Consider the following 57,671-nt stretch of genomic DNA (forward strand, 5'->3'; position numbering starts at 1 on the left):
GTTGCCCGCGTCGCAGTCCGGGGTCGAGTAGTTGACGTCGATCTGGCCACCGGACTCGTCGTCGACGGTGGAGATCCGTTCCTTGATGAAAGGAGCGGTGTCGTCGCCGGCGATGTCCAGCCGGTTGGGGCGCTGGTCATAGCCGAAGGTGACCTTCGGCAGGGTGATGTCCGGGGCGCCCTCGGGGGTGTCCGCCTTGCCGGTGTGCTGGATGGAGGCCAGTTCCAGCTGGTAGTCGATGTCCGCCATGCCCCACTGATGGGTCAGGGCCCAGGAGTCCACGGGGGCATAGCTGCCGTCCGACTTGAGCACCGAGGTGGAGACCCCGGCCAGCCGCTTGCGGGTCCAGAAGGTCGGCGACGCGTTGTAGCAGTCGGCGCCCGACTTGCAGTTCAGGTCCCAGGGTGTGTCGTACCAGTAGAAGGACTTGTCGTCGATCGTAGAGGCGTCGCAGGTGACGCCCGGCTCGGGAAGACACCGCTCGGTGTTGGTGAAGTCGACCTTCGCCAAGGGCTTGGCGAACATCGCCGTCGACTTCAGCCCGTACTCGATGTGGTCGAGGGATCCCCCGCGGTCGTAGACGGTCGCGTTCGACGCGGTCCGCGCGCGGCCGTAGTAGTTGGTCTCCTTGTTGTAGTAGTACGCGATGGCGTTGCTGTGCGCATCGACCGCGTAGTCCAGGTTCCACTCGTAGGCCTGCTGGCACCACGAGTCGGCGAAGGTGGCACCGTGGCACGGCTCGCCCTCGTCGTCGCCGAACACTGGCGTGTTCCAAGTGGAGTTGGTCTGCGGAGATCCGGTCGCCCAGCCGGGCAGCTTGTTGTATCCGAAGTAGTAGCGCGTACCGTCGGTGGTCGTGACTCTCCAGTACTCCTGGTCGTTGTCACCGTTGTCCCGGGTACTGCCGGTCAGGTGCTCGACCTTGGTGCCGTCGTCGCCCTTGATCTTCCACGTGCCGTCGTCGGCCTTGATCAGCTCGCCGGCATGCCCGTTGAACGAGATCGCGACGTTGTCGTCGGACCAGCAGAGATCGCCGGACTTGCCGTTGCCGAGGCTGACCCCGTCGTCCTCGCAGGACTTGTAGGAGCGCTCCACCGATCCCGGCCACATGCTGAACCCGTCGCCCACCCAGGACGACTGGTTGTTGGTGCTGGACGTCCGCCCGTCGACGGAGCCGGAAGCGTAGGAAAGCCCTACGGAGGGCTGGAAGTCGCCCGGCACGGACGGCACCGGCATGTCGTAGGACCAGGAGAAGTCGCCGGTGCTGAGATCCGTCTGCCAGGTCGCGGACGGTGACAGCTTGCTCGCCGCGTAGTCGCCGTGGTCACCGGACGTACCAGTGGTCGCCGCGAGCACGGTGCCCGCGCCGCTCACCGTCGCGGCCTGGACGGTGAGTGTTTTGGCCTGCTCGTCGTTGCGGGCCGCGACCGGGCTCTGCCGGCTGCACGCCGCCTTCCGCGGGGTGGTCAGGGCACAGAGAGGAAGCTGGACCAGACGCAGGCGCGCGGTGCTTCCGCCGCCGAAGGCCTGCGCGAAGTCCGAGTAGTCCAGACGCAGGCCTACGGATGTGCCGCTGGTCGCGGCGGCCGGCTTCAGGGAGAAGAGCACACCGTCCACGCCGACCTGGCGCGCCGCCGTGTGGCTCAGCATCCGTACGGTGACCGGACCCGACAGCGGTGCCGGGGCGGTCTTCCGTGTTGTCGTGGCGGTCTTCCGGCTCGCCGTGGCGCTGATCTTCTTCTTCGCCCAGGTCGGCGCCGTGAGGGAGACCGGCAGCACTCCGGCCCGCCGCATCCCGGTGCGCCGGCTGCCGGTCGCGCCGGGGAGGTCGACCGTGGCAGAACCCTCCTTGGGCCAGGTGTGCTCGGGGGAGGTCTTCGGCAGCCGGGGATGTCCGGTCGCGGCGCGCGGCCGCACCTTCGCCTTGTGGCCGGCCAGAGCCCTCTCCGAGGCCGGGACATGGGGCATGTCATCGGCTTGTGCCACCGAGGTGGCAGCGCCCTGGACCAGAGTGGTCAGCAGAACCGCCGAGACCCCCGCGGCGAGCCATCCGCGTGTGCGGCCCCGGTCGGGCCGGAACTTCCAACGTCTCATTCTTCGTTCTCCTCGTCGCCCGGCCGTAGACGGGCATGGCCAAGGGCCCCGCGTCAGCGGGGCACGGTGAATGTCCTCGTGCGTGCCGGAATGGAGCGATCGGCAGACCGCGCGGCCGGCAGCCGGCCGTGAAGGCCGGGCGGTTCCCGGGATCGGGAACCGCCCGGCCGGCGGGTCACGGACCCGGGCTGGTCGCCAGGTCGTTGCCGCTCGCCAGCGCCGCGATCTGCGTGTCGGTGGCTACGCCCTCCATGAGCCACACGTCGTCGATCTCGCCCGACCAGTTCTCGCCCCAGGTCGTGGCACCGGTCTTGGCCCGCCCGAGATCCAGGCCCTTGGTGGCGTCGAACGGTGTGACGTTCGATCTCCACGACACCGTTTCGGTACAGCTCTGGTCATTGGGCGTGCCGTCGTCGTCATCGTCGGCACACAGCGTCTGGCGCAGCTCACCGTCGACATACAGCCGGATCTGCCCGGCGAACGCGTCGTAGACGACGGCGATGTGGTTCCAGGACGTGTCGTTCTGGAAGTTGGTGTGCTGTGCCACCGAAGCGGACGCCGTGGTGGAGTCGCTGCCGGGCATGACCAGTTGCCAGGTTCCGGCGTTCGCCGGATCGGAACTGTCCGGGACGTAGCGCACCGCGAACCCGTTGGTGTTGGCCCCGGCCATACTCATCACGGTCACCGGTTTCTGCGGCCGGCCCGGACTGGTCACCCAGGCGGAGGCCGTGAATCCGGCGTTGGTGTGCACGGGTGAGACGGACGTCGAGGCGTAGGAGTCCGACGTGCCGTCCAACTGCAGCGCGCCGGTTCCGACCATGCTGCTGCCCGTGGCGTCGATGCTCGCTGCGGATCCCAGCGTCAGCGGGTGCTGGTCGGCGGCCAGGTCGTCGGGCGAGACCGCCGGGCTGCCCGACGCGCTGTCCAGCTTCCAGCGTCCCTGGACGACCGGCCGTGCGGTGTACAGATCCTGCGCCTCGGGCGCGGACAGCGCCCGGTCGTAGAGCTGTACGTCATCGATCAGACCGGGGAAGAAGGCACTTGCCACCCCGTCGTAGCGGGCGGCGCCGATCTGGAACGGGCCTCCCGCGTACCACGTGGAGTTGTAGGTGGTGGATGCCACCCACTGGCCGTTGACGTACAGCCGCAGCACGTTGGCCGTGCCGTCGTAGGACCCGAGCAGTTGGGTCCAGGCTCCGACGGGCGCCTTGGTCGTGTCACCCTGCGCCGCGCGGACGGGTACGCCGTTCGCGTCGTCGGAGTCGTACTGGTTGAAGGACCAGCCGTAGGTTGTCGAGTAGTACAGCTCGAACCCGGACTTGGAGACACCCGCCTGCGCGGCGACGATCGCCGCGTGTGTGGGTTTCTGCGTCAGTTTCGCCCAGGCCACGACGGAGAAGCTGTGCTGGTTGTTGATGTGTGGCGATCCCGTGGTGGCGTAGTCGTCCACACCGTCCAGGCTCAATGCCTTGCCGGTGGCTCCGGCGACGCCGGGGGTGGCTCCGTTCTTGAAAACGGCCGGGTTCACATCTCCCCTGCCGTGCACCTGCCGGGTGGGCTGGCCCCCGGTCGTGGCCGGTTCGTCGAGCGGGAACACCGCGCGGGCCGGGCGGCCGGGGCCGATGGGCTGCTTCTGGTAGAGGTCCGTGACCTCGCCCTGAGCCAGCGGTTTGTCGAAGATCCGCACCTCGTCGATGGTTCCGGGGAAGAAGGACGCCGCCGCGCCCCCGCCGTAGGAACCGGCGCCGATCTGCAGGCCGCGACGAGCGTCCCAGGAGGTGCTGTAGGCCGTCGTGCCGACCAGCGTGCCGTTGACGTAGAGGCTCAGCAGGTTGTTCGTGGAGCTGTACGTTCCGGCCAGGTGGACCCATTGGCCGGCCGTGACGCCGCCGCCGGTCGAAGCCATCGCCCGTACGGGCGTGGCGGTCGAGGAGTCGGCCGAGTACTGGTTGAAGACCCAGCGGTCGTACGACTTGGAGTAGTAGAGCTCGAAGCCGGGCGCGTTGTTCCCGGGTTGAGCGGCGATCACTGCCGCCGTGCCGGGAAGTCTGTCGAGCTTCACCCACGCGGCCACCGAGAAGCCGTTCCCGGTGTCGACAGTCGGGATGTCCGACTGGAGGTAGTCGTCCACGCCGTCGAAGTGGGCCGCGGTGCCGATCGCGCCGGAGACCCCGAGGGCCGGGTCGCCCACGGCGTCCAGGGTGCGCTCCCCGGCGGTGCCGACGTCCTGAGTCGCACCGGAGGCGGCGTCGAGCGACCACTGTGCCCGCGCCGGCTGCCCGGACTTCACCCGGAAGCTGTAGGTGCGGATCTCACTGCCGTTGCCGGCCTTGTCGAAAGCCTCGGCGGTGACCCAGTTCAGTCCGGGCCTGGTGGGCCTGAACCGCATGGTCTGCACACCGCCGCCGGAGGTAAGCAGGGTGTTGTCGGCGGAAGGGTCCTCGTTGATGCCGAACCAGTACTTGGTGACGTCCGTGTCCGGCACGTCGAACGTGAACGTGCCGTAGCGGCCCACTCCGTCGTACCAGGGGTCGTTCGGGTCCGATGTGTCGGACTTGGGGTAGTCACCCGACGTGATCGCCGGTCCCGCCGGCCAGTCGGTGTCCCAGTAGAAGTAGCAACCGGTGGCCGAACCGGTGGTCGACCAAGGGGAGTAGCTCCAGTACTTGCCGTCGAAGTAGTCCGCGGTGCGCGCGTACCAGTCCACGGTCTGGTTCTTCGGGATGGACGACGGCAGCGAGATGGTGAAGTCCGAACCCGACGACTTGTACCCGGTCTTCGCTGAGGTCCAGTGCGCGGTGAGGCCCTTGCCGTCGCCGGCGTCCCAGGCCGCCTGGAACTGCACGCTGACCTTGTCGCCGTCGGGATCCGTCACATTGTTCGCGGTGACCTGCGGAAGCGTTCGCACGTATTTCTTCTGGTCCGGGCTCTTGCAGGCACCGCCCGGGTCCATCTCCAGCTGGTTCATGGCGATCTGCTTCGGCGGCCGGTTGTAGGTGACGCGCAGATAGGCGTCGTCCGAGAACCGCTTCCACCCGTATTTGTCGTCCTCGCTTCCGGCGCGCAGTCCGAAGGTGGTGTACGAGGAGTCGTGCGAGGCGGCGTACTTCACGCCGTCGATCGCGTTGAACTCCACATCGCCCGCGGCACACGTGGAGTTGTAGCCCTTCGCCACGTCACGGGTGTCGATGTGGTCCAGCCAGTTGTCCGAGGAGCTGTTCCAGGTCGTGCCGGAGGTGAAGCCCTTGGTACGCCACAGCTCGACCGAGCGTCCGTCACACGTGGCCGACCAGGTTTCGTGGGCGACGAAGGTGGCGTCGATGATCTGCTTGCCGGCGAACTTCGACGTCGGGAACTTGTAGAACAGGCGCTTGGTGTCGTTCGGGGCGCAGTAGTCCCAGCCGCAGTAGCCGACACCGGCGTCGGAGTCGCCGTTGAAACGGTACTGCGGGGCACTGGCCCAGTACTTGGAGACCATCGTCCAGTCGCCCGCCTTCGGCGCGTACGACTGCGGGTCGATATACACCGGGAAGTGGGTGGCGTCGCCTTGGAGCAGCGTCTTGTCCGGGGTCAGCGTGAGCTGCGAACCGTCCGTCGACACATCGACTCCGATGGCGGCCTGCTGTGCGCCGTCCGCGGGCCCTTCCGACGGCACGTCGTCCGGCACGTCCGTACCGCTCGAGGCAACGACGCCGTCGGCCTGGGTCCTGGGCGAGGCGCCTTTGAGCGAGGCGGTCTTGGCGGTGCTCGGCGCCGCGGTCGCGGCAGAGGCCGCCGTGCCCGCGCCGGACGAGTCCCACATCACGGGTGTCCCGGCGGCGAACGCCACACCTCCGGTGGCGTCGTCGACTGCCTCGAGGCCTCCCGTGGATGACTCCTTGAGAGTGAGGCCGGGTGAGGAAACCCCCAGTTTCAGCACAGCCAGAGCCGGGTTGCTCGCCGCCTGGGCGGTGTTCACCACGAGCAACTGGTGGAACCCGTCGCCGTCGGCCCGCAGTTGGAGATCGACATCCGGCAGCACCGACGGGTATGTGACGGTGTCCGCGCTGATGTCAGGCTCCGGGAGCGGCTTCGGCCAGCTGAACGCCAGCTTCTTGCCCGCCTGTTCCAGCTGCACGAGGGGTCCCTCGCCCCCGCCGGAGAAGGTGATGCCGGTGGCCGTCGCCTTCGGGGTGACCGTGCCGTCCGCATTTCTGACGAGGGTATTGTCGATCGGCGTCCATGCGCCGTCGACCCGGGCGCGCACCGGCCGCATGTGCTCGACGGCCTCCAGCTTGCCTGCCGGCGTCGCGTACAGTTCGGACGACTCGTTGCGCCGAGAAGTGATCTCCACGTTCTGTCCGGAGGCGGCCGCCTTCCGAAGAGCTTCCTCTCCGGTGGTGGCCGTGGGCGGCGAGCCGGAGGATTCCGAGGCCGAGGTCACGGTGGCGGCAGAAGCCTGCGACCACGGTTGTACGACGGGAAGCGACCCCAACGCCAAGGCCGCCCCGACAGTCACCCCCACTAAGCATGCGGCACGACGATGAACGGCAGTCATCAGCCCCCCTTCCTCAATGGGGGCCTCCCCAGCCCCCGTTGACGCCTCTCACCTCATGGGAGAGACCTGAGAAAACGAGCTGAAACTTAAGCCCTTCCTTACCTGCCTGACCAGTAGTGATCGACAGGCCCAACGGGACATGAAGCCGCAACCAACTCAAGTCGGATGTGGCAAGTGCCGCTATTTTGCGTCCCGTTGGCGATCTTCAGATGAACGCTTGAGGATTTCCGGGCCGCGTCGGCACGGCTTCGGCATCGGCGCCGTCCACTGTCAGCACGCGTTCCGTGCGACTCCCGCGTCCGGCGCATGAATTGGGCGGCCGCCCGGGTCGGGGCGGCCGCCCTTTGATCTCACCTTGGAGGGTGACTCTCCCGGTTCACGGCGTGTACACCGTCGGCCGCGGCGCCGTCGCCATGCCGTTGCCGAGGAAGAAGCTCGGGTGCGGGGGCTGGTTGTAGGCCGTGTTCTGCCAGGCCAGGGCCGTGCGGTACTGGGTGTCGTGGAGGAGGGTGGTGATCCTCGTGGTCGTCTCGTACGGGGTGGAGTAGATCCTGAGGGCCGTGTTGTCCGTCGTCGGCCAGACGACCTCCTCGCGCCAGTCGCCGAGGATGTCGCCGGACAGGGACGGCGTCGCCTTGGTGCTGTTGTTGGAATGGACGCCCGAGCCGGTCAGCAGGCGGGTGTCGGCGGACGTGCCGTACTTGTCGATGTGGGTGTCGTCGAGGAGTTCGCGGACGGTGTCCCCGTCCCACCAGGACAGGAAGTTGACGCTGCCCGGCTTGCGGGTGGCCACCACCGTGCCCTGCGGATTGCGGACGCCGTCCGCGTGCGAGGACCAGGACTCGGCCCCCGCGCTGCCCGCCCAGACGTCCCCGGCCACACCCCGGCCGTTGTCGCCGTTGGCGGCCGTCGACCACAGGATCGTGCCGGTCTTCGCGTCCGCCATCCACGAGGCCGGCTTGGTGGAGTCCTCGTCGACCTTGAACTCCTCCAGGCCCGCGCGGGACGGGTCGAGATCGCCGACGTGCATCGCGTCGCCGTGGCCGTTCTTGGTGGTCCACAGCCCGGAGCCGTTGTCGTCCACGGCCATCGAGCCGTACACGATCTCGTCCTTGCCGTCGCCGTCGACGTCGGCCACGGACAGCTGGTGGTTGCCCTGGCCGTCGTACCCCTTGCCGCTGTTGGTCGAGGAGTCGGTGTCGAAGGTCCAGCGCCGGGTGAAGACGCCGCCCCGCCAGTCCCAGGCCGCGATGACGGTACGGGTGTAGTAGCCGCGCGCCATGACTAGGGAGGGCCGGGAGCCGTCCAAGTAGGCCGTTCCCGCGAGGAATCGGTCGACGCGGTTGCCGTACGAGTCACCCCAGGAGGAGACCGTGCCGCGCGCCGGGACGTAGTCGACGGTTCCCATGGCCGCGCCCGTCTGGCCGTTGAACATGGTCAGGTACTCGGGCCCGGACAGGACGTATCCGCTGGAGTTCCGGTAGTCGGCGGAGGAACTGCCGATCACCGTGCCCCGGCCGTCCGTTGTGCCGTCCGCCGTCTTCATGGCGACCTCGGCCTTGCCGTCGCCGTCGTAGTCGTACACCTGGAACTGTGTGTAGTGGGCGCCCGAGCGGATGTTCCTGCCCAGGTCGACGCGCCACAGACGGGTGCCGTCGAGCTTGACGCCGTCGACGATCGTGTCACCGGTGTAGCCGGACTGGGAGTTGTCCTTGGCGTTGGTCGGCTGCCACTTGAGGACGAAGTCGAGCTGCCCGTCACCGTCGAGGTCGCCGACGGACGCGTCGTTGGCCTCGTAGGTGTACGCGACACCGTCGGGGGTGGTGCCACCGGCGGGCGGGGTGATGGGCACGTCCTTGTAGCCCGTACGGAACTGGACGGCGTGCACCGAGTCGCCCTGTTCCACGCCGTTCACGATCGCGCGGACCGTGTAGTCGGCCTGCGCGGGCGCGCCCGAGTGGAAGTAGTTCGTGGAGCCGCTGACCGGGGTGGAGTTGACCAGCGTTCCGGCGCGGTAGACGTTGAACGACACGTCGTTCGGGTCGGTGCCCAGCCAGCGCCAGCTGACCAGGTTGCCGCTGTCGGTGTGGACGCTGACGACGCCCCGGTCGAGGGCTTCGACCTGCCTCGCCGTGGCGGCCTGGGCCGGACCGGCGCCGAGGGCGGTGAGTCCGGCGGCGATGAGGGCGGCGGCCGCCAGGGCGGAGCCGATCGCGCGTCTGCGGTGCTGCCTCTGCGGGTGCTGCACGGTGGATACCTCCTGGGAGGACAGACTGCTTCTGCCCTCTCAGTCGCCGCTGCCCGCACGGGAGTTGCCGCTCCGCAGCAAGCGCTCTCTACGCGTATCTGCGGGCTAGTTCGGTGACGGTGGCAGCGATGCGGGCGCGCAGTTCGGGCGGGTCCAGGACCTCGATCGCCACCCCTAGCCGCAGGAAGTCGTCGTGGGCCTGGTCCTCGGATTCGATGGGGACAGTAGCGCGCGTCCAACCGTCTTCTTCCCTGAGGCCGTTGGCCGTCACCGCCTGCGCCGCGGGCCCGCTCAGACGCGTACCGGGCGCGATCCGCACGACCGCCTCCGCCCGGTGCAGCCGCTCGTGGAAGTCCCGCTGGTACGCGGTCCAGTACGCCGCCAGATCGAACCGATCGGGCCGGGTGAACTCCTCTCCGGAGGCGGTGAGTTCGAGGATCTGGTCCACCCGGAACGTGCGCGGGCCGGGGCCGGCGACGACGTACCAGCGTCCCGCCTTCAGGACGAGCCCGTACGGCTCCAGCCGGCGCTCCACGTCGGTGGGTTCGCGCCAGCGGCGGTAGCGGATGTGCAGGACGCGGCCGTTCCAGACGGCGTCGGCGACGGCGGCGAGGTACGGGGTCTCGTCGGCGTCCGCGTACCAGCCCGGCGCGTCCAGGTGGAAGCGGCCGCTGACCCGGTCGGCGTGCTCGCGCAGTTCGGCCGGGAGGGCGGCGCGCACCTTGAGCTGAGCCGCGGCGAGCACCGAGCCGAGCCCGAGTTCGGCGGCGGGTCCGGGTACCCCGGCGAGGAAGAGGGCCTCGGCCTCCTCGGTGGTGAGGCCGGTGAGACGGGTGCGGTAGCCGTCGAGCAGCCGGTAGCCGCCCGCGTGACCCGCGTCGCCGTACAGCGGGACGCCCGCCGCGCCGAGCGCCTCGACATCCCGGTACACCGTCCGCACCGACACCTCCAGTTCCCCGGCGAGCTGGGCGGCGGTCAGTCTGCCGCGGGTCTGGAGCAGCAGCAGGATCGAGATGAGACGGCTGGACTTCACTGACACATGGTGTCAGTGAAGTGGGCCTAGCGTCCTGTCATGGCTTCAGCGACCTCCACCACCTCCACGAAGACCGGTATGTCCGCGGACCCCGGCGCCGCTTCCACGGACGCCGGCACCTCCGCGGCCTCGACCGGCTCCGCGACCTTCGCGGCAGCGCCCGCCTCCACTCCGCCCGGGGCCTCCGCGTCCTTCAGGGAGAAGTTCCTGACCGTGCCGCCGCCCATCGAGGTGGCGGGGCGGCGGATCAAGCGGTACCACGTCACCGCGGACCCGGCCGGTATCGAGCCCGAGGTCGAGCGGGCGGCGTACGCGATGCTGCCGCGGCTGCTCCCCGAGCCGGACGGCACCCCGCCCGCCACCTTCGTCGTCCTGCACCGGGGCGGTGACGACGGCGCCTACCTCAACGCGTACAGCTGGGTGTGGGACAACGTCCTGCACTTCCGGGGCGCCGCCGCGGGTCAGCCGGTACTGGGCTGCCCCGACCGGGATCCGGCGCACTTCGTCACCGTGGACCTCCCGTGGATCGGCTGCGTCTGGGAGCTGCCACCGATCCTGCACGAGCGGGACGCCTGGGTGCGGTATCTGCTCGCCTCCGAAGTACCGGACCTGGAGGCCTACTTGACCGACTCGCTGCCCGAAGGAACCACGGGGGACCGCACATGAGCAACGCCCGCGACAACGCCGACGCCCGCGACTTCGACTTCCTCCGCGGAGACTGGGACGTCGTCAACCGCCGCCGCGCCGACTTCCTCGATCCGGAGAGCGACTGGGAGGAGTTCCCGGCCGTCAGCCGCTGCTGGAACCTGTTCGGCGGGGCGGCGAACATCGACGAGATCGACGTACCGAGCCAGGGGTGGACCGGGCTGACACTGCGGCTCTTCGACGTGGAGAGCGAGCAGTGGTCGCTGAACTGGTCCTCCAGCCGCAGCGGGAGGCTGTTCCCGCCGGTGCTCGGGCGGTTCGGGCCGGACGGGCGGGGCGAGTTCCACGGCGACGACACCCATGACGGGAAGGACGTGCGGGTGCGGTTCGTGTGGTCGGGGATCTCGGAGACGACGGCCCGGTGGGAGCAGGCGTTCTCGCTGGACGGGGAGAACACCTGGCTGACCAACTGGACCATGGAGTTCACGCGGAGGACGGCCGACTGACGGCCGTCCGGTATGGCGCCGGGCCGGGGGTCAGGCCTTGCGGTACGCCCTCAAGGTGAACTCGGGTTCCTGGCGCGGGACATCCGGGTCCGGCAGCGTCTCGATGCGGTCCGCGAGTTGGAGGCCACCGGACGCGTAGAGCTCACCGGTCCGGATGGAGTGGGCGACGCGGCGGGGGGTCCGGCCCTGACCGTGGCCCCGGAAACGGGCCGTGCCGCTCGGGGCCAGGCCGTGCCCGGCAGCATACGCCGTGACGCGTTCGGCCCCGTCCGCGGCCCGTTCGGTGCGATAGGGGGCGGCCAACGCGTCCATGTCGCTGCCGACATGATGGGCGACGGCCTTGTCGACGGTGGTGACGAGCACACCGCCGGGGCGCAGAACGCGCGCCGCCTCGGCGACGACAGGGCCGGCGTCGTCCAGCAGGTGCAGCAGCCAGATGACCGAGACGGCGTCGAACGAGCCACCGGGAAAAGGGAGTTGGCGGCAGTCGGCCAGGACGACGGCCCCCGGCAGGCGCACAGCGGCCCTGCGCGTCATGCCGTACGCCGCGTCCATGCCCGTCACCCTGAGACCCGGCCGCCCGGCGGCGAGCCGGCGGGTCACGATGCCGGTGCCGCAGGCCAGGTCGAGCAGGCTGCGGGCGTCGTCGGGGACCAGCGCGAGCACGGCGTCGGCGGCCGCGGCGGCCCGTGGCTCGCCGCCGCGCGTCGCGTCGTACCCGTCGGCTTCCTTGTCGTAGTCCAGCACAGGGGTCAGTTCGCCCCGTGGCCCGGCGCGAGGTCCTCCACCCTGCGGGCGAGGTCGAAGTCGAGCGCGGTGACGGCGCCGCCGACGCTGTGCGTGTTCACGGTGAGGGCGATCGTGTTGTAGCCGAGGGTGAGGTCGGAGTGGTGGTCGAGCTCCTCCTGCACCTGGGCGATGTGCACGACCATCGCGGTCGCCGCGAAGTGCGAGCCGAGCCGGTAGGTACGGGCGAGCCGGTCACCCTCCAGTGACCAGCCGGGCAGCTCCGCCAGCCGTTCCTCGATCTCCTTCTGCGCCAGCGGTTCGACGGCCATGGAATGGATCCCTTCGTACGGCGGGTGAGACGCGCGGGGCGATGTGTTCGCAGTGATGAGACGCGCGGGTGGGTGTGTTCGGAGCGAGGTGTACGGGGCCGGGTGTGCGGAGTCAGGTGTTCGGGGTGCGCCCGTCTCTCAGCGTGCCACAGGCGTCCCGGGTCGGCAGGGCACGCGGGTGCGTCTCACCGGCGGCGCGGCCGACCCGGGCAGGGATCGTACGGTCCGCGGCCCGGTGTCGTGCGGGAGACCGGGAATCGGCGGCCCGCAGCGGTCCCCGCGCTCACCGCCGTACGCACTCCGTCGCGAAGTCGTCCGCCAGGAGCGTGATCGTCGAGCGGCCCTCGATCCGTTCCAGCCATTCCTGGGGGAGCCCGTGGTCGCCGTGCCGGGCGCCGAGGAGGTTGCCGCAGATCGCGCCCGTGGAATCACTGTCGCCGGAGTGGTTCACGGACAGGAGCAGGGCGTCGGTGACCCGGGGCGCGGCGAGAGCGCAGTAGACGGCGATGGCCAGGGCCTCCTCGGCGATCCAGCCGGCGCCGAGGGATTCGACCTTCTCGGCGGTCGGAGCGTCTTCGGAGGCGAGGTCGAGGGCGCGGTTCAGGGCGGCCGCGGTCTCCTCGTGCCCGGGATGGCTGGCGAGCAGCCGCAGCGCGCGCAGGACGGCGCCCTCCAGGGAGTCCCCGGAGACGAGGTGGGCGACGATCGCGGCGAGGGCTCCGGAGGCGTAGTACCCCGTGGGGTGGCCATGGGTCGTCTGGGCGCAGCGGGCGGCCATGCCGAACACGGTCTCGGCCGGGGCGCGGGTGAGTCCGAAGGGCGCCGAGCGCATGACCGCGCCGCATCCTTTGGAGTCCGGATTCACCGGTCCGGGCAGCCCCAGCTCGCTCATCGGGTCGGGAAAATGGTCCTGCTGGAGTCCGGAGAGGCACGCGTTGCCGGGCGCCCGGCGGGCGTACAGCCAGGTCTGCGCGGCGAGTCCGCCATGGACGTCCGGGCCGGGTCCGGGCTCGGTCTGCGTGTCCAGCCACCGCCCGTACGCCCACCGCACCAGCCGTGACCAGCCGCCCCCGATGCCCTTGAGCCGTTCGCGTGCGTGCGCCTGCTGGAGGCCCTCCACCGTGAACAGGGTCATCTGGGTGTCGTCGCTGATCCGGCCCACCACCCCGTCGGTGTCGGGGACCGGCCCGCTCACCCCGCGCGGTCCGTGCGCGGCGCGGATCCGGTCCAGGGAGTCGAACTCGACGGGGTAGCCGAGTGCGTCGCCGAGCGCGCCGCCCAGCAGGCAGCCGCGGACGCGTGCCCGGTAGAGGGCCTCCGCTTCCCAGGACAGGTTCCACAGGTCGTTCACGTACCACTCCTCGACTACGGTCCTCGTATGAGCATTGTCCCGTCCCGTCCCGCTGCCGCCTCAAGTGCCCCCGCCGACGGGGGTGTCGGACCGCTGCTGCGCGGCTGGCGGGAGGAGCGGCGGGTGAGTCAGCTGGAGCTGGCACTGCGGGCGGGCTCCTCGGCCCGTCACATCAGTTTCGTCGAGACGGGCCGCTCCCGTCCCAGTGAGGAGATGGTGCTGCGGCTCGCCGAACACCTCGACGTGCCGGTGCGGGAGCGCAACGCGCTGCTGCTCGCGGCCGGTTACGCCCCGCACTATCCGGAGACCCCGCTCGACGACCCCTCGATGGACGCGCTGCGCGAGGGCGTGGAACGGCTGATCGAGGCCTACGAGCCCTATCCGGCGCTGGTGGTCGACGCGACGTACGACGTCCTGGCCGCGAACCGTGGCATCGCCATGCTGCTGGAGGGCGTCCCGGACCGGCTCCTCGTGCCGCCGCTGAACGCGATACGGCTGGCCCTCCACCCGGACGGCCTGGCGCCGCGCATCCGCAATCTGCGCGCGTGGCGTGACCATCTGCTCGCCCAGATGGACCGGCAGATCGCGCTGCGCCGTTCGGGGCCGCTGCGCGCGCTCTACGAGGAGGTGGCGGCGTATCCGGTCCCGGACCTGGACGCGGCCGAGGACGACGAGGCCCTCGGCCCGGCACCCCGTTTCGCGCTCCCCCTGCGGATCGAGCACGAGGGCCGGGTGCTGTCGTTCATCTCGTCCATCTCCACGTTCAACACCCCGATGGACGTGACGGTCGCCGAGCTGGCCATCGAGACGTTCCTTCCGGCGGACCCGGCGACGGCCAAGTACCTTCATTGGCCGCGTTCGTGATGGTCGGTCACCGGCTGCGGCCCGGTGCTCGGATCGCGGGGCGCGATGCGCATCAGGAGCGCCGCACCTCAAATCGCCCTGGATCTCGATGTGTTGAGGCCAACCTCTGATGCTTCTCCACGAACATGGCACACTGCACGCATACTTCGGCGCGTGGGGAGGCGTGGCGTGAGTGAGCGGCGACCAGCACCCACGGTGGGGCAAGTGGTTCTGGGGCGACGGCTGCAGGAGCTGCGCGAGGCCGCGGGCCTGAAACGGGAAGAGGCGGCACGTGTGCTGCGGGTCGCCCCGGCGACCGTGCGGCGGATGGAAATGGCCGAGGTCGCCCTCAAGATCCCTTACGTACAGGTGCTGTTGACGACGTACCGGGTGGCCGACGACGAGGCGGACGCCTTCGTGGCGCTCGCCGAGGAGGCGAACGAGCCGGGCTGGTGGCAGCGGTACCACGACGTTCTGCCGGACTGGTTCAGCATGCACGTCAGCCTGGAGGGCGCGGCCCGGCTGATCCGCTCGTACGAACCGCACTTCGTGCCGGGGCTGTTGCAGACCGAGGAGTACGCGCGGGCCGTGCTGGAGGCCGGGACGGTCGGACAGACGGGCGCCGATGCCATCGACCGGCATGTGGCACTGCGCATGAAGCGGCAGGCGCTGCTCACTCGCGAGAACCCTCCCCACCTCTGGGTGATCATGGACGAGACGGCGTTGCTGCGTCCGGTGAGCAGCCGGGGTGAGGTGATGCGCGACCAGATGGACCGGCTCCTCGAATGGATCGAGCTCGATCACATCACCTTCCAGGTCGCGGAGTTCGCGGCCGGCCCGCACCCGGGGACGTACACATCCTTCGCGCTGTTCCGGTTCGCCGAGCCGGAGCTGCCGGACATCGTCTACAGCGAGTACGTGACCGGCGCGCTCTACCTCGACGCGCGCGAGGAGGTGGCTCTGCACCTGGAGGTGCTGGACCACATGTCGGCCCACGCCGCCTCCGCCCAGCGCACCACGGAGATCCTCCGGGAGTTCCGCCGGAACTACTGAGCAGGCCGGCCGGGCCGGACATCCGCGCGAAGACGATCGCAGCACCGGACACCCCGAAGACGACCGAGGAGCAGACGCATGACCGGACCCGACGCGGCGCCCACCAGGATCGACACCAGCCGGCCCCATCCGGCCCGTGTCTACGACTGGTGGCTGGGCGGCAAGGACAACTATCCGGTGGACGAGGAGCTGGCCCGCAAGATCCTCGCCACGGACTCGACCGCCGTGCGCGGGGCACGGGCCAATCGCCGCTTCATGCACCGCGCGACACGGGCCGCCGCGCAGGCGGGTATCCGTCAGTTCCTGGACATCGGTACGGGCATCCCCACCCAGCCCAACCTTCACCAGGTGGCCCAGCAGGTCGCTCCGGACGCCAGGATCGTGTACGCGGACAACGATCCGATCGTGCTGCGCCACGCGGAGGCGCTGTTGCACGGCTCCCCCGAGGGCAGCACCGACTACGTACACGCCGATGTCCGCGACCCGGAAACCATCCTGCGGCTGGCGGGCGAGTGCCTGGACCTCAAGCAGCCCGTCGCGCTGTCGCTGGTCGCGCTCACCCACTACCTGGACGCCGACACCGACGGTGACGACGTCCACGGCCTGCTCGAGCAGTACGTGGACGCTCTCGCCCCCGGCAGTCGGCTCACCCTGTCGCAGGTCACCGCCGATATCAGCCCTGAGGGCGTCGCGAAGGCCTCCGAGCTGTTCCGGCGCAGCGGCACCCCCTTCTTCCCGCGCGCCCGGGACGAGTTCTCCCGGTTCTTCGACGGTCTGGAACTCCTCGACCCCGGAGTCGTCCCGGTCTTCGACTGGCACCCGGAGAGGGAGGACGTGATCGCCGCCAAGGAAGGCGTCGCGCCCTTGTACGCCGGGGTCGGGCTCAAGCACTGAGCGGTCCACGTGGGCCCCGGGGTCACCGGGGTCACCGGCCCGGCCCACCCGACCGGGGCGGCGGAGCCCGTCGTCCACCCGGCGCGACAGCCGGACAGGCCGACAGCCGGGCAGCTTCGGCACCGCTCGTGATCAATACGCCTAAGCGGCGCCGTCCTTCGTGCTCCCGTCCCGGTCCTCGTCCACGATCTCCGCGTCCACCACGCCCTCGTCCTCGCCCGGGGCGTGCTCGGTGGGCGGCTGGTCCTCCGGGGACGACTGCTGCTGGGCCCGGGAGTACATGGCCTGGCCCATCTGCTGGCTGACGGTGGCCAGTTTGTCGATGGCGCCGCGCAGGGCGGGGGTGTCGGCGGAGGAGTCCTCCAGGAGCTGTTTCAGTTCGGCGGCCGCCGAGGCGACCTCGGCCTGCGTGTCGGTGGGGATGCGCTCGTCGTTCTCCCGGACGAACTTCTCGGTCTGGTAGACGAGTTGCTCGCCGTGGTTGCGGGTCTCGGCGACCTCCCGGCGACGCCGGTCCTCCTCGGCGTACTGCTCGGCCTCACGCACCATGCGGTCGATGTCGGGCTTGGGCAGCGCCGAGCCGCCGGTCACGGTCATCTTCTGCTCGCGCCCGGTGGCCAGGTCCTTCGCCGAGACGTGCATGATCCCGTTGGCGTCGATGTCGAAGGCGACCTCGATCTGCGGGACCCCGCGCGGCGCGGGCGGCAGACCTGTGAGGTCGAAGACACCGAGCTTCTTGTTGTACGCGGCGATCTCGCGCTCGCCCTGGTAGACCTGGATGCCGACCGAGGGCTGGTTGTCGGCGGCCGTCGTGAAGATCTCCGAACGCCGCGTCGGAATCGTGGTGTTGCGCTCGATGAGCGTGGTCATGATGCCGCCCTTGGTCTCGATGCCGAGGGACAGCGGGGTGACGTCGAGGAGCAGCACGTCCTTCACGTCGCCCCGGATCACACCGGCCTGGAGGCCGGCGCCGACGGCCACGACCTCGTCCGGGTTGACGCCCTTGTGCGGGTCCTTGCCGGTGAGTTCCTTCACCAGGTCGGTGACGGCGGGCATCCGGGTGGACCCGCCGACCAGGATGACGTGGTCGACGGCGGACAGCTTCACACCGGCGTCCTTGACCGCCAGATGGAAGGGGGTCTTGCAGCGATCGAGCAAATCGGCCGTCAGTTCCTGGAACTGAGCGCGCGTCAACTTCTCGTCGAGGTGCAGCGGGCCTTCGGCGGTGGCGGTGATGTAGGGCAGGTTGACGTTGGTCTCGGTGGCCGAGGACAGCTCGATCTTGGCCTTCTCGGCACCCTCGCGGAGCCGCTGCAGTGCCATCTTGTCGTGGCCGAGATCGATGCCGTGCGCGGCCTTGAAGCGCTGCGCGAGGTGCTCGACGATCCGCTGGTCCCAGTCGTCGCCGCCGAGCCGGGTGTCACCGTTGGTCGCCTTGACCTCGATGACTCCGTCGCCGATCTCCAGGAGCGAGACGTCGAAGGTGCCGCCGCCGAGGTCGAAGACGAGGACGGTCTGCTCCTCGCCGCGGTCGAGCCCGTACGCCAGGGCGGCGGCCGTCGGTTCGTTGATGATCCGTAAGACCTTCAGGCCCGCGACCTCGCCCGCTTCCTTGGTGGCCTGGCGCTGTGCGTCGTCGAAGTAGGCGGGCACGGTGATCACGGCGTCCGTGACGTCCTCGCCGAGATAGGCCTCGGCGTCCCGTTTCAGTTTCTGCAGCACTCGCGCGGAGAGCTCCTGCGCGCGGTAGCGGGTGCCGTCGACGGTGCCCGTCTCGGGAAACCGCCAGGTCACATCGCCCATGTACCGTTTCACGGACCGCGCGGTGCGCTCCACGTTCGTCACGGCCTGCCGTTTGGCGACCTCGCCGACCAGCACCTCGCCGTTCTTGGCGAAGGCCACCACCGAGGGCGTGGTGCGCGCCCCCTCGGCATTGGCGACGACCGTCGCCTCACCCCCTTCCAGTACGGCCACCACCGAGTTCGTCGTACCGAGATCGATTCCGACCGCACGTCCCATGTCCGTCCCCTTCCGCCAGGGCTCTGCCCGCCCTCAAGCACAAGACGCGCGTTACCGCTTGTCAATGGCGCGGACGGCCGGGCAGGGGCGGACACACCGATGCCGCGCCCCCTCGGGGAGGACGCGGCATCGGTGTACGAGCGTCAGGCGAGCTTGGCCGACAGGGTGATCGTCGTACCGGTCAGGGCCTGGCTGACCGGGCAGTTCTTCTTGGCGTCCTCGGCCGCCGCGACGAAGCCGTCGTTGTCGAGGCCCGGCACCGTTCCCTCCACCGTGAGGTGGATGCCGGTGATGCCCTCGCCGGGCTGGAAGGTGACGTCGGCATTGGTGAGGAGCTTGGTGGGCGGGGTGCCGGCACCCGCGAGGGCGTGCGACAGCGCCATGGAGAAGCAGCTGGAGTGGGCCGCCGCGATCAGTTCCTCGGGGCTGGTCTTGCCGTTCGCGTCCTGGGCCCGCGACGCCCACGTCACCGGCTGCTGGCCGATGCCGGAGGAGTCGAAGGTGACGACGCCGTTGCCCTCGAGCAGGTTGCCTTCCCACACGGTGTGTGCGGTGCGCGTGGTTGCCACGATGATTCCTTTCGGGTGTGGTCCCGTTGCCGGGGTCCGTGCCCCCATCCGATCACACCTGGGGCCGGTGCACCTCGCGGATCGGGCGGCGACCTGCCGGGGCGTGTCCGGGTTTTCCCCCGACGAGGGCCGCGGAGCCACCTGCTGACGCACCGTCGAGGAGGGCTCGGGTCACCCGGAAGACCGGTCCGCGCGCGGCGAACGGGAGCCGTGCGCTCTGCGGGATCGGACAGGCGTGCTCGCGCCGCACCCGCAGAACGTCGCAGTATCCGTCCGTGATCACCAGGACGGGCGCGCCCGGCGGGAAGTCGTCGGCGCGGTGCAGCAGATCGATGCCCGGCTGCAGCACGGTGCCACCGCGCCCGCGCACCCGCACCCGTCCGGCGATCACCGGCAGACAGCCCGCGTCGTGCGGTGCGGCGTCGCAGAACACGACACGGGCGGCCGGTACGTCACGGGCCTCGGCGTACGAGACGATGGCGCCCAGCGCCTTGCCGAGCAGGTGCGGTCCGTGATTCCCCCCCGACCGGCATCGCTGATCGACTTGTTGAGCCCGGCCTTCCTCCCATTTTCGGCGCGCACGTCTTCGTCGCCCGGTGGTCCAGCCGTCCGGTGGTCCGGTGGTCCGGTGCCCAGTTGCCGGGTCGCCCGGTCGGTCCCGGGGAGGGCCCCGCTCAGGCGGCGCGCTCGTCCGGGCGGGCCGGCAGCGGTACTTGGGGGCCGTCGCACTCACGCAACCAGCGACGCAGCACGTCGTGCACCCGCTCCGCGCCGACCAGTTCGGTGCCGGCGCCGATGAATTCAGTGTTCCTACCTGCGAGTTCGGTGTCCGCACCGGCGAGTTCGGTGTTCGTGCCGACCGGCGTGGACCGGGCGACCGGCACGGACAGGGCGACCGGGGAGAGCAGGAAGGGCCGCCCCTGGGCGCCGCCGAGCCCGCCGTGCGAACCGATCTGCTCCTCGAAGGCGAGGACTTCGCCCTCGACGGGGTCGTACGAGGAGTTGACCATGATGTCGGCGGTGTGCGGGAAGGAGTGCGTGCGCCGCACGGCGTCGGCGGCTCCGGGGCCGAAATCGGCCAGTGGGCCCGGGTGTTCGTCGTCGAGGCGGTCCATCGGCACCTCGGTGCCGTGCGCCCCGAGCACGAGGCCGCCGTGCTCCTCACTGCGGACCAGGAGGAAGCCGACGCCGGGGTGGTTGGCGAGCGTGGACAGCAGCGCGGGGTGGCGGCGGTCGATCTCCTCCCGGCTCATCCGGTGCGGAACGTCGGGGAAGGAGACGAGACCGAGGTTGCCGGAGGCCAGGACGAGGGGCTCCGAGCGACGCCCCGACATTCCGCGCCGCTCCTCGCGCTCCTCGACCGGCCTGCGCAGCGCGGCGCGTACGGCGGTCCGCGCCTCGGCGCCGCTGTGGGTCCTCTGGGCCTTGCGGGGCACGGGCAGCCCGCAGCCGGCCCGGACCAGATTGCCGAGACTGAGGCCGTAGCGGGTCAGGAAGGTCTCCCCGGGGCTCTGGCCGTGGTCGGAGAGCACGACGATCCGGTACGGGCGCGGGGCGTGCTCGGCGACCTTCTCGATCAGCGCGAGCGACCGGTCGAGCCGCTCCAGGATCTTCTCGGCGTCCCGGCTCCGCGGCCCGGAGTGGTGTGCCACTTCGTCGTACGCCACCAGGTCCGCGTAGACCGCGTTGCGCCCGGCGAGCATGTCGCCGATCACCGCGGCGACCACGACGTCCCGCTCGACGACGGTCGCGAAGGCGCGGACGAAGGGGTACAGCCCGCCGCGCTTGACCCGGGGCCGTCGCTGCTCGATCCGGGCCCAGGTGGACTGACCCGTCTCTCTGAAGACCTCGGCGACGAACGACATCGCCGTACGGACGGCGTTGGCCGGGTCGGAGAAGTACGCGAAGTAGCCCGCCCGCGAGCGGTTGTCCCGTCCCCTGCGCGCGGCCACGGACAGCACGAGGGCGAGCTCGTCGGCGCCGCCGCTGAAGAGGTTGCCGCGGCTCGCGCCGCCGACGGCGAGCAGGCCCCCGTCGCCGGTGTGCGCGACGGCCCGGCGCTGCAGTTCGGCGGCGCTGGTCGGCCGGTTGCAGACCATGACCTCCTGGGTGTCCTTCTCGTACCACCGGAAGGCCGGGACGTCGTGGTTGGTGCCGTGCAGGATGCCCAGCTGGCTGGCGCCGGTCTGGCTGGACCAGTCGGTGCGCCACGGGGTGAGCCGGTGGGTGGGACGGGTACCGCCCAGCCATCGGGCCGCGGTCGGCATCAGCCCCTTGCCGATCGCCTCCAGCAGTACGTCGTGCCCGACCCCGTCGAGCTGGAGGAAGACCGCACCGTGCGTCGAGGGACCGGGCTGCCCGGTGGAGCGCCGACGGCGGCGGTCGGCGAGGCGGTAGAGCCGGCGGCGGTACGCGTCGTCGTCCCGTACGGCGAGGGCGGCGCCGGTGGCCGAGGCGACGGCGGACATCACGGCGGCCACGACCACGGCGGTCTCGGGGGCCGCCTCACCGTGCCCGGAGGGGTTGAGCCGCAGGGCGATCAGCAGCAGCGAGCCGTTCAGGAAGAAGACGAGCAGACCGAGCACCAGGGCGGGGACGAGCAGCAGGGCCCGCACGAGCAGGGGCCACACCAGCGAGGACAGAAGGCCGAAGACGCCCGCCCCGGCCGCCGCGGTGACGGCGATCCGGGTCGCACTGTCCCCGCTGTCCGACTGCAACCGGAAATCGGGCAGCGCACCGGCGAGGACGAGCATCGTGACCGTGGACACGGCCCACACCGTGATAGCCCGACCCACTGCGCCGGCGACGCGCCGCCAACGTCCTCCGTCCACGCCCAGTCCACCTCACGTCCCGGCCCGCCCGGTCCGCGCGGCCTGCTCCCACCCTGTCACAACGGCCGGAGATCCCCAGAAGTCCCCAAAAGCCGCAGGAAGTCCCCCCGAAGCCTCGCCCCGGCGCCTTGTCCCGGCGGAGAGATCAACGGCCGTCGTATCCGGCCGTCGGCATCGACAGGCGGCGGTGGACCCGGGCCTTCATCTGGGCGTCGTACGACGGTTCGGCGGTGCCCACCGTCTCGACACGTACCCCACGGCGTGCACACTCGGCGGTGAACTCCTCGACCGAGGCGAGCGCCCGCTCCAGCACCCGGCGGCTGGGCGCGACGAACAGATCCACGAGCCCGGCCTCGACGTCCGCCCACAGGCTGCGGTGGTCGGGGCGCAGACCGCGTACGAGAAGTTCCCGGGTGACGACATAGCCGTGCTCGGCGGCCCAGCGGGCGCACATCGCGTGCTGGCTGCGGGAGTCGACGAGGAAGGGGTCCGCGTCGAGTTCCTCCAGAGGGGTCAGGCTCGCGATCGCCGTGACGCGAAGCGTCGGGGGGCGCGACGCGGGACCGCTCCACTCGTGCGAGCGCTTGAGGGCGTGCGTGCCGGAGGCAGCGCGTGCATCTCCCATGGCGTCCCCCTCACCTCCGGGTTTCGCCGCAGACCCTACTCCTGCCCGTAGGCTCGGGGGGAGTCGTGCGAAGGAGGCAAAGAGGTGCCGGTGGAGATCACCTGGTGGGGGCACGCCACCTGCACGCTGGAGGACTCCGGGACACGCGTGCTCACCGATCCCCTCTTCGCGCGCCGGCTCGCACACCTGCGGCGCAGGCGCGGGGCGCCGCCCCCTCCCCCGGCGGCGGTCGCCGACGTGGCGCTCGTCTCCCATCTGCACGCCGACCATCTGCACCTGCCGTCGCTGGCGCGGCTGGCTCCGGGTACCCGGCTGCTCGTGCCGCACGGCGCCCCGCGCTCGGTGCCGGGGCTGCGCAGACTGGACCATCTGCGGCTCACGGAGGTCGCACCCGGTGACCGCACCCGGGTCGGTGACCTGGTCGTACGCACCGTTCCCGCGCGGCACGACGGACGGCGGCTGCCGATCGGACCGCATCGCTCCCCCGCGGTGGGGTACGTGGTCGAGGGCGAGTCGCGGACGTACTTCGCCGGGGACACGGGGCTGTTCGCGTCGATGGCCGACGAGGTCGGACCGGTCGACGTGGCGCTGCTGCCGGTGGGCGGCTGGGGTCCGTATCTCGGGGAGGGGCATCTCGACGCGGGGCGTGCCGCCGAGGCGCTCGCCGCATTGCGGCCGCGCAGCGCTGTGCCGGTGCACTACGGCACGTTCTGGCCCATCGGAATGGATGCCGTGCGCCCCCATGAATTCCATGCGCCGGGTGAGGAGTTCGTGCGCCTGGCCGCCGAGCGTGCGCCCCAGGTGGCGGTGCACCTGCTGGAACACGGCGAGAGCGTGCGTCCGGAGGCCGCCCGGTGATTGCCCGGTCCGCCGCGGGGGCGGTGGTTCCCTCACTCCTCCTGGCGGTCAAGAACACCGCTCCGGCTCTCCTCCTGGCGGTCAAGGGCACTGCTCCGGCTCTCCTCCTGGCGGTCAAGGGCACTGCTCCGGTGATGTTCCTGTCCGCCGCGGCCCCGGCCGTGCCGCCGGAGTCCACTCAGCAGGCGCTCGGATATCCGTCCCTGTTCCTGCTGGTGCTGATCGGCGCGCTGGTACCCGTGGTGCCGACCGGCGCGCTGGTGAGTTCGGCGGCGGTGGTGGCCTTCCACCAGACGTCGCCCTTCGCGCTGCTGATGGTGTTCCTGGTGTCCTCGGTCGCCGCCTTCCTCGGTGACATGTCGCTCTACTGGCTCGGCCGGCGCGGCATGGGTTCCAGGAACGGATCGCGCTGGCTGGAGGCGATCCGGGTGCGCGCGCCCGAGGACCGGCTCGCCCAGGCGCAGCACAAGCTCGCCGACCACGGCATCGCCGTCCTCGTGCTGTCCCGCCTGGTGCCGGCGGGCCGCATCCCGGTGATGCTCGCCTGTCTGATAGCGAAGATGCCGCTGCGTGTGTTCGCCCGCGGAGACATCCCGGCATGTCTCGCGTGGGCGGCCACCTACCAGATCATCGGCATCCTCGGCGGCTCGCTCTTCCCCGAGCCGTGGGAGGGCGTGGTGGCGGCGGTGGCCCTGACCGTCGCGATCAGCGCGGCGCCGAGCGTGTGGCGCAGGTTCCGCCGGACGACACCCTCGTAGGGACGCGGTCACTCCAGTACCCGGGAGCCTCCCACCGCCAGATCCCACAGGTTCTCCCGGGCCAGGCCAGCCCGCTCCCAGGCGGCCCGCACCCGTCGCAGGGGCTCCAGCACCGGTTCCGCCGAGAGCACGAACGTGCCCCAGTGCATCGGTGCCATCCGGCGCGCGCGCAGATCGACGGCCGCCTGTACGGCCTCTTCGGGGTCACAGTGCACATCGCTCAGCCACCAGCGGGGGTCGTAGGCGCCGATGGGCAGGAGGGCGAGGTCGATCCCCGGGTGACGCTGCCCGATACGGCCGAACCAGCGGCCGTATCCGGTGTCGCCCGCGAAGTACACGCGCTGTCCCCCGGGCGCCGTGAGGACCCAGCCGCCCCACAGGGAGCGGCAGGTGTCGGTGAGGGTGCGCTTGGACCAGTGGTGGGCGGGGACGAAGTCGAAGCGGACGCCGTCGATTTCGGCCGCCTCCCACCAGTCCAGCTCGGTGATCCGGGTGAACCGGCGTCGTCTGAACCAGCGTCCGAGTCCGGCGGGTACGAACATCGGTGTGTCGCGCGGGAGTCGGCGCAGGGTCGGTGCGTCCAGATGGTCGTAGTGGTTGTGGCTGATGACGACCGCGTCGACGCGCGGCAGCAGGCTCCAGGCGATGCCGACCGGGGTGATCCGGGCCGGGGTTCCCATGATCCTGCGGGACCGGACCGGGTCGGTGAGGACGGTGATCCCGCCGATCCGGATCACCCAACTCGCGTGTCCCGCCCAGGAGACGGCGACCGTACGGGCGTCCACGCGGGACAGCGGTCCGGGCTCGAAGGGCAGCATCGGGATGTCGGCGAGCCCCTCGGCACCCGGCCGCAGGGCGCCCTCTCGGGCGAACCGCGCGATTGCGCGGAGCCCCGGCAGCGGCGCGGTCAGCCGGTCCACGAAGGACCGGGGCCAGAGTCGCCGCTCGCCGGGCTGACGGGGCTCGGCGAGCGGCGGGGGAGGAAGGACGGCGGGGTGCCCCGGCGCCGGGGCGGGTGGGGGCGCGGGATCGTCGGTGTCCTGGGTCGTCGTGCTCGTGGTCGACTCGGACTGCTGCGTCATCGAGGAGACTCCCGTCGCTGAGCGTCGTCGCGGAGATCGTCGAAGGCCGACCTCAACAGGGTCAACGCGTCGCGCACATGCGGCAGTTCCAGTGGCGAGGGGGAGGCGAGGGATTCCTCCCGCTCCTCGTCCGTGGAGCCGAGCAGCGGCCCGGTACCGAGGCGGACCCGGAGCGCGGCGAGGTCGTCGCCGAAGCGGTGTCCGCCCGGCGCGGGCATGCCGAGCCGGGTGGAGAGGTAGTCCTCCAGGTCCTGCGCGTCGCCGACGCCGTGCGCGCCGAGGGCGGAGCGGAGCGGGCCGAGGTCGACATACAGGTGCCGGCCGGCCTGCGGTGGGCGCGCGACGGCACCCGCGGCGCCCACCACCCGCTGCGCGGCGTCGGCCACGCGCGCGTGCAGGCGTACGGCGGCGGTGAGCCGTTCGGTGATCGCGGCGGGCTCGCCGAGCGCGTAGGCGGCCGCCGCCGCGACCGGTTCGGCGACGCGCGCGCCGAGCACGGTGAGCACGTCGAGGACGCGGGAACGCAGCAGAGTGCCCCCGTCGTTGTCGGGGAAGCGGGCGACGGCGGCCGGCCAGCCCTGCGGCAGGAAGGCGCCCGCGAGGTCGGAGATCACGGTGACGTCGTCCGGGAGCATCTCGGCGGGGCTGAGCAGCACGGTGTCGTGCGGCCGGTGCAGGGTGTCGCGCCAGGTCTCGTCGCTGACGATGTGCAGTCCCTCGCCCGCCGCGGCCTCCACGGTCTCGTGCACCACCTCGGGCGGTGCGACGGTCGCGGTCGGGTCGTCGGCCACGGACAACAGGAGCAGGCGCGGGTCGCCGCCCTCCGCGCGGACTCTGCGGACGGTCTCCAGAAGGGCGTACGGATCGGGGACGCCGCCGCACTCCGCGGGCGTCGCCACACGGAACACGGATCTGCCCAGCAGGCGTGCCTGCGGCGCCCACCACGCGGCGCACGGGCGGGGCGCGAGGACATCGCCGCCGAGTGCCGCGGTCAGCGCCAGCAGCAGTGCGGGGGCTCCGGGGGCGGCCACCACCCGGTCGGGTGCGGCGGCCAGTCCGCGCCGGGTCCAGTAGCCGCGGGCGGCATCGAGGAGCGCGGGGCCGCCGCCGAAGAGCTCGGCGTCGGAGCGGTTCGCGGCGGCGGCCAGCACGGAGCGGAGTTCCGGCAGCACGGGCAGGCCCTGGTCGGGCAGCGGCGGCCCGTACCGGACCGGTCCGTGTCCTTCCGGGGCCGTCCGCCGCATACCTGCCTCCGCACCGTGGGTGCTGCCGTTCCCTGTGCCGGAACCTGCTTGTCCGTACGGTTCCGGATGTCGTCGTCCCCTCGTACAAATCACCTCGCGCGGCTCGTCGGCCCTCGCCGTGGTCCGCTCAGTACGCAGAGGCATGCCGTCCCATGCGTGTTCTCGTGAGTTCGCACGGAGGTTCGCGGGGAGATTCGCTCGGGAGTGCTCTGGGGACTGCGCTCGGGAGGACTCTCAGGAGTGCTCTCGGGAGTGCTCTCGGGAGTGCTCTCGGGAGAGTGTCTGTCACATCGTCGCCTGCCGTGCCGTCGACCGTCACCGTGCCGCCCGCCCCTCTACGCCCGCCGCCTGCGCAGCCGGTACGCGGCCGCGCCCACGGCCCCGGCGACCAGCACGCTGCCGACGACCAGAGCCGGCACGGAGTCGGTGAACACGCCGCCCTCACCGGCTTGTACGCCACGCTGGACAGTGGGCGGACGCTCACCCGCGCCGGTACCCGTTCCCATGCCCGCGCCTGTGTCGGAGCCGGTCCCGCTGTCGGGTCCGTGCGTCGCCGTGCCGCCCCGGGCCACGGAGTACGAGGCGGTCCACTGCTTCCCGTGACCGCCGGGCGGCGCGGGACAGACTCCGTCCACGTTCCACGGCCCGTCGGCGCCCCCGGCATCCGGGCCCACCGTGTCGGGTCCCACCGTGTCGGGAACCGCGGTGTCGGGAACCGTGCTGTCGGGAACCAAGGAGTCCGGGCCCACCGTGTCGGGGCCCACCGTGTCGGGGCCCACCGTGTCGGGGCCCACCGTGTCGGGGCCCACCGTGTCGGGGCCTACCGTGTCCGGCCCCACGTCATCCGGGCCCACCGTGTCCGGACCGACGGTCTCGGGACCCACGGCGCCGGGGGTCAGCGGGTCGGGGACCACAGGGTCGCCGACGACGGGAGCGGGTGCCAGGGCATCGGGCGCGAGGGTGTTTTCGCCCCCGGGGGCGGGGATCACGGCTTCCGCGCCCGCGGCGTCGGGATTCTTCGCGTCGGAGGCGCCTGACACGGCGGGACCCATCTCGCCGGGGATCAATCCGGCGGAGCCGGGCCCCGCGCCGGACCCCGCCGTGGCGGAGTCTGCGGCCGTGTCGGGAACCGCGCCGGACTCCCCGGACGAGATGTGGGCCGTGCCGCTGTAGGAGGCGGCGGCGTTCGGGGCGGTGCCCTCGACGTGGTGCAGCTGGACCTTGCCCTCCTGGAAACCCTGGGAGCTGGCGTCGATGAAGTCGGGCGGGGTCCCCCCGATCGCGTCGCAGGTGACCGTGATGGTGACGGTGCCGCCGGGTTCGACGGAGCCCGGGCTGACCTCCGCGGCCGGATCCGCGGACGCGCCCGACACGGCGGCGCCCAGGGCGGCGCCGGCCAGGGCGGTGGCGTACAGGACACGGGCGGTACGGCGCATGAGCGGGGCTCCTTCGGCGGGGCTGCGGTCCGAGAGCCACGGCCGTCGTGTCCCTCGGGCCCATCAGAGCCCGCCGTCCCGCCGGGCGCGAACGGCCGGGCACCATTCGCGGGAAACAGGGGCCCGAGCGGGTGACATCGCGACGGGGATGGCGGGCCCCTGCGTACGGCATCCGCTCGGGCTCCGTACAAAGCCCCCCACCACCCCTACCCCTGCCCTGTCCCTGCCTCTGCCTCTGCCTGTACGACATCCAGCGCCGCCGCCCGTACGACAGCCGCCCCGCACCGTACGACGCCCACTGCCGCAGCCCGTGCGCCATCCACCGCCCGTCACCGATCAGTGGTCACCGGTCACCCGTCACCCGTCACCCGTCACCCGGCCTGGGACACCAGTTCCTTCTCCAGCTCCAGTCCGTGTCCCCGCTTGTCCACGACGGCCGCGGCGACGTCGGACAGTTTGCGGTTGGTGCCCTGGGAGATGCGGCGCAGGACCGCGAAGGCACGGTCCGCGTCGCAGCCCAGGACGTGCATCACCATGCCGCAGGCCTGGTCCACGACGGGCCGGGAACGCAGCGCGGCACCCAGTTGGTCGAGCTCGGTGAGTGCGGCGCGGTAGGAACGGTCGCGGACCAGGCAGGTCGCGGTGTGGTCGCCGAGCGCGCGGGCGGCGCCGTGCGGAGCGCCTTCGAGGGCGCCGGGCCGGAAGCTGTAGAGGCTGAGGGTGACGGTCAGCCCGGAGCGGCGAAAGGGGATGGTCACGCTGGAGCGCACACCCGCGTCGAGGGCCATGGCTCGGTAGCCGGGCCAGCGCTCCTCGACCAGCAGGTCCGCCGAGTCGACGGGTTCGCCGCGTTCCAGAGCCGCCGGGATCGGCCCGTCGCCGGAGCGCAGCTGCACCGAGACGAGTCCGGCGAGGTCGGGGTGGGTCACCGCGGCGGGCCGTTCCGTGCCGCCCCCGGACACCATGCTGCTGGCGCCGCAGCAGTCCGTGACGCAGCGCGTGGCCTGCTCGGCGAGTTCCGAGAGCCTCCTCCCGGGAAGCGCGGACTCGGGTGATTCCGGTCCCAGACGGCCGAGTTGATCGGTTTCCGGCATGGCTCGCTCCTCCTCCTTTCTTCCCGCCTTCCCGCTCAACTGCGCCGAAAACGAGCACTCTCGCCCAGGCCGGAATCAAGTGCCCTCACCTGCGCCGAACAAGTCCTGCGGGTTCAGCCCCCGCCCCCCGCGGCACGCCTCGGCCGGGTTACGTTCATCGCATGGCGCAGACGGACGAATTCGGTGAAGAACTCGCGGATTTCGTGCGCCGCGTCTCGGAGTTGAAGGCGGCGCGTTCCGTACCCGTCCAGGAAATGCCGACGGTCCTCGACGCGGCCATCTTCGAACTCGACCATGTGGCGGAGCAGTTGTGGCCGGCGTTCCAGCGACTGTCCGCGACCGGTCCTTCCGGCATCGGCTCCGTGGACCGCCAGGAGCAGCAGCTCCTGAAGGCGCTGTTCCAGCGGGTGCCGGTGCCGGTCGTGCTGGTCGACCGCGAGAGCGTGGTGCGCCGGATGAACTTCGCGGCGACCTCGTTCACCGGTGTCCGGGCCGGTTACGCCACCGGCCGGCCGCTGACCGGGTTCCTCGCGCACGCGGACCGGGCCGCGTTCCGCTCACAGGCGGCGGCGGTGGCCCGCGGCGAGGGCGACCGCGGGCTCACCGTGCATCTCCAGCAGGAGCCGTCGGTGCCCGTGCGGGCGACGCTCGCCGCGCTGCGACCGAGCGGGGAGCCGCGGACCGCCGTACTCGTGGTGCTCCAGCCGGTGGACGAGGGGAACCCTTCGCATTCCCCGGGTGCCTCGGGGCGAGGTGCGCCGGGGCGGACGGTGCCGAGCCTGTCCGCGACCACCCGGCACGCGGCGCTGATGGACCTGGTGGACGCCATGACCACGGCGCTGCTCGGCAGTTCGGAGGGGGACCGTTCGGCGGTGCTGGACCGGGCGGCGGGAGTGCTGCACGGGCGGTTCGCGGACTGGGTGGTGGCCGACACCGGGGACGGACGGCTGTCCCGTACGGCCGTCCTCGGTCCGTCCGGGTGCGGCGAGGAGGTGGCGGCCGTGGCCGCGCAGGATCCCGCCGCGTGTCCCCTCGTCGCCGAGGCGGTACGCGGCGGGTCCACGGCCCTTCAGGTACGTCCCGAGGACCCGGACGCCTTCGGCCGCGACGCCTCGGGCGCCCCGGTCCTCGTCCGCGCCGACGTGACGTCCTTGCTGTGTGTGCCGCTGCCCGGCACATCCGGTGCCGTACGTGGGGTGTTGACGCTGTTCAGGAGCGGGAGCCGGCCCGCCTTCTCGATGGCCGAGGCGCAGGCGATGGACCTGATGTCCCGCCACATCGCCCTGAGGCTGGCATGGTCGGACTGAACCGACCGCCTCTCGACCTCCGTCGGGCGACAGGCCCTAGGCCGCGTCGCGCATGATCTGGTCGCGCAGCCGGGTGCAGCAGCGGCTGATGAGGCGGGAGACGTGCATCTGGGAGATGCCCAGTTCGTCGGCGATCCGGCTCTGGGTCATGTCGCTGAAGAACCGCATGTAGAGGATGGCGCGTTCGCGCTCGGGCAGGGCCTGCAGCCGGGGCTTGACGGCCTCGCGGTCGATGACGGTGTCCAGGGCCGGGTCGGGCGAACCGAGGGCGTCGCTGAGGGAGTAGCCGTCCTCGCTGCCCGGCAGTTCGGCGTCCAGGGAGAGCGCGGTGAAGCTCTCCAGGGCCTCGAGCCCCGTCAGGACGTCCTCCTCGCTCATCCGGGCGTGCTCGGCGATCTCGGCGACGGTGGGCCGGCGGCCCGAGATGGTCTGCGACAGGTCCTGGCTGGCGAACCGGACCCGGTTGCGCAGGTCCTGGACCCGGCGCGGCACGTGCAGGGTCCACATGTGGTCACGGAAGTGACGCTTGATCTCGCCGGTGATCGTCGGCACCGCGTAGCTCTCGAAGGCGTTGCCGAGCTCGGGGTCGTAGCGGTCGACGGCCTTGACCAGACCGAGTGACGCGACCTGGCGCAGGTCCTCGTAACTCTCGCCGCGGCTGCGGAAGCGCCCCGCGAGCCGTTCGGCCATCGGCAGCCAGGATTCGACGATCTCCGCACGGAGAGTGTCGCGCTGCTGACCCGGGGGGAGCATGGCGAGCCTGCGGAATGCCTCCGCGGTGTCGGGGGCGTCGTCGTGCGGATGGTGTGTCGCGCTCGCTTGAGTTCGCATGGTGCGTCGCAACTCCCTTGATGGTGCCGTGTGATGGACAGTCATCGTGGGAACGCACCCGTACGCCGGACGGGTACATCCATGGCGCGCGGATAGCCGCTCCCACGGACGTGCCTCCTGTCCGAAGCACTGCAACAGCGTCTGCCCCGCGCCATGCGGGACAAACACCTTCCTATTCTCTCCCGAGCCGGGTCGCCCGTCCTCCCGGGGGTGGGGGCGGCCGTGCCGTCACCACCGGGCCGTCACTGACGACCACTGCCCGGTCACAGCGGGTGCAGGGGTCGTGGGTGTGCGGAGTGCGGGGCGCGGGGTGCAGTGCATATCCGGCATCCGACATCCGACATCCGGCACCCGGCACCCGGCACCCGGCACCCGGCACCCGGCACCCGGCACCCAAGATCACTGGACTCGTCCGTGAACGGTCGGCCCGCCCCGCGCCGAGCCGGGGATCCGGGCGATACTCGCCCTCAGGGCCGGCGCCCCACCAGACAGAGCAGTTTCGTCTGGACGTCCGCGCCGGGCGGTGGCTCCTCCGGGGCCGCGAAGAGTCCGCTCCTCTCCAGTTCCGCCGCGTGGGGGGCGACCTCCCTGACCGCGAAGGACAGCAGGTCTTCGGGAAGTTGTTCGTCCGCGCCGATGGCGCGGGACAGGTCCCAGGTGTGGACCGTCAGGTCGGTGACCAGCTGAGCGCAGTAGTCGCCCGCCTGCATGTCCCCGAACGAGAGGTGGACCGTGCGGTCGAGAGCGCCGGGCTCGGCGAACACGGCGCGGGAGGCGTCGGCCACGGTGTCCCAGGCGGCGACGGGGTCCGGGCCGAGCAGGTCGCCCGCCAGGCTGTCGCCGACCGAGTCGACGGTGGCGCCGTCCCGGACCAGCGCGGGCACCCACGCCTGCTCGGAGACGAGATGGCCGACGAGGTCGCGCACGCTCCAGGCGGTGCACGGCGTCGGGGCGTCCCACTGGCTGTCGCGGATCGCGTGGACGCGGCGGCCGAAGAGCTCCATGGCCTCCGCCTGCCGGGTCAGGATCGGGTCCGGGTCGGTCATGCCGGCGGCACCCCCGCGGGTCCGCGCTCCCGGGCGCCGTCACGGGTACGGCCCGCCGAGACGGGCCGGCGCGGGTGGCGGCGCAGATACTCGCCCTCCAGCTGGGCCATGCGCACGTTGTGGGTGTGCAGCGCGTCGTTCGAACCGTGCAGCAGCGTGTCGTGGCGGGTGCGGTGGATGGCCTCCAGCTCTTTCATCAGCTGCTGGTCGTCCAGCCGGTCCGGGTCGACTCCGGTCATGGTGCTACCCCGCTCGTCGTGGCCGTCGGTGCGGTCCGGGCACCCGCCCCGGGCAGACACTGCCCCGAGCGGCGTCCGGGAGGGAGCCATGGATCGAGACCTACTCCCACCACTCTACGAACATCCGGGGTGCCGGGCCTCCCCGGGACGGGCCCGGCTTCGGGCCCGTCCGGAGCCCCGTCGCCGAAGCCGCCGTCCCGGCCGCCTACCTGGCCCGCTCCACGCGGCGCTCGTCCCACACCGGTTCCTGCGTCTCCCGTACACGGCCGTCCGAGCCGAAGACCAGGTAGCGGTCGAAGGAGCGGGCGAACCAGCGGTCGTGGGTGACCGACAGAACCGTCCCCTCGTAGGCCTCGAGGCCCTCCTGAAGGGCCTCCGCGGACTCCAGGTCGAGGTTGTCGGTCGGCTCGTCAAGGAGCAGGGCCGTCGAGCCCTCCAGTTCCAGGAGCAGGATCTGGAATCGCGCCTGCTGGCCGCCCGACAGCTTCTCGAAGCGCTGCTCCGCCTGCGCGGTCAGCTCGTAGCGGCGCAGCCGGGACATCGCGGCTCCGCGGTCCTGCGAGTGCTCGGACCACAGGATGTCGAGGAGCGTGCGGCCTTCCAGTTCCGGGTGGGCGTGGGTCTGCGCGAAGTGGCCCGCTACCACGCGGGCGCCGAGCTTCCACTCGCCGGTGTGCGCGACGCTGCCGCCCGCGAGCAGCCGCAGGAAGTGCGACTTTCCCGAGCCGTTGGAGCCGAGGACGGCGACGCGCTCGCCGTAGAAGATCTCCAGGTCGAAGGGCTTCATCAGGCCGGTGAGCTCAAGTCCCTTGCAGGTCACCGCCCGCACCCCGGTCCGCCCGCCGTGCAGCCGCATCTTGATGTCCTGCTCGCGCGGCGGCTCCGGCGGCGGTCCGGCCTCCTCGAACTTCCGCAGCCGGGTCTGCGCCGCCGCGTAGCGGGACGCCAGCTCATGGCTGATGGAGGCCGCCTGACGGAGGTTCAGCACCAGCTTCTTGAGTTGCGCGTGCTTCTCGTCCCAGCGCCTGCGCAGTTCCTCGAAGCGCGCGAACCGCTCCCGCCTGGCCTCGTGATACGTCGCGAAACCGGCGCCGTGCACCCAGGCGTCCGCGCCGGCCGGGCTGGGCTCGACACTGATGATCTTCTGGGCGGCGCGGGAGAGGAGCTCTCGGTCGTGGGAGACGAACAGCACGGTCTTGCGGGTCTCCTTGAGCCGCTCCTCCAGCCAGCGCTTCCCCGGCACGTCGAGATAGTTGTCCGGCTCGTCGAGCAGCAGCACCTCGTCGGTGCCGCGCAGCAGCGCCTCGAGGACCAGCCGCTTCTGCTCGCCCCCGGACAGGGTCCGGACCAGCCGCCACTGCGCCTTCTCGTAGGGGACACCGAGGGCGGCCGTCGTGCAGATGTCCCAGAGGGTCTCGGACTCGTATCCGCGGACCTCGGCCCAGTCGGACAGCGCCTGCGCGTAGCGCAGCTGCGCGGCCTCGTCGTCCACGGTCATCATCGCGTGCTCGGCGGCGTCCACGGCCTTCGCGGCCTCGCGGATCCGCGGCGGGGCCACGGAGACGAGCAGCTCGCGCACGGTCGTCTCGTCGCGTACGGAGCCCACGAACTGCCGCATCACCCCGAGCCCGCCGCTCACGTTGACGGTCCCCCCGTGGGGCTTGAGCTCCCCCGAGATCAGCCGGAGCAGCGTCGTCTTCCCGGCACCGTTGGGCCCCACCAGGGCGACGACGGCCCCCTCCCCCACCCGAAACGACACATCGCCGAGCAGCGCCCTCCCGTCGGGAAGGTAGTACTCAAGATGTGCGGCTTCGAGATGTCCCATGGGCAGGCATTCTCCGGGGAGCGGGGGCGCGGGGCAAACGCGTATACGACGCGGGGCCCGGCACGGGGGCGGGAACCGCCTGATCCGGGGTAGACGGACCCGCATGACACCGACCCCAGATGTCGACCTCACCGCCCTGGTACCGGGCCGCCACGTCGTTCGGGACCGTCTCCTCGCCGTGGACTGCCGGCTCTTCGAGGCGGTCGCCACGCGGCACTGGCCGGGCGGTGACCCCGTGCTGCCGCGGCTGAGCCGCGGCGCGAACCATGGTGTCCTGTGGTTCGCCACCGCCGCCGCCGTGGCGGCGAGCCGCACTCCGCGGGCCCGCCGGGCCGCCGCACGGGGCGTCGCCTCGCTCGCCCTCGCCTCCGCCACCATCAACACACTCGGCAAGCGCTCGGTGCGCCGCACCCGCCCCGGACTGGACCCGGTCCCCCTCGTCCGGCAGCTGAAGCGGCAGCCGATCACCACGTCGTTCCCGTCGGGGCACGCCGCCTCCGCCGCCGCCTTCGCGACGGGGGTGGCGCTGGAGTCCCGCGGCTGGGGCGCGGCCGTCGCACCGCTCGCCGCGGCGGTCGCGCTGTCCCGCGTCTACACCGGCGTCCACTTCCCGAGCGACGTCCTGGCCGGGGCGGCCCTGGGCGTCGGCGCAGCGTACGCCGTGCGCGCGCTGGTACCCACCCGCGACCAGCTGACCCCGCCCGGCCGTGCGCGCACCGACGCGCCCGCACTGGCCGAGGGCGAGGGCCTGGTCATGGTGGCCAACATGGGCTCGGGCAGCTCGGAGCGGGTCGGCGCGCTGGCCGCCGCGCTGCCGCGCGCGGAGATCGTGGAGTGCGAACCCTCCGACATACAGGAGGAGTTGGAGAAGGCGGCGACCCGCGCCCGGGTGCTGGGCGTGTGCGGCGGCGACGGCACGGTGAACACCGCGGCCGAGGTCGCCCTGCGCCATCGCATCCCCCTCGCCGTCCTGCCGGGCGGCACCCTCAACCACTTCGCCCACGACCTCGGAGTGGAGGGCGAACGCGACCTGGTGCACGCGCTCCAGGAGGGCGAGGCGGTCCAGGTGGACGTGGGCCGGTTCGCGTCCGGCGGCAAGGAGGGCATCTTCCTCAACACCTGCAGCCTGGGCATCTATCCGGAGCTGGTGCGTGAGCGGGAGAACTGGTCCAAGGTGATCGGCAGCTGGCCGGCCGGAGTGCTGGGCGCCCTGCGTGTGCTGCGCGCCGACCATCACCCGCTGCGGGCCGAACTCGGCGGCCGTACCCACCCGTTGTGGCTCCTGTTCGCCGGGAACGGCACCTATCACCGGATGGGTCTGGCGCCCGCCCGCCGCTTCGACCTCGCGGACGGACGCCTCGACGTACGGGTCGTGCACGGCGGCCGCCATCCCGCGGTGCGCCTGCTGGCCGCCGCCTTCGCAGGCCCCCTCACACGCTCTCCCGCCCACGCGGCCGTACGGGTGGGCCGCCTGCACATCGAGGGCGTCGCGCCCTGCACGCTGCTCGCCTACGACGGCGAAGTCACCGAGGTGAGCGGCGAGGTGACACTGCGCAAGAGCCCCGAAGCCCTGACCGTCTACCGCCCGCTTCCCGCGCACTGACGCCGTCCGCGCGCACGTGTGCCGCCCCGTCCGCGCGCACCTTCGGACACCAGCGCCCCGGCTCCATCGGGACCCCCTCGGCACAACTCCCCTTCCCGTACTGTCCACATCGCAAGATACCGGTCTCATTATTCGACATGGGCGCGTACGGTGATGTCATCACCTCGGGGAGTGCGCACACGCCCGGCGAGGCCCCGTACGACGAGAAGGGGAACGGTCATGTCGAAGTCGCAGGAGACCGCCGTCTACACCCACGGCCACCACGAGTCGGTGATGCGCTCGCACACCTGGCGCACCGCCGCCAACTCGGCGGCGTACCTGCTCGACTCGCTGAAGCCGCACATGAAGATCCTGGACATCGGCTGCGGACCGGGCACTATCACCGCGGACCTGGCGGAACGGGTGCCGGACGGCCATGTCACCGGCGTCGACCACGCGCCGGGCATCCTGGACAAGGCCCGCCAGGTGGCGGCCGAACGCGGCCTGCGCAACGTCGGGTTCGCGGTCGCCGACGTCCACGCGCTGGAGTTCCCGGACGACACGTTCTGCGTGGTCCACGCCCACCAGGTGCTCCAGCACGTGGGCGATCCGGTACAGGCGCTGCGCGAGATGTACCGGGTCACCAAGCCGGGCGGGTTCATCGCGGTCCGCGATGCGGACTACTCATCCATGACCTGGTACCCGTCGACTCCGGGCATGGACGACTGGCTGGACCTGTACCTGCGGGTCGCCCGCGCCAACGGGGGCGAGCCCGACGCGGGCCGGCGTCTCAAATCGTGGGCACTGACCGCCGGGATCCGGGACATCACCGCCACGTCGAGCACCTGGACCTTCGCCACCGAGGACGAGCGGGAGTGGTGGAGCGGCCTGTGGGCGGACCGCACGCTGGCGTCGGCGTACGCGGACCGCGCGACGGAAGGGGACCACGCGACCACGGAGCAGCTGCGGGCGGTGTCGGAGGCCTGGCGGCAATGGGGGCGGCAGAAGGACGGGTGGTTCTCCGTACTGCACGGGGAAATTCTCTGCCGAAAGGAAGCCTGATCCCGCGATATCGGGAGACACGGAATGCAGGAGGTCAACACTATGGTTCCGATCCTGCTGGTTCTTTTGCTCGCACTGGTTCTCTTCGGTGCGGGTTTCGCACTGAAGATTCTGTGGTGGATAGCGCTGGTGGTCATCGTCCTGTGGCTGCTCGGATTCCTGGTCCGAGGCACGAGCGCCTCTGGAGGCAGGGGCCGCTGGTACAGGTGGTAGACCTTCCTCTTCGGGGAGAAAAACACTTGACGGCCCGAGGTCCGGAACAGTTCTGGACCTCGGGCCGCAGTTCGTACCGCTCACTCGGTGAGCGGTACAGTCACGTCGTATTCCACGGATTCCTCGTATTCCTGGCGAAGCCCGTCAGGCCCGTGAAGCCCTTGAAGCCGGTGAGGCCAGTGGATCCCGTGAAGGAGTACGCCGCCCATGGCCCGGTGAGCTCCACTCGCACCCCCGGCTCGTCGCGCGCGCTTCCGTTCACCCGCTCCACGAATTCCTCCGATTCCGCGCGCGGTACGAGATAGGCGGCATCGAGGACCTCGGCGTCCGGCTCTTCGGAGGACGCCGGATTCCGCGGGGTACGCAGCCGGGTTTCCTCAGCACACCGGGAGAGCGTGCCGTGCAATCGCCGCGTGAATTCCTCCGCGCGTTCCAGGGTTCCCCCAAAAGCCCCGACGGTTTCGGAGCTCACGGAAGCCCCGGCGGCTTCGGTGTTTTCGGTGTACACCTTCACGTCCCATTCCACCCGCCCGTCGAGCCGGTCGAGGGTCCGCAGGAAATCCTCCCTGCGCTCCTCCATCAGCACGCGTACGCCGCTGTCGTCCCGGAGCACGGTGGCCAGCCGGAGCGGCAGCGGACTGGTGACGGCGGTGAGCGCGTCGATGACACCCTGATGGGCGCGAGCCGTCGCCTCCAGCCACTCGACGTCCTCCAGTCGTCGGCGCAGCGGTTCCGCGCCGAATTCCCGCTCCGGGACCGAGCCCACCACGGCAATCAGGCCGCCGTGCCGCAGCAGTTTGGGCGGGACACCCGCCACCCCGGCCAGCTCGGCCGACAGCGCCGCCTCGAAGGGGCGGCAGATCGCGTAGACATAGCGCAGAGCGCTCACAGGTCTCCTCCCGCGTATCCACTCGCCCCGGCTCCGAAGCCGGTCGGCGGAGCATGAAGGCCGGGCTCGCCTCGTCCGCCGGGCGGGAACGCCCGCCCGCACCGTCGGCGTACTGACCATGGTGCCCTCCGGTCTCCGGTCAGCGCACCACGGCCGTCTCCACCAGCAGCCGGGCCGCCGCCGCGATCGACTCGGCGTCGATGCCCGCGGCGCGCAGCTGCTCGGCCGGGCTCGCGGAGCCCGGCATCCCACGGACGGCGAGGCGCACCAGGCGGGGCGCGGGGCGGCCGTCGGTGAAGGCGTCGAGCACCGCGTCCCCGATGCCGCCCTCCTCCCGGTGGTCCTCGACGGTGACCAGGCAGCCGGTCTCCTCGGCGGCCTCGCGCAGGGTCGCGCGATCCACGGGCTTCACCGAATAGAGGTCGATCACGCGGGCCTGGATGCCCTCACGGTCGAGTGTCTCCGCGGCGGCCAAGGCCTCGTGCACGGTGACGCCCGCGGCGACGAGTGTCAGCCGGTCCCCGGCGGAAGCACGCAGCACCTTGCTGCCGCCGACCGGGAACTCCTCGGTGGCGCTGTAGATGACGGGGCTGTCGCCGCGCGAGGTGCGCAGATAGCGGATGCCCTCCAGGTCCGCCATCGTGGCGACTAGCTTCGCGGTCTGGTTGGCGTCGCAGGGGTACAACACGGTCGAGCCGTACACGGCCCGGAACATCGCCAGGTCCTCCAGGCCCATCTGGGAGGGCCCGTCCTGGCCGATGGAGACGCCCGCGTGCGAGCCGACGAGGTTGATGCCGGAGCCGCTGATGGAGGCCATCCGGACGAAGTCGTGGGCGCGGGTGAGGAAGGCCGCGAACGTCGAGGCGTACGGGACCCAGCCCCGCGCGGACATGCCGACCGCGGTGGCGACCAGTTGCTGCTCGGCGATGTAGCACTCGAAGAAGCGGTCGGGGTGTTCCTTGGCGAAGAACTCCGTGCGCGTCGAGTCGCCGACCTCGCCGTCCAGGGCGACGATGTCGCCGCGGGCGGTGCCGAGCGCGGCGAGCGCCTGTCCGAAGGCGTCCCGGGTGGCGATCTCGTCGCCGGTGTCGTACCGCGGCAGGTCGAGGTGTCCGGACCGTACGGCGTGCACCGTCCTCGCGGCGGGGGGCTGTCGGACGTCCACGTGCCGGTCGTGCACACCGCCGAGTTCGGCGATCGCCTGATCGGCGTCCGGCAGCGGTTTGCCGTGCAGTCCCTCGCGGTCCTGGACCGATGCCACGCCCTTGCCCTTGAGGGTACGGGCGAGGACCACGGTGGGCCGGCCGGCGGTGGACTCCGCCTCGGCGAAGGCGCCGTCGATCGCGTCCACGTCGTGGCCGTCGACCTCGACGGCGTGCCAGCCGAACGCCCGGAACCGGCGCGCGTAGGCGTCCAGGTCGTGCCCGTGCCGGGTCGGCCCGCGCTGGCCCAGGCGGTTGACGTCGACGACCACGGTGAGGTTGTCGAGGTGCTCGTACCCGGCGTGCTCGGCGGCCTCCCACACGGACCCCTCGGCGAGTTCGCTGTCACCGCACAGCACCCAGATCCGGTATCCGGTGCGGTCGAGCCGCCGGCCGGCGAGCGCGACGCCGACACCGACGGGCAGTCCCTGGCCCAGCGATCCGGTGGCGGTCTCGACCCAGGGCAGCCGCCGGGGCGTCGGATGCCCTTCGAGTCGGCTGCCCGCCTTGCGGAAGGTGAGCAGCTCGGCCTCGCTCACGGCACCGGCCGCCTTGTACGCGGCGTACAGCAGCGGTGAGGCGTGGCCCTTGGAGAGGAGGAAACGGTCGTTGCCGGGGTGCTGAGGGCGTTCGAAGTCGTAGCGCAGATGGTTGGCCAGCAGGACCGCCATCAGGTCGGCGGCGGACATCGACGACGTCGGGTGCCCGGAGCCCGCGGCGTCGGCGGCCCGAACGCTGTCGACGCGCAACTGCTGTGCCAGGTCGATGAGTTGGCGGGTTTTCATGACGCTCCTTCCGAGCGGTTCGCGGCTCCTGAACTGCTCGGGCGCGCACCGTCCGGGCCCGGCGCGTCCGATGCGTCACGCGCTGCGGGCACCGCGGGCACTGCGGGGGCCGCGGACGCTTCGGGGGCCGCGGACGCTTCGGGGGCCGCGGACGCTTCGGGGGCCGCGGACGCTTCGGGGGCCGCGGACGGTCCAGGGACCCCGGGTGCTTCAGGGGCTTCGGGTGACTCAGTGGCTTCGGGTGACTCAGTGGCTTCGGGTGACTCAGTGGCTTCGGGTGACTCAGTGGCTTCGGGTGACTCAGGCGTTCCCGCTTGCGCGGGCGCCTCCGCCACCCGCGCCAGCTCGGGCGAGGCGGTGTCGAGCGGCACCGACCACGAGCGGACCAGGCCCAACTGCACGGCCTGGCGCGGCAGTACGGCGTCCAGGAGCCAGTCGGCCGCGACACGGACCCGGTTGGCGGGCATGGCGGCGAGGTGGTAGCCACGGGTGACGGCTCCGGCCACCGGCCCCGACAGGGGGATGCCCAGCGGATTGGCCGCGGCCTTGACGCCCCCGAGGTCGACGGTGAAGCCCAGGTCACGGTGGCGGTAGGCGCGGCGCTCGCCGATTCCGAGCGAGGCGGCGACATTGCGGCCGGCGATCCTCCCCTGGCGCCAGGCGTGCTGGGCCGTCATCGGCGTGTACTGACCGGGCCGCTCCAGGTCGGGCACCGCCGCCGCGTCCCCGCAGGCGAACACCTCTGGATGGCTCGGTACTTGGAGGTGGGGATCGACGAGGAGCCGCCCCCTCTCAAGGGGGCGCCCGAGCCCCTCGACCAGCGGATCCGGCCGTACTCCGACACACCACACCAGCGTCCGGGTCTCGACGAACTCCCCGTCGCTGAGGCGGACTCCATCGGGAGTGGCCTCCTCGACCGACGTCTTGGTGCGCACGTCGACGCCACGCTGCCGCAGTACACGGTCGGCGGTGCGCGAGAGCCTCTCGTCCAGCTCGGGCAGCAACCGCGGGGCGACATCGAGCAGCAGCCAGCGCGGTCGGCTCCCTTCTCGCAGCGGCCGCCTGCGCACCAGCGCGTCGGTGAACAGCTTTCCCTGGGCCGCCACTTCGGTCCCGGTGTATCCGGCGCCGACGACCACGAAGGTACGGCGCGCGGAGCGGCTCTTCGGGTCGTCCGACGCGGCGCCGAGCTCGATCTGCCGGGTCACGTGGTCCCGTAGATACAGCGCTTCGGGCAGCCCTCGGAAGCCGTGCGCGTGCTCGGCGACACCGGGTACGGGCAGCAGTTTGTTCACGCTGCCGACGGCGAGGACGAGACGGTCGTACGTCAGCGTGCCGCTGTCGCCCTCCGGGCCGCTGTAGCGCACGGTGCGTGCTTCGAGGTCGATCCCGTCGGGCTGCGCCTCCCCGAGCACGAGACGTACGTGGGGCAGCGTGCCGGAGAGCGACACGGTGACGCGGCGTGGCTCCAGAACACCGGCGGCGACCTGGGGCAGCAGTGGCAGATACAGGAAGTAGTCGGTCGGGTTCAGCAGGGTGATGTCGGCCTTGTGCCGGACCAGCCGCGACAGGACGCGGGCCGTCCGGTACCCGGCGAAGCCGGCGCCGACGATCAGAATGCGGGGTCGACTCACGGTGCTCCTCTGACGGAATCGCTCGTCGTACGGGGCTTTCCGCGTCCCCCCGACCGAGGTGCCCAAACATGGGCACCTCCGACTTTTCGCAAGCTTCGAGAGGCCCAGGTCAGCGCGCCCGGCGGAGCCACGCCTCGGGGTCGTCGGAGAAACCTGTACCCGAGCCCGTGCCGGGGACGTCGGGCGTCCCGGACCGGATCGGCGGATACAGCAGGCCCATGCCGCCGGGCGGGGAGGCGGGCAGGCTGCCGCCGACGACCCGGCCGGACGGGGCGAGCTCGTGCGCGTGCCGGGTCGTCGGCCGGGGCGCGGCCGGCCGGGCCATGCCCCGCAGCGCGGAGGCGACGGCCCCGAGCACCGCGGCGGCGATCAGCGCGGCGGCCCATCCGGGCAGCACCGACGCGAGCGCGAGACCGAGGGCGAGGACCAGGGCGGCCCCCGCGTACAGCGCGGCGGCTCCCGAGGCGGCGTACGACGTGGCCGTCCGGCGCTGCTTGCGCGTCTGCTCGCGCAGTTCGTCCCGGATGGTCTCACGGGCGACCGTGGTGAGTTCGTCGACGAGTTCCTTGTCCAGATGCTCCAGATGTTCCAGGTGCTCGATGCGCTTCATGGTGTGCGGGTACCCGGCCGACCGGACACGTAACGGGAAAGCCCCGGGCGCCGGCCTCGGGCGCCGGCGGCGATCGGCCGAAAGGATCTCCTGCTCCCTCCATCCCCAACTAGGCTCGTCCTCATGGAGATTCTGGGAGCCACGCTGCGCGTCTGCGTCGACGACCTGGAGACTGCGGTCCCCTTCTACGAACGGCTCGCGGGCGGCAGAGCGCTCCGCTTCGAGCGCGGCGGTGTGTCGGTCGCCGCGATCGGCTGCTTCCTGCTGATGAGCGGGCCCGAGTCCGAACTCGACGTGTTGCGCAAGATCGCGGCGACCATCGCCGTCAAGGACGTCGAGGAGACCGGCCGGGTCCTCACCGACCTCGGCGCCCGCGTCGTCGCGGGCCCGGTGGAGACGCCTGGGGGCCGCAACCTCATCGCCGTGCATCCGGACGGGTCGGTGTACGAGTACGCGGACCGCCGGGGCTGAGACGCGGACGCACTGGACCCGGGACGCGGGCTCACGGGATCTGACCGCGCCGGACCTCGGGCGTCCCACCGCACGGTGCGCCGGGACACCCGAGGCCGTGAGCGAGGCAGCCTCAGAGCGTGGACGGCGGCCGCATGCGGAAGTCGTACCGCGCCGGCAGGGGCTCGTCGCTCAGCCGGGACCACAGCCGGTCGATGGTCTCCGCTCCCTCCCGCAGGTCGGCGACCTCGAAGCCCGCGTCGAAGATCGCCCGTGCGTCCTCGCGGCGGCCCTCGGCGAGCAGCAGTTCGGCCTCGACGAGGCGGAACCGGCCACGGTCCCGGGTTCCGGGGCGCAGCCGCTCCCACACGGCCCGCGCGTCCTGCGGACGACGGGCCGCCAGCAGCGCCTCGATGGCCTCCCGGCCGAGCGCGGCGGTCGCCGCGGTCCACCGTTCCCCGTCGTCGCGCCGCTCCCGGCACAGGTCGTCGAAGGCTTCGGCGTAACGGTCGGCGGCGCGCTCGTGGTTGCCTGCCTCCTGGTCGGCGACGGCGAGGCAGCGCAGCAACAGCCAGAGCGACGGGGCGAGTTCGAGTGCCCGCTCCCAACTCCGCACTGCCTGGGCGAAGTCACCGGCATGCCACTGGGCGACTCCGAGGTGGTACTCGGCGATCGGTGCGGCGGGTGCCGTCTCCAGCATGTCGCGCCAGTGCGAGGCCACCAGCGTCTCGCCGGGCGGCCCGACCCGCCGGGGCTCCGGGAACGCGCCGGACCGCAGCAGTTCCCGCCACGGCGCCTGGTCGTCACCGAGCGTGCTCTCGTCGAAGGGCGTACCGGGCAACTTGTGCGCGGCGCGCAGCACTTCGAGTGCTCCCCAGCCGGATCCGACGGCGAGCACCTCGCCGGGATCCGTGTCGGCGTGCGGCAGCCAGGCGGTGTACGCGGCGTCGACCGCGTCCCGGGAGAGGGCGCTGTCCAGCCGGCCCTCGACGTCCGCCCGCGCGGCCTCCCAGTCCGCGCCGTGCGCCGTCACCGCGCTCACGGACAACGGACCGTACGCCTCCAGCCAGGAGACATCGCTCTCGGCTTCGAGCCGTACGTGTTCGAGCTGGGTGCGGGCGAGTCCGGCCTGGATCTCGCAGTACCCGCCGGTCCCCGGTTCGGTGAGCCACTCCTGCCAGCGCCGCCCGCCGGGCCCCGAGCCCCAGACGAACAGCTTGCGCCCGCGCAGGACGTCGGTGGACGTCTGGACCAGCCCCTCGCCCGCGTCGTCGACCGCGGCGATCCAGCGGCGCCGTCCGTCGGGCACCTCGTAGAAGTAGTCGGCGGGGAAGGTGCTGCGAAGCGGGTACGTCCGGTCGGTCCCGTCGTACGCCGGCACGGGCACCCGGCGCAGCCGTCGCTCGTAGCCGAAGTGATAGGCCTCCTCGGCCGGGGCGAGCACCCTGCGCTCCTCGGGGACCGCGATGTTGGACCACCAGTACAGCGGGGCGGGCTTCTCGTGGGGATTGCGGACGCGGACGCCGACGTAGAGGAAGTCGGAGCCGTCCGGCAGCCACAGGTCGACCTGGAAGGGGAGGTCGCGCAGCCGTTCCCACTCCCACAGGCGCAGCATCTCGCCGCCGTCGGGGGCGGGAACGCGGGCGGCGTGGACGGGTGAGCACGACAGGGTGGTGTGCCCGGTCGCGCCGATGTTCCACTCGATGCCGCCGGAGAACCAGGCGCCGTTGAGGGCGAAGCAGGCCGGCTGGAGGACCGGGTTGCTGTAGAGGAGTTCCGTCGCGGAGGGTTTGTGGAAGAGCGAGACGATACGGCCGCCGAAGCCGGGCAGCACGGTGGCCCGCAGCCGGTCGTTCTCGATCACGATCGTGTCGAGTTCGCGGAGCGGCCGTTCTCGCTCGTAGCCGTCCCGTATGCGCTCAGGCAGCACGCTGCGCAGCGGCTCGTACCCGATCTGCCGGGCCATGTCGCTCGGCAGGCCGACGCGGTCGCGGTCGTCGATGGTGTGCATCTCGTCGAGGGTCCGCAGGGGCGGCAGCGGGTTGCTCGGGCCCAATTCCGCCGCCGGGAGGGTCAGTACGTCACGTCGGATCGTCGTCACGATGACCATGGAACATGGTCATCGGCCTGCTGACCAGGGTATCCGCTCGTCAGAATCAGGTCAGGATTCCGCAAAGGCGCCGACGACCAGGTCCGCGAGGAGCGCTCCCGCGGTGCCGTCGGGGTCCAGGTCGGGGTCGTAGATGGTGACGTTGAGGCCGACGCAGTGCGGGGAGCGCACCAACGGGCGGAGCAGTGCGAGGAGTTCGTCGGGGAACAGGCCGTCGGGGTCCGGGCTGTCCACGGCGGGCATCACGGTCGGATCGAGCACGTCGGCGTCGAAATGCACCCAGAAGCCGTCCAGGTGCGGGAGTTCGAGGGTCGCCAGGGTGGCCCGCGCGATCGCGTCCACGCCCCAGGTGCGCAGCTCCCCGACGGTCGTCGTGGGGATCTTCAGCGCGGCGAGTTCGTCGCGGTCGTCGTCGTAGTCGCGGATGCCGAAGAGCCGTAGGTCCTCGTCCCGCAGATAGGGCCCCAGCCCTTCGATGTCGGACAGGTCGTCCTGGCCACGGCCGGTGGCGATCGCGAGTTCCTCGCCCCCGGCCGCGCCGACGCGGTCGGAGTTCCCGGCGTGCCGGAAGTCGGCCGAACCGTCGACGGCCACCAGTCCGAAGCGGCCGATGCGGCGCAGGGCGAGGGACGCGCCGAGCTGGATGGAACAGTCGCCGCCGAGGACGACGGGGAGGTCACCGGCGCGGACGAGGCGTTCGACGCGATCGGCGAGTGCGCGGGTGTAGGTGGCGATGGCCTCCGCGTTGAAGACGCCGTCGCCCTCCTGCCAGTCCCCTCGGTCGTAGCGCGGCGGTACGACCACTCCGCCCTCCAGCGCGCCGAGCCTCTGCACGATCCGCTGCTCACGCAGGGCGCCGGCCAGTTTGTAGCAGCCGGGGACGGTGCCGGGCGCGGGCGGACGCAGACCGAGGTTGGAAGGAGCGTCCAGAACGACGATGTTCCGCATGGACTCATCCTCACCCGAGCGGACCACACCGGGGAAGGGCACCGGGCTTCCGGGAGAGCCGGGGCATACCGGGGAGCCCGTCAGCGGGGCGTGACCATCTCCGCGGTGATCGCCCACCGTTCGTGGTCCCGCCAGGCACCGTCGATGTGGATGAAGGCCGGTGAGAAGCCTTCGAGACGGAAGCCGCAGCTCCGGGCGAGTGCGATCGACCCCGCGTTGCCCGGCTGTACGTTGATCTCCAGCCGGTGCAGGCCCATCTCCCCGAAGGCGTGGCGCACGACGAGACCGAGTCCCTCGGTCATCAGCCCGCGCCCCGCGGCGTGTACGAAGGCGCCATAGCCGAGGGCGCCGCACAGGAAGCCGCCCTCGACGATGTTGTTGATGTTGATGAAACCGGCGATCCCCCCGCCGTCCCGTTCGCAGACGAGGAACCCGGCCTTGGTCGGGTCCTCGATGAGCCGCCCCGCGTAGGCGGCATAGGCGTCGACGCTGCCGGGCGGGAAGAGCCACGGCTGGTGGAGACTCTTGCTCTCCCTGGCCCGTGCGGTGAACTCCGCACCGTCCTCGAGGGTGAAACGCCGTATGCCCACACGGGGACCCTCGGCGAGATAACCGGCGTTCTGAGGCATCCCGTCACCTTACGCGAACAGGTGTTTCAGCGTCTGCGTCTCGCGGCGTACGCACCGCACACCACGCCGATCAGCCCGGTGGCGAGCAGCGCCACCCACAGCGGCATGATCACCTCGGGGATGAGCAGCCGGATCCTGGTGCTGCGAGTGTTCTCGAAGATGAAGATCAGGGCAAGGACGGCCAGTACGAGGACGGCGACCCTGGCCGGCGTCAGCGGCCCTTCGCGGGTGCCCTTGCCGCCGCTCGTACCGGCGTTCTTGGAGGTCTTCGGGCTCATGCGCTCAGCATGATCCAGAAGGCGCCGGTACGCGCGGCGGGAACATCCTCCGGGTGACCGCGGTGCCGGGCCCCACTCGTCCCCGGCCACCCGAACACCCGAATACCCGGCCGCCCGGACACCGGGGCGCCGACGTCCCCGGCCCCGGAGCCCTGCCCCGGCTGCCTCTCGAATGCGCCCCGTGAATACGCCTCCGAATACGCCTCCGAATACGCCTCCGCCGGACCATAGCCAGGGCGGACGCGAGCAGGGCGCGACCGCGATGGGACACGACCGCGCCTCAGGCACGGACGCGCACGGCCCACGACCGCGCGCGGGGCACACCCCCAGCGCGGCGCATCCGTGACGTCAGAGCAGCGCCGGCTCGTCCAGGGTCAGTGTCCCCGCGTCCGCGTCGAGTTCGGCGCAAAGACCGAACGGGATCGTCAGAGCCCCCTCGGCGTGCCCGAACCCGAAGTGCTCGACGACCGGAACGCCGAGCCCGCCGAGCCGGTCGGCGAACACCGCGCGCAGTCCGTCGTACGGTCCGCAGTCCACCCAGGAGCCGAGCGCGACCCCGGTCACCCCGTCGAGCCAGCCGGTGCGCAGCAGTTGCGTCAGAATCCGGTCCAGCCGGTAGGCCTCCTCGCCGATGTCCTCGATCAGGAGCAGCCCGCCCCGGGCGGAGGTGCGGGCGTGCGGTGTGCCGACTTCCGCGGCCAGCAGACTCGTGGAGCCGCCGAGTGTGACGCCGCGGGCCTTCCCGGGCACGAGCGGGACGGCTTCGTCGGATGCGATGGTCCGTACCGACTCGGGTTCGAAGAGAGTGGCCCTCAGATGCTCCTGTGCCCGGGCGCTCTTCAGGAAATCGGCGACCGCGACCATCGGCCCGTGCAGGGTCGCGAGCCCCACCCGCGTCGCGAACGCCTCGTGCAGGGCGGTGATGTCGCTGAAGCCGAGGAAGACCTTGGGGCCCGCGGCCCTGATGGCGTCCCAGTCGAGCAGGTCGATCATGCGTTGAGCGCCGTAACCACCGCGGGCGCACAGCACCGCGGCCACGTCCGGATCGCACCAGGCCGCCTGGAAGTCGGCGGCCCGGTCCGCGTCCGTCCCCGCCAGGTAGCCGAACTCGGCGTGCCGGTCCAGGACATGGGTGGCCACCACCGGGTCGAGGTCCCAGCCGCGCAGGATGTCGAGGCCGGCCTCCAGCCGCTCCTCGGGGATGGGCCCGCTGGGCGCGACGACCGCGACCCTGGCTCCGGCGGCGAGCCGCGCGGGTCGGGTCAGGGCGGTGATCGGTGCGGTCGTTCGGGTCACTCGTACTGCTCCAGCTCCTCGTGGTCCATCCGGTCGCGGTCGTGTCACGCCGGGTTTCGCGAAGGGCTCCGCCCGGTCCGGTTCCCGACGGCCGACGGCCTCACTTGGACAGCTCCAGGGTGGGAATGCCGGGCGGGTTCAGGCCGAACACTTGGGCGTACAGGGAGAGTTCGGACTCCAGTGCACACACCATCGTCTCGGCGCGCCGGAAGCCGTGCCCCTCTCCCTCGAAGGCGATGTAGGCGTGCGGAATACGGCGGCCCCGCTCCTCGAGACGGGCCAGGAAGCGTTCGCACTGCACGGGAGGGCAGACGGCGTCATCGAGTCCTTGGAGCAGCAGGAAGGGCGCGGTGATCCGGTCGGCATGCGTGGACGGCGACCGCTCCGCATACCGGCCCGGCACCTCGTCGATCGGACCGATCAGCGATTCCAGGTACTGCGACTCGAAGTCGTGGGTCTCGCCCGAGGCCCATTCGGTGAGGTCGATGACGGGATAGAGGATCGTGCCGCAGGCGTAGACGTCGGTGGTGGCCAGCGAGGCAGCGGTGGTCCAGCCGCCCGCGCTGCCGCCGCGGATCGCGAGCCGCCGCCGGTCTGCGGTGCCCTCTTCGGCGAGCGCGAGCGCGACAGCCGCGCAGTCCTCGACGTCGACGACACCCCACTGTTCGCGCAGCAGGTTGCGGTACTCCCGTCCGTGGCCGGTCGATCCGCCGTAGTTGACCTCGGCCACGCCGATTCCGCGTGAGGTGAAGTAGGCGATCTCCAGGTCGAGAACGAGGGGCGACCGGCTGGTGGGCCCGCCGTGGACCCGTACGACGTACGGCGGGAGCTCGTCGCCGGGGCCGACGTGGCCGGGGTGGTGCGGCGGGTAGATGTGCGCGTGGACCTCGCGTCCGGCGGGGCCGGTGAAGGTGCGGATCTGGGGTTCCGGGTAGTACGCGGGGTCGACGGGGTCGTCGTGCGCGGCGCCGATCACCCGGGCCCGCCCGGTGCTGGCGTCCAGTTCGACGACCTCGTGGGCGCTGCGGGGGCTGGCTCCGACGCCGACGACCCTGCTGCCCTGCGCGGCGAGCGTCGGCGCGAACTCGGTCCAGGGGCCGGCCGTGTCGACGAGCTCGCCGGTCTCGACGTCCAGTATCCCGAGCGCGGTGGCACCCCGTCCGTGGACGACGGCGACCGGGCCGGTGTCCAGCGGCGCGAACCAGCGCTGTCCGACCCTCCAGAGGGGTCCGCCGAACTCCTCCTCGCGCGGACAGACGGCGATCGCCTCGCCGTCCGCGCCGAGACGGTGGAGGTTCCACCAGCCGCTGCGGTCGCTGACGTAGAGCAGGGTGCCGTCGGCCGCCCAGTCGGCCTGCGCGACGGACTCCTCCGGGCCCCCCGTGACGGAACGCGGGGCGGACAGTGTGCCGTCCTCGGTGACGTCCGCGAGGATCACCTCGGTGCCGTCCCACGGCATCCGGGGGTGGTCCCAGGCGAGCCAGACCGCCTGCCGGCCGTCGGGCGAGAGCCGTGGCCCGGTGACGAACCGGTGCCTTCCGTCGGACAGCTCCCGCACGGCGTCCCGGTCGTATGCCGCCGTTCCGTCCAGCGGCACCGAGACGACGGCCCGGCGCACGTCGGTGGGTCCGTCCCCGGTGAACTCCTCCATGACGCACCACACTTCGCCGCGTTCCACCCGCAGCTGCGGATCCACCCAGCGCAATCCGCCTCCCAGCGTTGACAGGGGGGTCAACGGGAGCGGTTCACCACCGGGTTCGCAGCGGTAGAGGCGCTGGTCGGCGAAGTTGACGAAGACGACCAGCGGGCCTTCGGGGCGCATGGCTCCCGCCCAGGGGTTGCCGCCGTACTCGATGACGCGACTGCGCACGTTCCAGGGGGCCGGGAGCACCGGCTCCTCGGTGCCGTCCGCCTTCCGCCGGACCAGTGTGCGCCGCCCGCCCTCGGTCGGCCGGGGCTCCGTCCACCAGGCCTCGTCGCCGACGAAGCCGACGAACTCGGGATGTCCGTCGTGCGCGGCGGCGAGCGTCGCGTCGATCGGCGAGGGCCATGAACCGTATGGCGTGGTCTGCATCTCGTCCCCCCCTAGGCCGTACGCAGAAAGCGGTCGAGGACGCGGACGCCGAAGTGGAGCGCCTCGACCGGGACGCGCTCGTCGACTCCGTGGAACAGTGCCTGGTAGTCGAAGCCCTCCGGGAGCTTCAGCGGCGCGAAGCCGTAGCCGGTGATGCCGAGGCGGGAGAACTGTTTGGCGTCCGTGCCGCCCGACATGCAGTAGGGCACGACATGGCCCTCTGGTGCGAACTCCTCGACGGCCGCTCGCATCCTCGCGTACGTCGGCGAGTCCAGCGGCGCCTGGAGGGCCACCTCGTGGTGATGGAACTCCCACTCCACGTCGGGCCCGGTGAGCCGGTCCAGTGTCGAACGGAACTCGTCCTCGCCGCCAGGCAGATATCTGCCGTCCACGTACGCGACGGCCTCCCCCGGAATCACATTGATCTTGTAACCGGCGCTCAGCATGGTCGGGTTGGCGCTGTTGCGGACGGTCGGCTCGACGAGCGCGGCGGCCGGCCCGAGCTTGCGCAGGAGGGCGTCCACGTCGTCCAGGCCCCCGTCCACGCCGTACAGGGCGGCGAGTTCGGTCAGGGCGGCCCGTACGGTCGGGGTGATGCGCAGCGGCCACTCGTGGGCGCCGATGCGGGTGATCGCACCGGCGAGGCGGGTCACCGCATTGCTCCGGTTCACCTTGGAGCCGTGGCCCGCCCGTCCCCGCGCGGTGAGCTTGAGCCAGCCGGTGCCGCGCTCGCCCGCGGCGATCGGATACAGCTGCCGGCCGCTGCCGTCGTGGAAGGTGAACGCCCCCGACTCGCTGATGCCCTCGGTACAGCCCTCGAAGAGTCCGGGATGCTTGTCGGCGAGGAAGCCCGAGCCGTCCTCGGCGCTCGCCTCCTCGTCGGCGGTGAAGGCGATGACCAGGTCGCGCCGGGGCCGTACCCCCTCGCGCGCCCAGGCCCGGAGGACGGCGAGGATCATCGCGTCCATGTTCTTCATGTCGACCGCGCCCCGCCCCCAGACGACGCCGTCGCGGATCTCTCCGGAGAACGGGTGAACGCTCCAGTCCTCGGCCTGCGCGGGCACCACGTCCAGATGGCCGTGGACCAGCAGCGCGTCGGCGGACGGGTCGGTGCCCTCCAGCCGGGCGACGACGTTCGTACGCCCCTTGGCGCGCTCCAGGAGCGTGGGTTCGAGTCCCGCCTCGGCGAGCCGCGCGGCGGCGTACTCGGCGGCCGGGCGCTCCCGGCAGTCTCCGCCGCCCCGGTTGGTCGTGTCGATCCGGATGAGGTCGGAGGTGAACCGGACGACCTCGTCGAGTGCCCGTGCGTCAGCCATACTGCTCCTCCACCGCGGCCGAGACGATCGTGGTGACCGCCTTGAAGGTCCGAATCCCCTCGTACATCGTGTCGCTGGTGTACGCGATCCTGCGCTCGCCGACACGGCCGACACCCGGCACGACGGTGGCGGCCATCGCCAGGTGCTCGGCGTCGAACTCCAGGGCGACGGTGAACGGGCCGCCGACGACCGGCTCGTGCCGCACCGCCAGCGCCGCCGCCTCCTTGGCCGCGGCCCGGATGTCCGCGGCCGTCCTGGCCGGTGTGCGGCACACGGCCGCGTACCGCGAGACATGGTCCTTCACCGCGACCTTCAGCGCCTCGGGCGCGTACCCGAGGGCGTCCTCGCACGCCACGTCGTCGCCGGTGACCAGCACCACCGGCACGCCGTACTCGGCGACGACATGGGCGTTGAGCAGCCCTTCACTGGCCCGTACGTCGTTGACCCACACGCCCGTGATGGAGTTCGCCAGATAGGTGTGCGCGAGGACGCCCTCCATGCCCGCTCCCGCGTGGTAGCCGACGAACGCGATGCCGTCCACGTCGTCGTGCTGCACTCCCTCGACCATGGACAGCGACTTGTGGCGCCCGGTGAGCATCTCCGCTCTCTCGTCGAGCCTCTCCAGCAGCAGGTTCCGCATGGTCCAGTGGGCTTCGTTGATCAGCACCTCGTCGGCACCGCCGTCGAAGAAGCCGAGCACCGCGGCGTTCACGTCCGAGGTGAACAACGCGCGGCACCGCTCCCACTGGGGAGTTCCCGGCAGCACGTCGGCCGGCCAGGTCACACCCGTGGCGCCTTCCATGTCGGCGCTGATGAGGATCTTCATGCCCGAAACCGTACGCGCTTCGCCCGGGCCCGGCAGAGCCTGTGGACAACTCCCACGGGTCCAGACCGGTGATGTCACCCGGAGCGTCCGGCCACCAGCCACCGCGACGGAAGCTCGATGCGGGTGCCTTCGGGCGTGTGCTCGGTCGTGACGAGCGGGAGTTCGCCGCTCGCGAGGACCGCGAGGCCTGCCTGGCGCAGGTACTCGGGGACCGCCGCGTCCGCGACCTCGCCGGGGGCGATGCCATGCCGGAACACCGGGGCCAGCTTGGCCGGAGGGCCGTCCGGGCTCTGGGCCAGCCCCCGCAGGAGCGGGCCCGCGGCCTCCGCGAGCTCGACCAGGAAGATCCGGCCCCGCTCCCCCGCCAGCGTGGCAAGCCCGTCCGCCAGCGGCTGCCGGTCGTCCGGCTCGGCCTGGTGGAGCACGCCCCGCATATAGACATTGGCATCGCCGAGCTCCGCGTGCAGCGCCTCGGCCTCTGTCTTGTCCGCCGCGTCGAGCAGCCGGTACCGGGCCCGGCCCGCCGGATCGGCGGTGCGGGCGTGGTCGAGCGCCGTCGGCGCGAGATCGGTGCCGACGACCTGCGGGAAACGGTCGGCCAGGAAGCGGGTCTGGGTGCCGTTGCCGCAGCCGACGTCCACAAGGGGCAGGTCGGGTGCCGTCAGACGCGGCTCGAAGAGGGCGAGGTGGACCGCGGCCGTGAGCGCGGGCGCGGCATCCCAGAAGACCCCGCCCTCTTCGCCGGGGGCCTCGCGCCAGAAGCCCTCCCAGGCCCCTCTGTACCGACTGCTCACGCTCATGCCCGCTCCCGGGGTCGCGACCGCGCCCGCCGGGACCCGGCGGGCCTGATCGGTCTACCGCGCACGGCGTCCGACGACAAGCAGACGGCGCATTCCTTCACCGCTCATTCGAACCGCGTACGCCTTCGCACGCCGAGCCCGCCTCCTACCGCGCGGGCGTCACGTGTCCGCGACGCAATGCGTGTCCGCGACGAAGGAACGAACCGTCTGCTGGGAGAACACGACGGTTTCACGGGATGAAGTCGGCTTCGCGGGATCAACTCAGCTGCGCGGGAGCGTCAGTTCGAACCACACGGTCTTGCCCGCGCCGGTACGGCTGGCCCCCCACTCGCGGGACAGCGCGCTGACCAGCCGCAGGCCTCGCCCGAACTCGTCGCCGGGACCCGCGCTGACCAGTGCCGGGAGCGTGTGGTCTTCGTCTTCCACCTCGCACAGCAGGGTGTCACCGCGAACGAGCCGCAGCTCGATCCGGCGGCTGTGCGCATGCCGTATCGCATTGGTGACGAGCTCGCCGACCATCAGTTCGGCGTTGTCGGTGAGGCCGGACAGGCCCCACACGTGCAGCTGTTCGCGGACCACGGCGCGCGCCCTGCCGACCTCGACCGGGTCGAGCACCAGGCGCCATACGGCGACGTCCTCGGACTCGATTCCGTTGAGCCGGGCCATCAGCAGGGCTACATCGTCCTTGCGCCCGCCGCGGGTGTTGAGCGCGCGGATGATGGTGTCGCAGGCGTGGTCCATGGAGGCGGCCGGGTGGGCGGCGGATTCGCAGAGGGTGGCGAGACCGACACCGATGTCCTCGCCACGCACCTCGACCAGCCCGTCGGTGCACATCACGAGCCGGTCGCCGGGCTCCACTCGCACACGGACCGCTTCGAAAGGCACGCCGCCGACCCCGATGGGCGCTCCGGTCGGCAGATCCAGCAGCTCGCTGCGGCCGTCCTCGGCGCGGACGAGGACCGGCGGGATGTGGCCCGCGTTGGCTATGTGCAGTTTTCCGGCGATCGGGTCGTAGACGGCGTACAGGCAGGTCGCGAGGTAGCTGTCACCGAGGCGCTGGGCGAGGTCGTCGAGGTTGCGCAGAAGCTGGGCGGGCGGCAGGTCGAGCGCGGCCATGGTCTGTACGGCGGTGCGCAACTGGCCCATCATCGCTGCGGAGTTGAGGCCGTGGCCCATGACGTCCCCGACGACCAGGGCGGTGCGCGAGCCGGGCAGCTTCACCGAGTCGAACCAGTCGCCGCCGACGCGTCCGAGGAGTGTTCCCGGCAGATAGCGGGTGGCGATGTCGCAGCCGGCCATGCGGGGCGCGATGGTCGGCAGCATGCTGTCCTGGAGGGTCTCGGCGACGCTCTCCTGGTATGTGTACATGCGCGCGTTGTCCAGCACCAGGCCTGCGCGGGCTGCCAGTTCGGCGCCGGTGACCCGGTCCATGTCGTTGAACTCGACGCGCTCCGGGTGACGCAGCAGGATCATGAACCCGAGCACCACATTGCGGGCCTTGAGCGGCACGACCAGCATGGAGCGGTGGGTGATGAGCGGCCTGATGTCGCGCTTCTCGAACTGCGCGGCGATCATGTGCCCCATCTGCTCGCTGATGCGCGGCACGAGGACGGGCTCACCACTGGTCATGCACTGGAAGAACGGCGTGTGTGCCGGAAAGGGCATGGCCTCGCCGACCGGCACGACATCGTCCCAGCGGCCCGGCTCGTCCGTGTGCTCCAGGGCGACCCGGTGCCACATGGTGGTGGTGTCGGGAACGCCTTCGGGAAAGCCCTCCCCGGCGACGACCTGCTCACGCAGATAGGTGCCCGCAACGTCCGTGAAGCGCGGTACGACGGCCCGGCTGACCTCCAGGATGGTCTGCGCCAGGTCGAGGGAGGTTCCGATGCGCCCGCTGACCTCGTTCAGGAACTCCAGACGCTCACGCACGGCGACGTACTCGAGGTCCTCGCCCTCGTCGTCCGGGAGGCCCTGCGTCACGGGCACGCCGGAGGCCGCCGCTTGTGCCGCCCGCTCACGGCGCGCCTTGCGTTCCGCGCGCCGCGGCACTCCCCAGTCCGGGGTGACGGGCACGCGGTCGTTCTGGCTGAACTCCAGGACGGGATAGCCCAGTTCAAGAACCTGCGAAACGATGCGGGCGCTCTCGCCGACGCTCATGCTGGGCAGGATCTCGGGCAGCCGGCGGGCCAGCTCCTCGGCGCCGGGGAAGTCCGTGTGCAGTGCGAAGCCCGGCGCGATGCGCTCGAAGGAGACGTCGTCGTCCTCGTGGCGCATCGCGGCGGCGTCGGCGGCCAGCACGAGCAGCCGCTCGTTGCCGGGGCCCACCAGGGGGTAGGCCCACCACAGGACGTCGGTCCGGTCGGGACCCGCCGCGGTGAGGCGGGCGCGTCCGGCGGCCGGGTAGGACAGCCGCCCGTCCAGGGAGGACTCCAGGCCGGGCCCGAGCCCGTCGTACGTCGCGTAACTCCCGAAGGGGGCCGCGTCCGTGTCCTCGGGGAGCGCGCCGGAGACGGGGAGCAGGTCCACGACGTGGCGGCCCAGTGCTTCTTCCTTGGGGGCGCCGAACATACGACGTGCGCCGCTGCTCCAGTGGGAGACGAGTCCGTCGCGATCCACGACGACCACGGCCAGCGGGATGCGGCCGGTGGCGGCGTGCTCCACCGCGCCGTTCCCAGCTCCGCGGCTGGGAGCTGCGCCCACTTCGGTGCCACGGTCCATGGCCCAGGCCCTCTCTCCCCACGGCTCCGCAAGATCTGTGCCGCCTCCACTACCGTACGGCGGCGGCCCGTCGCGATGTGTGGCAATAGGGGAATTGAAACCCGCGGGGGCGGCTCCGGCGCGCGGCGCGCCCCTCGGGAAGCCGGTCGATCCGGCCCGCCCGGCCCGTACGGCACACCTGCCCGGGTACCCGTGTCGCGCGCCCAACCCGCAGACCCAACTCACAGACCCAGCCCGCAGACCCAGCCCGCAGACCCGGATCGCTTACCCGGATCGCGCATGACCTCGCGTCAGTTCTCGTGCCCCAGTTGCAGATCCCGTTCCGTCCGGCCGCCCCCGGCGACCTGGAGCACGGTGGCCACCGGCGGATAGCCCGCCGCGATGACCGTGTACTCGCCGGACGACAGATCGATGAACCGGAACGTTCCGTCAGGGCCGGTGGTGAGGGTGTCCACCACATTGCCCGCGGCGTCCAGCAGCGTCACGCGCGCGTCCTCGACGGGGCGTCCGCCGCCCGCCCGGACGGTGCCGCGCAGCACGGCGCCACCGGCGAGCTCGACGTCCTGGCGGGTCTCCCGGGCCGCCTGGACGGTCACCGGGAGCGCGGCCGGACGGAACGCGGGCGCGCCGGCGGCGAGGGTGTACTCGCCGGCCACCAGTTCCGTGATGACGTAACCGCCCTCGCGTCCGCTGCGCGTGGTGGCCACCACCTCGCCGTGCACGTTGGTGAGGGTGACTGTGGCCTCCCGTACCGGAGTGCCGTCCGCGGTGAGCACACTGCCGGCCAGGCGTCCCGCGCCGCCGAGGACGACGTCGAGTTCCACCGGCCGTTCGCCGACGGTCACCGAGACGGCCTGCGGCTGGTGGCCTCCGGCCGCGGCGATCAGCACGTACGAGCCCGCGCCGGGCGTGGACAGCGCGTACCGGCCGTCCTCTCCGCTGGCGCCCCGTCCGATCTGCTGTCCTCCGATGTCGATGAGGGTGAGCGCGGCGCGCGCCACGGCGGTGCCGTCGGGGTGCTGCACCGTGCCGCAGACGGGGGTCCCGGCCGCGTACCCCGAACGGGCCTGCGGAATGCGGTCGTTCATCCGCGCGACCCCCGGGTCGGCGGTGGATGCGTTGTGGGACACCAGCGGTTTCTCCTTGAGGAAGAAGGCGATGAGCAGGCCGAGGACGAGTACCGGCACGAGGTAGAGGAAGATCCGCGGCATGGCGTCCGCGTAGGCGCCGATGTACTGGTCGCGCAGAGCGGCGGGCATCGCGTGGACGAGCTGTGGGGTGATGGACTCGGCGTCCGGGGTCGTCACGCCCGCGTGCGGGGGGAGGCGATCGGCGAGCGCGTCGGCCAGCCGGTCGGCGAAGAGCGTGCCGAAGACGGCGGCTCCGACGCTGCCGCCGATCTGCCGGAAGTAGTTGTTGGCACTGGTCGCGGTACCGAGGTCGGCCGCACGAACGGAGTTCTGCACGGCGACCACCAGGACCGGCATCACCATGCCGATGCCGACACCGAGGACCGCCATCCAGACGCTGTAGTGCAGCCGGGGAGTCCCGGCGTCGAGGCGGGAGAGCAACCACATGCCGAGGGCCGAGAGGGCGCAGCCGAGGACCGGGAAGACCTTGTAGCGGCCGCTGCGGCTGATGAGCTGCCCGGAGACGACGGAGGCGACGACGATGCCGCCCATCATGGGGAGCATCAGGAGCCCGGATTCCGTCGCACCGGCGCCGTCGACCATCTGCAGGAACGTGGGGAGATAACCGGCGGCCCCGAAGAGGGCGGCTCCGACGACCAGACCGACGAGCGCGGTGACGTTGAAGACAGGGTCCCTGAACAGCCGCAGGGGGATGAGGGGTTCGACCGCGAAGCGCTCGACGACGAGGAAGAGCACCGTCGTGGCGACCGCGCCCGCCCCGAGTGCGAGGACGACCCGTGAGCCCCAGGCGTACTCGGTGCCGCCCCAACTGGTCAGCAGGACCAGGCAGGTCGACGCGGCGGCGAGGAGCAGTACTCCGAGGACGTCGACACGTCCTCGGACGGCGGGCTTCGGCAGTTTCAGTACGACCGTGACGACGGCCAGCGTGACCAGTCCGAAGGGCACGTTGACGTAGAAGCACCAGCGCCACGAGAGGTGATCGGTGAAATAGCCGCCCAGCAGGGGTCCCGCGACCGAGGCGAGCCCGAACGCGGCGCCGATCAGCCCCATGAACCGGCCACGTCGGCGCGGC

General features: G+C 71.5%; 46 protein-coding genes and 1 pseudogene (2 of these 47 cut by a window edge). 12 read left to right on the forward strand and 35 right to left on the reverse strand.

From position 1 onward, the window contains the following. The 4 genes from N4G66_RS17230 to N4G66_RS17245 form a co-directional block, all read right to left on the reverse strand. A protein-coding gene (locus N4G66_RS17230) for an RHS repeat domain-containing protein (protein WP_261705000.1) crosses the window boundary here: on the reverse strand, positions 1-2,094 show its 5' end (the start). Its footprint begins 4,458 nt before the window's first position; only the first 2,094 of its 6,552 coding nucleotides appear in the window; the start codon lies at positions 2,092-2,094; its stop codon lies off the left edge, out of view. A gap of 175 nt (positions 2,095-2,269) precedes the next feature. Further along, positions 2,270-6,427, reverse strand: a complete 4,158-nt coding sequence (locus tag N4G66_RS17235; protein ID WP_261705001.1) for a LamG domain-containing protein — start codon at positions 6,425-6,427, stop codon at positions 2,270-2,272. A 580-nt stretch (positions 6,428-7,007) separates the two neighbouring features. Next, positions 7,008-8,879: a rhamnogalacturonan lyase gene (locus N4G66_RS17240; protein ID WP_315903648.1), complete on the reverse strand. Its 1,872-nt coding sequence runs from the start codon at positions 8,877-8,879 to the stop codon at positions 7,008-7,010. An 88-nt stretch (positions 8,880-8,967) separates the two neighbouring features. Beyond that, a complete protein-coding gene (locus tag N4G66_RS17245) occupies positions 8,968-9,912 on the reverse strand; it encodes a helix-turn-helix transcriptional regulator (RefSeq protein WP_261705002.1) in 945 nt (314 codons plus the stop codon). A 213-nt stretch (positions 9,913-10,125) separates the two neighbouring features. Between N4G66_RS17245 and N4G66_RS17250 the strand changes: the two genes are divergently transcribed. Next, positions 10,126-10,578: a hypothetical protein gene (locus N4G66_RS17250; RefSeq protein WP_315903649.1), complete on the forward strand. Its 453-nt coding sequence runs from the start codon at positions 10,126-10,128 to the stop codon at positions 10,576-10,578. Beyond that, positions 10,575-11,063 (forward strand): hypothetical protein, encoded by a 489-nt coding sequence (locus N4G66_RS17255; RefSeq protein ID WP_261705004.1) that lies wholly within the window; start codon positions 10,575-10,577, stop codon positions 11,061-11,063. Before N4G66_RS17250 ends, N4G66_RS17255 begins: the two co-directional genes overlap by 4 nt. Positions 11,064-11,093: 30 nt before the next feature. Here the strand turns inward: N4G66_RS17255 and N4G66_RS17260 are convergent, their stop codons facing one another. From N4G66_RS17260 to N4G66_RS17270, 3 genes are all read right to left on the reverse strand, one after another. Continuing rightward, positions 11,094-11,810 carry a class I SAM-dependent methyltransferase gene (locus tag N4G66_RS17260; RefSeq protein ID WP_261705005.1) on the reverse strand — a complete coding sequence of 239 codons (717 nt, stop codon included), beginning with the start codon at positions 11,808-11,810 and terminating at the stop codon, positions 11,094-11,096. A gap of 5 nt (positions 11,811-11,815) precedes the next feature. Continuing rightward, a complete protein-coding gene (locus N4G66_RS17265) occupies positions 11,816-12,121 on the reverse strand; it encodes a 4a-hydroxytetrahydrobiopterin dehydratase (protein WP_261705006.1) in 306 nt (101 codons plus the stop codon). 283 nt (positions 12,122-12,404) lie between these two features. Further along, positions 12,405-13,472 (reverse strand): ADP-ribosylglycohydrolase family protein, encoded by a 1,068-nt coding sequence (locus tag N4G66_RS17270; protein ID WP_261705007.1) that lies wholly within the window; start codon positions 13,470-13,472, stop codon positions 12,405-12,407. Between the two features lie 27 nt (positions 13,473-13,499). Between N4G66_RS17270 and N4G66_RS17275 the strand changes: the two genes are divergently transcribed. The 3 genes from N4G66_RS17275 (at position 13,500) to N4G66_RS17285 (ending at position 16,262) form a co-directional block, all read left to right on the forward strand. After that, positions 13,500-14,336 carry a helix-turn-helix domain-containing protein gene (locus tag N4G66_RS17275; RefSeq protein WP_261705008.1) on the forward strand — a complete coding sequence of 279 codons (837 nt, stop codon included), beginning with the start codon at positions 13,500-13,502 and terminating at the stop codon, positions 14,334-14,336. Positions 14,337-14,504: 168 nt separating this feature from the next. After that, positions 14,505-15,368: a helix-turn-helix domain-containing protein gene (locus N4G66_RS17280; RefSeq protein ID WP_261705009.1), complete on the forward strand. Its 864-nt coding sequence runs from the start codon at positions 14,505-14,507 to the stop codon at positions 15,366-15,368. A gap of 78 nt (positions 15,369-15,446) precedes the next feature. Further along, entirely contained in the window at positions 15,447-16,262 is an 816-nt protein-coding gene (locus N4G66_RS17285) for an SAM-dependent methyltransferase (protein WP_261705010.1), read from the forward strand. A 141-nt stretch (positions 16,263-16,403) separates the two neighbouring features. Here N4G66_RS17285 and dnaK read toward each other — a convergent pair whose 3' ends face one another. The 5 genes and pseudogenes from dnaK to N4G66_RS17310 form a co-directional block, all read right to left on the reverse strand. Then, positions 16,404-18,281 carry a molecular chaperone DnaK gene (dnaK, locus tag N4G66_RS17290; protein ID WP_261705011.1) on the reverse strand — a complete coding sequence of 626 codons (1,878 nt, stop codon included), beginning with the start codon at positions 18,279-18,281 and terminating at the stop codon, positions 16,404-16,406. A gap of 143 nt (positions 18,282-18,424) precedes the next feature. Continuing rightward, positions 18,425-18,850 carry an OsmC family protein gene (locus N4G66_RS17295; RefSeq protein ID WP_261705012.1) on the reverse strand — a complete coding sequence of 142 codons (426 nt, stop codon included), beginning with the start codon at positions 18,848-18,850 and terminating at the stop codon, positions 18,425-18,427. Between the two features lie 169 nt (positions 18,851-19,019). Then, positions 19,020-19,355: pseudogene (locus N4G66_RS17300) on the reverse strand (DUF2201 family putative metallopeptidase); the annotation flags it as partial. Between the two features lie 169 nt (positions 19,356-19,524). After that, entirely contained in the window at positions 19,525-21,603 is a 2,079-nt protein-coding gene (locus N4G66_RS17305) for an alkaline phosphatase family protein (RefSeq protein ID WP_261705095.1), read from the reverse strand. Positions 21,604-21,826: 223 nt separating this feature from the next. Then, positions 21,827-22,306 carry a hypothetical protein gene (locus tag N4G66_RS17310; protein WP_261705013.1) on the reverse strand — a complete coding sequence of 160 codons (480 nt, stop codon included), beginning with the start codon at positions 22,304-22,306 and terminating at the stop codon, positions 21,827-21,829. 84 nt (positions 22,307-22,390) lie between these two features. On the opposite strand from N4G66_RS17310, the gene N4G66_RS17315 reads away from it, so the two are divergent. Further along, positions 22,391-23,164: an MBL fold metallo-hydrolase gene (locus N4G66_RS17315; protein WP_261705014.1), complete on the forward strand. Its 774-nt coding sequence runs from the start codon at positions 22,391-22,393 to the stop codon at positions 23,162-23,164. Positions 23,165-23,298: 134 nt separating this feature from the next. Beyond that, on the forward strand, positions 23,299-23,922 hold the full coding sequence (locus tag N4G66_RS17320; protein ID WP_261705096.1) for a DedA family protein: 624 nt from the start codon (positions 23,299-23,301) through the stop codon (positions 23,920-23,922). A gap of 8 nt (positions 23,923-23,930) precedes the next feature. Here the strand turns inward: N4G66_RS17320 and N4G66_RS17325 are convergent, their stop codons facing one another. From N4G66_RS17325 to N4G66_RS17340, 4 genes are all read right to left on the reverse strand, one after another. Next, positions 23,931-25,004, reverse strand: coding sequence for an MBL fold metallo-hydrolase (locus N4G66_RS17325; protein WP_261705015.1), 1,074 nt, complete (start codon positions 25,002-25,004; stop codon positions 23,931-23,933). Further along, positions 25,001-26,248 (reverse strand): aminotransferase class I/II-fold pyridoxal phosphate-dependent enzyme, encoded by a 1,248-nt coding sequence (locus N4G66_RS17330; RefSeq protein ID WP_261705016.1) that lies wholly within the window; start codon positions 26,246-26,248, stop codon positions 25,001-25,003. The genes N4G66_RS17325 and N4G66_RS17330 overlap by 4 nt, the downstream gene beginning before the upstream one ends. Before the next feature lie 335 nt (positions 26,249-26,583). Further along, positions 26,584-27,684, reverse strand: a complete 1,101-nt coding sequence (locus N4G66_RS17335) for a hypothetical protein (protein ID WP_261705017.1) — start codon at positions 27,682-27,684, stop codon at positions 26,584-26,586. 371 nt (positions 27,685-28,055) lie between these two features. Next, entirely contained in the window at positions 28,056-28,778 is a 723-nt protein-coding gene (locus N4G66_RS17340) for an ANTAR domain-containing response regulator (protein WP_261705018.1), read from the reverse strand. Positions 28,779-28,939: 161 nt separating this feature from the next. Between N4G66_RS17340 and N4G66_RS17345 the strand changes: the two genes are divergently transcribed. Beyond that, positions 28,940-30,085 (forward strand): PAS domain-containing protein, encoded by a 1,146-nt coding sequence (locus tag N4G66_RS17345; RefSeq protein WP_261705019.1) that lies wholly within the window; start codon positions 28,940-28,942, stop codon positions 30,083-30,085. Positions 30,086-30,121: 36 nt separating this feature from the next. Here N4G66_RS17345 and N4G66_RS17350 read toward each other — a convergent pair whose 3' ends face one another. The 4 genes from N4G66_RS17350 to N4G66_RS17365 all read right to left on the reverse strand — a co-directional run bounded on the left by N4G66_RS17350 (position 30,122) and on the right by N4G66_RS17365 (position 34,026). Further along, positions 30,122-30,916 (reverse strand): RNA polymerase sigma factor SigF, encoded by a 795-nt coding sequence (locus N4G66_RS17350; RefSeq protein ID WP_261705020.1) that lies wholly within the window; start codon positions 30,914-30,916, stop codon positions 30,122-30,124. Positions 30,917-31,383: 467 nt separating this feature from the next. Next, on the reverse strand, positions 31,384-31,962 hold the full coding sequence (locus tag N4G66_RS17355; RefSeq protein WP_261705021.1) for a TIGR03086 family metal-binding protein: 579 nt from the start codon (positions 31,960-31,962) through the stop codon (positions 31,384-31,386). Next, positions 31,959-32,201, reverse strand: coding sequence for a DUF6158 family protein (locus N4G66_RS17360; RefSeq protein WP_261705022.1), 243 nt, complete (start codon positions 32,199-32,201; stop codon positions 31,959-31,961). Before N4G66_RS17360 ends, N4G66_RS17355 begins: the two co-directional genes overlap by 4 nt. Positions 32,202-32,406: 205 nt before the next feature. Further along, positions 32,407-34,026, reverse strand: a complete 1,620-nt coding sequence (locus N4G66_RS17365) for an ABC-F family ATP-binding cassette domain-containing protein (RefSeq protein WP_261705023.1) — start codon at positions 34,024-34,026, stop codon at positions 32,407-32,409. A 103-nt stretch (positions 34,027-34,129) separates the two neighbouring features. Between N4G66_RS17365 and N4G66_RS17370 the strand changes: the two genes are divergently transcribed. The 3 genes from N4G66_RS17370 to N4G66_RS17380 all read left to right on the forward strand — a co-directional run bounded on the left by N4G66_RS17370 (position 34,130) and on the right by N4G66_RS17380 (position 36,883). Then, positions 34,130-35,629 (forward strand): bifunctional phosphatase PAP2/diacylglycerol kinase family protein, encoded by a 1,500-nt coding sequence (locus tag N4G66_RS17370; RefSeq protein ID WP_261705024.1) that lies wholly within the window; start codon positions 34,130-34,132, stop codon positions 35,627-35,629. Positions 35,630-35,848: 219 nt separating this feature from the next. Continuing rightward, positions 35,849-36,670 carry a class I SAM-dependent methyltransferase gene (locus N4G66_RS17375; protein ID WP_261705025.1) on the forward strand — a complete coding sequence of 274 codons (822 nt, stop codon included), beginning with the start codon at positions 35,849-35,851 and terminating at the stop codon, positions 36,668-36,670. A gap of 42 nt (positions 36,671-36,712) precedes the next feature. Then, positions 36,713-36,883: a hydrophobic protein gene (locus N4G66_RS17380; protein ID WP_261705026.1), complete on the forward strand. Its 171-nt coding sequence runs from the start codon at positions 36,713-36,715 to the stop codon at positions 36,881-36,883. Positions 36,884-36,983: 100 nt separating this feature from the next. Here the strand turns inward: N4G66_RS17380 and N4G66_RS17385 are convergent, their stop codons facing one another. From N4G66_RS17385 to N4G66_RS17400, 4 genes are all read right to left on the reverse strand, one after another. Next, on the reverse strand, positions 36,984-37,772 hold the full coding sequence (locus N4G66_RS17385; protein ID WP_261705027.1) for a GvpL/GvpF family gas vesicle protein: 789 nt from the start codon (positions 37,770-37,772) through the stop codon (positions 36,984-36,986). Positions 37,773-37,911: 139 nt separating this feature from the next. Beyond that, complete coding sequence (locus N4G66_RS17390; RefSeq protein ID WP_261705028.1) at positions 37,912-39,759, reverse strand: transketolase; 1,848 nt, start codon at positions 39,757-39,759, stop codon at positions 37,912-37,914. Continuing rightward, a complete protein-coding gene (locus tag N4G66_RS17395) occupies positions 39,756-41,393 on the reverse strand; it encodes an NAD(P)/FAD-dependent oxidoreductase (RefSeq protein WP_261705029.1) in 1,638 nt (545 codons plus the stop codon). The genes N4G66_RS17390 and N4G66_RS17395 overlap by 4 nt, the downstream gene beginning before the upstream one ends. 109 nt (positions 41,394-41,502) lie before the next feature. Next, entirely contained in the window at positions 41,503-42,003 is a 501-nt protein-coding gene (locus N4G66_RS17400) for a phage holin family protein (RefSeq protein ID WP_261705030.1), read from the reverse strand. 123 nt (positions 42,004-42,126) lie between these two features. Between N4G66_RS17400 and N4G66_RS17405 the strand changes: the two genes are divergently transcribed. Then, positions 42,127-42,474, forward strand: a complete 348-nt coding sequence (locus N4G66_RS17405) for a VOC family protein (protein ID WP_261705031.1) — start codon at positions 42,127-42,129, stop codon at positions 42,472-42,474. 112 nt (positions 42,475-42,586) lie between these two features. Here N4G66_RS17405 and N4G66_RS17410 read toward each other — a convergent pair whose 3' ends face one another. The 11 genes from N4G66_RS17410 to N4G66_RS17460 all read right to left on the reverse strand — a co-directional run. Then, the gene (locus tag N4G66_RS17410) at positions 42,587-44,563 is read right to left on the reverse strand and encodes a DUF5107 domain-containing protein (RefSeq protein WP_261705032.1); all 1,977 of its coding nucleotides are present in this window, start codon (positions 44,561-44,563) and stop codon (positions 42,587-42,589) included. 51 nt (positions 44,564-44,614) lie between these two features. After that, a complete protein-coding gene (locus N4G66_RS17415) occupies positions 44,615-45,511 on the reverse strand; it encodes an arginase family protein (RefSeq protein WP_261705033.1) in 897 nt (298 codons plus the stop codon). Between the two features lie 80 nt (positions 45,512-45,591). After that, positions 45,592-46,140, reverse strand: a complete 549-nt coding sequence (locus N4G66_RS17420; protein WP_261705034.1) for a GNAT family N-acetyltransferase — start codon at positions 46,138-46,140, stop codon at positions 45,592-45,594. Between the two features lie 26 nt (positions 46,141-46,166). Further along, complete coding sequence (locus N4G66_RS17425; protein ID WP_261705035.1) at positions 46,167-46,418, reverse strand: DUF1049 domain-containing protein; 252 nt, start codon at positions 46,416-46,418, stop codon at positions 46,167-46,169. Between the two features lie 348 nt (positions 46,419-46,766). Then, positions 46,767-47,693 carry a S66 peptidase family protein gene (locus N4G66_RS17430; protein ID WP_261705097.1) on the reverse strand — a complete coding sequence of 309 codons (927 nt, stop codon included), beginning with the start codon at positions 47,691-47,693 and terminating at the stop codon, positions 46,767-46,769. 121 nt (positions 47,694-47,814) lie between these two features. After that, positions 47,815-49,788, reverse strand: coding sequence for a prolyl oligopeptidase family serine peptidase (locus N4G66_RS17435; RefSeq protein WP_261705036.1), 1,974 nt, complete (start codon positions 49,786-49,788; stop codon positions 47,815-47,817). A gap of 11 nt (positions 49,789-49,799) precedes the next feature. Continuing rightward, the gene (locus tag N4G66_RS17440; RefSeq protein ID WP_261705037.1) at positions 49,800-51,104 is read right to left on the reverse strand and encodes a M20/M25/M40 family metallo-hydrolase; all 1,305 of its coding nucleotides are present in this window, start codon (positions 51,102-51,104) and stop codon (positions 49,800-49,802) included. Beyond that, complete coding sequence (locus N4G66_RS17445; protein ID WP_261705038.1) at positions 51,097-51,930, reverse strand: M55 family metallopeptidase; 834 nt, start codon at positions 51,928-51,930, stop codon at positions 51,097-51,099. The genes N4G66_RS17440 and N4G66_RS17445 overlap by 8 nt, the downstream gene beginning before the upstream one ends. A gap of 74 nt (positions 51,931-52,004) precedes the next feature. After that, a complete protein-coding gene (locus N4G66_RS17450; RefSeq protein ID WP_261705039.1) occupies positions 52,005-52,730 on the reverse strand; it encodes a class I SAM-dependent methyltransferase in 726 nt (241 codons plus the stop codon). Positions 52,731-52,991: 261 nt separating this feature from the next. Next, the gene (locus tag N4G66_RS17455) at positions 52,992-55,448 is read right to left on the reverse strand and encodes a SpoIIE family protein phosphatase (protein ID WP_261705040.1); all 2,457 of its coding nucleotides are present in this window, start codon (positions 55,446-55,448) and stop codon (positions 52,992-52,994) included. A gap of 290 nt (positions 55,449-55,738) precedes the next feature. Next, on the reverse strand, positions 55,739-57,671 hold the 3' portion of the coding sequence (locus tag N4G66_RS17460; RefSeq protein WP_261705041.1) for an MFS transporter. 458 nt of this gene lie beyond the right edge of the window; the window shows 1,933 of its 2,391 coding nt (coding positions 459-2,391); the start codon falls outside the window, past its right edge — the gene reads right to left on this strand; it ends in the stop codon at positions 55,739-55,741.

Source organism: Streptomyces rhizosphaerihabitans (genome assembly GCF_025399795.1).
GTDB classification, from domain to species: Bacteria; Actinomycetota; Actinomycetes; order Streptomycetales; family Streptomycetaceae; genus Streptomyces; species Streptomyces rhizosphaerihabitans.

Coding starts and splice junctions, on each gene's coding strand:
- N4G66_RS17420 (WP_261705034.1), bottom strand. CDS start 46,140: ATGCCTCAGAACGCCGGTTATCTCGCCGAGGGTCCCCGTGTGGGCATA.
- N4G66_RS17445 (WP_261705038.1), bottom strand. CDS start 51,930: ATGAAGATCCTCATCAGCGCCGACATGGAAGGCGCCACGGGTGTGACC.
- N4G66_RS17335 (WP_261705017.1), bottom strand. CDS start 27,684: ATGCGCCGTACCGCCCGTGTCCTGTACGCCACCGCCCTGGCCGGCGCC.
- N4G66_RS17425 (WP_261705035.1), bottom strand. CDS start 46,418: ATGAGCCCGAAGACCTCCAAGAACGCCGGTACGAGCGGCGGCAAGGGC.
- N4G66_RS17440 (WP_261705037.1), bottom strand. CDS start 51,104: ATGGCTGACGCACGGGCACTCGACGAGGTCGTCCGGTTCACCTCCGAC.
- N4G66_RS17455 (WP_261705040.1), bottom strand. CDS start 55,448: ATGGACCGTGGCACCGAAGTGGGCGCAGCTCCCAGCCGCGGAGCTGGG.
- N4G66_RS17450 (WP_261705039.1), bottom strand. CDS start 52,730: ATGAGCGTGAGCAGTCGGTACAGAGGGGCCTGGGAGGGCTTCTGGCGC.
- N4G66_RS17330 (WP_261705016.1), bottom strand. CDS start 26,248: ATGCGGCGGACGGCCCCGGAAGGACACGGACCGGTCCGGTACGGGCCG.
- N4G66_RS17340 (WP_261705018.1), bottom strand. CDS start 28,778: ATGCCGGAAACCGATCAACTCGGCCGTCTGGGACCGGAATCACCCGAG.
- N4G66_RS17355 (WP_261705021.1), bottom strand. CDS start 31,962: ATGACCGACCCGGACCCGATCCTGACCCGGCAGGCGGAGGCCATGGAG.
- N4G66_RS17255 (WP_261705004.1), top strand. CDS start 10,575: ATGAGCAACGCCCGCGACAACGCCGACGCCCGCGACTTCGACTTCCTC.
- N4G66_RS17370 (WP_261705024.1), top strand. CDS start 34,130: ATGACACCGACCCCAGATGTCGACCTCACCGCCCTGGTACCGGGCCGC.
- N4G66_RS17380 (WP_261705026.1), top strand. CDS start 36,713: ATGGTTCCGATCCTGCTGGTTCTTTTGCTCGCACTGGTTCTCTTCGGT.
- N4G66_RS17435 (WP_261705036.1), bottom strand. CDS start 49,788: ATGCAGACCACGCCATACGGTTCATGGCCCTCGCCGATCGACGCGACG.
- N4G66_RS17275 (WP_261705008.1), top strand. CDS start 13,500: ATGAGCATTGTCCCGTCCCGTCCCGCTGCCGCCTCAAGTGCCCCCGCC.
- N4G66_RS17305 (WP_261705095.1), bottom strand. CDS start 21,603: ATGCTCGTCCTCGCCGGTGCGCTGCCCGATTTCCGGTTGCAGTCGGAC.
- N4G66_RS17375 (WP_261705025.1), top strand. CDS start 35,849: ATGTCGAAGTCGCAGGAGACCGCCGTCTACACCCACGGCCACCACGAG.
- N4G66_RS17285 (WP_261705010.1), top strand. CDS start 15,447: ATGACCGGACCCGACGCGGCGCCCACCAGGATCGACACCAGCCGGCCC.
- N4G66_RS17265 (WP_261705006.1), bottom strand. CDS start 12,121: ATGGCCGTCGAACCGCTGGCGCAGAAGGAGATCGAGGAACGGCTGGCG.
- dnaK (WP_261705011.1), bottom strand. CDS start 18,281: ATGGGACGTGCGGTCGGAATCGATCTCGGTACGACGAACTCGGTGGTG.
- N4G66_RS17405 (WP_261705031.1), top strand. CDS start 42,127: ATGGAGATTCTGGGAGCCACGCTGCGCGTCTGCGTCGACGACCTGGAG.
- N4G66_RS17390 (WP_261705028.1), bottom strand. CDS start 39,759: ATGAAAACCCGCCAACTCATCGACCTGGCACAGCAGTTGCGCGTCGAC.
- N4G66_RS17325 (WP_261705015.1), bottom strand. CDS start 25,004: ATGACGCAGCAGTCCGAGTCGACCACGAGCACGACGACCCAGGACACC.
- N4G66_RS17365 (WP_261705023.1), bottom strand. CDS start 34,026: ATGGGACATCTCGAAGCCGCACATCTTGAGTACTACCTTCCCGACGGG.
- N4G66_RS17350 (WP_261705020.1), bottom strand. CDS start 30,916: ATGCGAACTCAAGCGAGCGCGACACACCATCCGCACGACGACGCCCCC.
- N4G66_RS17400 (WP_261705030.1), bottom strand. CDS start 42,003: ATGAAGCGCATCGAGCACCTGGAACATCTGGAGCATCTGGACAAGGAA.
- N4G66_RS17410 (WP_261705032.1), bottom strand. CDS start 44,563: ATGGTCATCGTGACGACGATCCGACGTGACGTACTGACCCTCCCGGCG.
- N4G66_RS17345 (WP_261705019.1), top strand. CDS start 28,940: ATGGCGCAGACGGACGAATTCGGTGAAGAACTCGCGGATTTCGTGCGC.
- N4G66_RS17360 (WP_261705022.1), bottom strand. CDS start 32,201: ATGACCGGAGTCGACCCGGACCGGCTGGACGACCAGCAGCTGATGAAA.
- N4G66_RS17415 (WP_261705033.1), bottom strand. CDS start 45,511: ATGCGGAACATCGTCGTTCTGGACGCTCCTTCCAACCTCGGTCTGCGT.
- N4G66_RS17320 (WP_261705096.1), top strand. CDS start 23,299: ATGTTCCTGTCCGCCGCGGCCCCGGCCGTGCCGCCGGAGTCCACTCAG.
- N4G66_RS17310 (WP_261705013.1), bottom strand. CDS start 22,306: ATGGGAGATGCACGCGCTGCCTCCGGCACGCACGCCCTCAAGCGCTCG.